At 32.1% G+C, this 46663-nt stretch carries 41 protein-coding genes and 14 pseudogenes; 11 read left to right on the top strand and 44 right to left on the bottom strand.

The genetic code is table 11. The annotated features are described in order from the left end of the window. Positions 1 to 445 precede the first annotated feature (445 nt). Positions 446 to 952 (bottom strand): GNAT family N-acetyltransferase, encoded by a 507-nt coding sequence (locus tag FS802_RS30185; RefSeq protein ID WP_064472543.1) that lies wholly within the window; start codon positions 950 to 952, stop codon positions 446 to 448. 306 nt (positions 953 to 1258) lie between these two features. Then, on the bottom strand, positions 1259 to 1906 hold the full coding sequence (locus FS802_RS30180) for a lysozyme family protein (protein WP_098654371.1): 648 nt from the start codon (positions 1904 to 1906) through the stop codon (positions 1259 to 1261). Positions 1907 to 2123: 217 nt separating this feature from the next. Between FS802_RS30180 and FS802_RS31810 the strand changes: the two are divergent. Next, positions 2124 to 2243, top strand: a pseudogene (locus FS802_RS31810) (vancomycin resistance histidine kinase VanS); the annotation flags it as partial. Positions 2244 to 2321: 78 nt separating this feature from the next. Here the strand turns inward: FS802_RS31810 and FS802_RS30175 are convergent. The 4 genes from FS802_RS30175 to FS802_RS30160 form a co-directional block, all read right to left on the bottom strand. Continuing rightward, positions 2322 to 2678: a YxeA family protein gene (locus tag FS802_RS30175; protein ID WP_098654393.1), complete on the bottom strand. Its 357-nt coding sequence runs from the start codon at positions 2676 to 2678 to the stop codon at positions 2322 to 2324. Between the two features lie 304 nt (positions 2679 to 2982). Beyond that, a complete protein-coding gene (locus FS802_RS30170) occupies positions 2983 to 3558 on the bottom strand; it encodes a replication-relaxation family protein (RefSeq protein ID WP_064472596.1) in 576 nt (191 codons plus the stop codon). Between the two features lie 22 nt (positions 3559 to 3580). Next, a complete protein-coding gene (locus tag FS802_RS30165) occupies positions 3581 to 4747 on the bottom strand; it encodes an FtsK/SpoIIIE domain-containing protein (RefSeq protein ID WP_144525681.1) in 1167 nt (388 codons plus the stop codon). A gap of 15 nt (positions 4748 to 4762) precedes the next feature. Next, positions 4763 to 5083: a hypothetical protein gene (locus tag FS802_RS30160; RefSeq protein ID WP_098654373.1), complete on the bottom strand. Its 321-nt coding sequence runs from the start codon at positions 5081 to 5083 to the stop codon at positions 4763 to 4765. Positions 5084 to 5376: 293 nt separating this feature from the next. On the opposite strand from FS802_RS30160, the gene FS802_RS30155 reads away from it, so the two are divergent. Next, on the top strand, positions 5377 to 5598 hold the full coding sequence (locus FS802_RS30155) for a helix-turn-helix domain-containing protein (RefSeq protein WP_064474032.1): 222 nt from the start codon (positions 5377 to 5379) through the stop codon (positions 5596 to 5598). A gap of 219 nt (positions 5599 to 5817) precedes the next feature. Here FS802_RS30155 and FS802_RS30150 read toward each other — a convergent pair whose 3' ends face one another. The 7 genes and pseudogenes from FS802_RS30150 to FS802_RS30120 all read right to left on the bottom strand — a co-directional run bounded on the left by FS802_RS30150 (position 5818) and on the right by FS802_RS30120 (position 12998). After that, positions 5818 to 7800: a methyl-accepting chemotaxis protein gene (locus FS802_RS30150; RefSeq protein WP_141546015.1), complete on the bottom strand. Its 1983-nt coding sequence runs from the start codon at positions 7798 to 7800 to the stop codon at positions 5818 to 5820. A 1357-nt stretch (positions 7801 to 9157) separates the two neighbouring features. After that, positions 9158 to 9499, bottom strand: coding sequence for a zinc ribbon domain-containing protein YjdM (locus FS802_RS30145; protein WP_070168997.1), 342 nt, complete (start codon positions 9497 to 9499; stop codon positions 9158 to 9160). Positions 9500 to 9631: 132 nt separating this feature from the next. After that, positions 9632 to 9871, bottom strand: a complete 240-nt coding sequence (gene dltC / locus FS802_RS30140; RefSeq protein ID WP_046955295.1) for a D-alanine--poly(phosphoribitol) ligase subunit DltC — start codon at positions 9869 to 9871, stop codon at positions 9632 to 9634. A 71-nt stretch (positions 9872 to 9942) separates the two neighbouring features. After that, positions 9943 to 10224 (bottom strand): annotated as a pseudogene (locus tag FS802_RS31805) (hypothetical protein). 79 nt (positions 10225 to 10303) lie between these two features. Then, positions 10304 to 12067 (bottom strand): SulP family inorganic anion transporter, encoded by a 1764-nt coding sequence (locus tag FS802_RS30130; protein WP_098654374.1) that lies wholly within the window; start codon positions 12065 to 12067, stop codon positions 10304 to 10306. Between the two features lie 135 nt (positions 12068 to 12202). Further along, positions 12203 to 12643 (bottom strand): DNA mismatch repair protein, encoded by a 441-nt coding sequence (locus FS802_RS30125; protein ID WP_098708087.1) that lies wholly within the window; start codon positions 12641 to 12643, stop codon positions 12203 to 12205. A gap of 1 nt (position 12644) precedes the next feature. After that, a complete protein-coding gene (locus tag FS802_RS30120; protein ID WP_016090018.1) occupies positions 12645 to 12998 on the bottom strand; it encodes an ArsR/SmtB family transcription factor in 354 nt (117 codons plus the stop codon). 147 nt (positions 12999 to 13145) lie between these two features. On the opposite strand from FS802_RS30120, the pseudogene FS802_RS31970 reads away from it, so the two are divergent. Next, positions 13146 to 13475 (top strand): annotated as a pseudogene (locus tag FS802_RS31970) (Tn3 family transposase); the annotation flags it as partial. A 199-nt stretch (positions 13476 to 13674) separates the two neighbouring features. Here FS802_RS31970 and FS802_RS30110 read toward each other — a convergent pair. The 6 genes and pseudogenes from FS802_RS30110 to FS802_RS30080 all read right to left on the bottom strand — a co-directional run bounded on the left by FS802_RS30110 (position 13675) and on the right by FS802_RS30080 (position 17067). Next, positions 13675 to 14181 (bottom strand): GNAT family N-acetyltransferase, encoded by a 507-nt coding sequence (locus tag FS802_RS30110; protein WP_070168999.1) that lies wholly within the window; start codon positions 14179 to 14181, stop codon positions 13675 to 13677. A gap of 252 nt (positions 14182 to 14433) precedes the next feature. Beyond that, a pseudogene (locus FS802_RS30105) lies at positions 14434 to 14684 on the bottom strand (ABC transporter ATP-binding protein); the annotation flags it as partial. Between the two features lie 251 nt (positions 14685 to 14935). Beyond that, a pseudogene (locus FS802_RS30095) lies at positions 14936 to 15169 on the bottom strand (Rpn family recombination-promoting nuclease/putative transposase); the annotation flags it as partial. A 277-nt stretch (positions 15170 to 15446) separates the two neighbouring features. Beyond that, positions 15447 to 16292: a hypothetical protein gene (locus tag FS802_RS31800; protein ID WP_260989093.1), complete on the bottom strand. Its 846-nt coding sequence runs from the start codon at positions 16290 to 16292 to the stop codon at positions 15447 to 15449. An 83-nt stretch (positions 16293 to 16375) separates the two neighbouring features. Then, complete coding sequence (locus FS802_RS30085) at positions 16376 to 16753, bottom strand: hypothetical protein (protein ID WP_098654376.1); 378 nt, start codon at positions 16751 to 16753, stop codon at positions 16376 to 16378. Beyond that, entirely contained in the window at positions 16750 to 17067 is a 318-nt protein-coding gene (locus FS802_RS30080; protein ID WP_046956872.1) for a hypothetical protein, read from the bottom strand. Before FS802_RS30080 ends, FS802_RS30085 begins: the two co-directional genes overlap by 4 nt. A gap of 207 nt (positions 17068 to 17274) precedes the next feature. Between FS802_RS30080 and FS802_RS30075 the strand changes: the two genes are divergently transcribed. The 3 genes from FS802_RS30075 (at position 17275) to hfq (ending at position 19027) form a co-directional block, all read left to right on the top strand. Beyond that, positions 17275 to 18348 (top strand): Rap family tetratricopeptide repeat protein, encoded by a 1074-nt coding sequence (locus tag FS802_RS30075; RefSeq protein WP_144525679.1) that lies wholly within the window; start codon positions 17275 to 17277, stop codon positions 18346 to 18348. Continuing rightward, on the top strand, positions 18345 to 18503 hold the full coding sequence (locus FS802_RS31285) for a hypothetical protein (RefSeq protein WP_173602309.1): 159 nt from the start codon (positions 18345 to 18347) through the stop codon (positions 18501 to 18503). The genes FS802_RS30075 and FS802_RS31285 overlap by 4 nt, the downstream gene beginning before the upstream one ends. Positions 18504 to 18841: 338 nt before the next feature. Continuing rightward, positions 18842 to 19027: an RNA chaperone Hfq gene (hfq, locus tag FS802_RS30070; protein WP_098654377.1), complete on the top strand. Its 186-nt coding sequence runs from the start codon at positions 18842 to 18844 to the stop codon at positions 19025 to 19027. Between the two features lie 267 nt (positions 19028 to 19294). On the opposite strand, the pseudogene FS802_RS30065 reads toward hfq, so the two are convergent. The 8 genes and pseudogenes from FS802_RS30065 to FS802_RS30015 form a co-directional block, all read right to left on the bottom strand. Next, positions 19295 to 19588: pseudogene (locus tag FS802_RS30065) on the bottom strand (ArsR/SmtB family transcription factor). Between the two features lie 85 nt (positions 19589 to 19673). Continuing rightward, positions 19674 to 20102, bottom strand: a complete 429-nt coding sequence (locus FS802_RS30060; RefSeq protein ID WP_098654378.1) for a disulfide bond formation protein B — start codon at positions 20100 to 20102, stop codon at positions 19674 to 19676. Positions 20103 to 20146: 44 nt separating this feature from the next. Next, positions 20147 to 20434, bottom strand: a complete 288-nt coding sequence (locus FS802_RS30055; protein WP_098654379.1) for a hypothetical protein — start codon at positions 20432 to 20434, stop codon at positions 20147 to 20149. A gap of 75 nt (positions 20435 to 20509) precedes the next feature. Beyond that, positions 20510 to 20710 carry a hypothetical protein gene (locus FS802_RS30050; protein ID WP_144525677.1) on the bottom strand — a complete coding sequence of 67 codons (201 nt, stop codon included), beginning with the start codon at positions 20708 to 20710 and terminating at the stop codon, positions 20510 to 20512. Between the two features lie 110 nt (positions 20711 to 20820). Beyond that, positions 20821 to 21385 (bottom strand): annotated as a pseudogene (locus FS802_RS30045) (thermonuclease family protein). Between the two features lie 1286 nt (positions 21386 to 22671). Continuing rightward, positions 22672 to 23868 carry a serine hydrolase domain-containing protein gene (locus FS802_RS30025; protein ID WP_098654381.1) on the bottom strand — a complete coding sequence of 399 codons (1197 nt, stop codon included), beginning with the start codon at positions 23866 to 23868 and terminating at the stop codon, positions 22672 to 22674. A 54-nt stretch (positions 23869 to 23922) separates the two neighbouring features. Continuing rightward, a complete protein-coding gene (locus tag FS802_RS30020) occupies positions 23923 to 24357 on the bottom strand; it encodes a MarR family winged helix-turn-helix transcriptional regulator (RefSeq protein WP_260989092.1) in 435 nt (144 codons plus the stop codon). Between the two features lie 63 nt (positions 24358 to 24420). Then, a pseudogene (locus tag FS802_RS30015) lies at positions 24421 to 24573 on the bottom strand (helix-turn-helix domain-containing protein); the annotation flags it as partial. A gap of 177 nt (positions 24574 to 24750) precedes the next feature. On the opposite strand from FS802_RS30015, the gene FS802_RS31280 reads away from it, so the two are divergent. Beyond that, the gene (locus FS802_RS31280) at positions 24751 to 24909 is read left to right on the top strand and encodes a hypothetical protein (RefSeq protein ID WP_176545834.1); all 159 of its coding nucleotides are present in this window, start codon (positions 24751 to 24753) and stop codon (positions 24907 to 24909) included. 151 nt (positions 24910 to 25060) lie between these two features. Here FS802_RS31280 and FS802_RS30010 read toward each other — a convergent pair whose 3' ends face one another. From FS802_RS30010 to FS802_RS29955, 12 genes and pseudogenes are all read right to left on the bottom strand, one after another. After that, positions 25061 to 25801: an epoxyqueuosine reductase QueH gene (locus tag FS802_RS30010; protein WP_371411526.1), complete on the bottom strand. Its 741-nt coding sequence runs from the start codon at positions 25799 to 25801 to the stop codon at positions 25061 to 25063. A 304-nt stretch (positions 25802 to 26105) separates the two neighbouring features. Next, positions 26106 to 26744 (bottom strand): nuclease-related domain-containing protein, encoded by a 639-nt coding sequence (locus tag FS802_RS30005; RefSeq protein WP_098654385.1) that lies wholly within the window; start codon positions 26742 to 26744, stop codon positions 26106 to 26108. A gap of 16 nt (positions 26745 to 26760) precedes the next feature. Further along, positions 26761 to 27144: a hypothetical protein gene (locus FS802_RS30000; RefSeq protein WP_098654386.1), complete on the bottom strand. Its 384-nt coding sequence runs from the start codon at positions 27142 to 27144 to the stop codon at positions 26761 to 26763. A 343-nt stretch (positions 27145 to 27487) separates the two neighbouring features. Beyond that, complete coding sequence (locus FS802_RS29995; RefSeq protein ID WP_141546016.1) at positions 27488 to 28123, bottom strand: hypothetical protein; 636 nt, start codon at positions 28121 to 28123, stop codon at positions 27488 to 27490. Next, complete coding sequence (locus tag FS802_RS29990) at positions 28123 to 28752, bottom strand: hypothetical protein (protein ID WP_098654387.1); 630 nt, start codon at positions 28750 to 28752, stop codon at positions 28123 to 28125. The genes FS802_RS29995 and FS802_RS29990 overlap by 1 nt, the downstream gene beginning before the upstream one ends. 314 nt (positions 28753 to 29066) lie before the next feature. After that, positions 29067 to 29807 (bottom strand): annotated as a pseudogene (locus FS802_RS29985) (hypothetical protein). 16 nt (positions 29808 to 29823) lie between these two features. After that, positions 29824 to 30009: pseudogene (locus FS802_RS32150) on the bottom strand (helicase); the annotation flags it as partial. 1112 nt (positions 30010 to 31121) lie between these two features. Then, positions 31122 to 31696, bottom strand: a pseudogene (locus FS802_RS29975) (IS6 family transposase); the annotation flags it as partial. A 172-nt stretch (positions 31697 to 31868) separates the two neighbouring features. Then, positions 31869 to 32339 (bottom strand): hypothetical protein, encoded by a 471-nt coding sequence (locus FS802_RS29970; RefSeq protein ID WP_098654388.1) that lies wholly within the window; start codon positions 32337 to 32339, stop codon positions 31869 to 31871. A gap of 19 nt (positions 32340 to 32358) precedes the next feature. Continuing rightward, on the bottom strand, positions 32359 to 34128 hold the full coding sequence (locus FS802_RS29965) for an EndoU domain-containing protein (RefSeq protein WP_098720623.1): 1770 nt from the start codon (positions 34126 to 34128) through the stop codon (positions 32359 to 32361). Further along, a pseudogene (locus tag FS802_RS31795) lies at positions 34125 to 34435 on the bottom strand (DUF3958 family protein). Before FS802_RS31795 ends, FS802_RS29965 begins: the two are co-directional and overlap by 4 nt. A gap of 93 nt (positions 34436 to 34528) precedes the next feature. Further along, positions 34529 to 34792 carry a TIGR04197 family type VII secretion effector gene (locus FS802_RS29955; RefSeq protein ID WP_176547026.1) on the bottom strand — a complete coding sequence of 88 codons (264 nt, stop codon included), beginning with the start codon at positions 34790 to 34792 and terminating at the stop codon, positions 34529 to 34531. 98 nt (positions 34793 to 34890) lie between these two features. Between FS802_RS29955 and FS802_RS31965 the strand changes: the two genes are divergently transcribed. Next, positions 34891 to 34968 carry a kelch repeat-containing protein gene (locus tag FS802_RS31965; protein ID WP_087985489.1) on the top strand — a complete coding sequence of 26 codons (78 nt, stop codon included), beginning with the start codon at positions 34891 to 34893 and terminating at the stop codon, positions 34966 to 34968. Positions 34969 to 35480: 512 nt separating this feature from the next. Here FS802_RS31965 and FS802_RS29940 read toward each other — a convergent pair. Then, on the bottom strand, positions 35481 to 38201 hold the full coding sequence (locus FS802_RS29940) for a sensor domain-containing protein (protein ID WP_142336929.1): 2721 nt from the start codon (positions 38199 to 38201) through the stop codon (positions 35481 to 35483). Between the two features lie 699 nt (positions 38202 to 38900). Beyond that, positions 38901 to 39803, bottom strand: coding sequence for a hypothetical protein (locus tag FS802_RS29935; protein ID WP_098654392.1), 903 nt, complete (start codon positions 39801 to 39803; stop codon positions 38901 to 38903). 628 nt (positions 39804 to 40431) lie between these two features. Between FS802_RS29935 and FS802_RS29930 the strand changes: the two genes are divergently transcribed. Next, entirely contained in the window at positions 40432 to 42333 is a 1902-nt protein-coding gene (locus FS802_RS29930; RefSeq protein ID WP_144525673.1) for an S-layer homology domain-containing protein, read from the top strand. 581 nt (positions 42334 to 42914) lie between these two features. Further along, complete coding sequence (locus tag FS802_RS29925) at positions 42915 to 43319, top strand: DUF3221 domain-containing protein (protein WP_098655268.1); 405 nt, start codon at positions 42915 to 42917, stop codon at positions 43317 to 43319. Between the two features lie 317 nt (positions 43320 to 43636). Here FS802_RS29925 and FS802_RS29920 read toward each other — a convergent pair whose 3' ends face one another. After that, positions 43637 to 44368, bottom strand: a complete 732-nt coding sequence (locus tag FS802_RS29920; protein ID WP_098655267.1) for a M15 family metallopeptidase — start codon at positions 44366 to 44368, stop codon at positions 43637 to 43639. A 258-nt stretch (positions 44369 to 44626) separates the two neighbouring features. On the opposite strand from FS802_RS29920, the gene FS802_RS29915 reads away from it, so the two are divergent. Next, positions 44627 to 44881 carry a SunI/YnzG family protein gene (locus FS802_RS29915; protein ID WP_098655269.1) on the top strand — a complete coding sequence of 85 codons (255 nt, stop codon included), beginning with the start codon at positions 44627 to 44629 and terminating at the stop codon, positions 44879 to 44881. 147 nt (positions 44882 to 45028) lie between these two features. On the opposite strand, the pseudogene FS802_RS29910 reads toward FS802_RS29915, so the two are convergent. Together FS802_RS29910 and FS802_RS29905 are read right to left on the bottom strand one after the other, a co-directional pair. Continuing rightward, a pseudogene (locus FS802_RS29910) lies at positions 45029 to 45325 on the bottom strand (ATP-binding protein); the annotation flags it as partial. 1068 nt (positions 45326 to 46393) lie between these two features. After that, a pseudogene (locus tag FS802_RS29905) lies at positions 46394 to 46663 on the bottom strand (5'-nucleotidase C-terminal domain-containing protein); the annotation flags it as partial.

Below are 46663 nucleotides of genomic sequence, written 5' to 3'. Positions count from 1 at the left end.
TTTTTAGAGTACTAGTATCAGTATGTCCAAGTTTGGGAGATTACTTCCAGATATTTTGAATTTTTTGCACCAGAACCAGTATTTGAAATGGTAGAAATATTCACAATAGACAAGTAAAGGTCTCTAAAATAATCTTGTTCTCTGAAAACAGAATGCATATGAGGTTGGAGTAACAAATTCTTCTACTCCGTAAAATGTATTAAGTCGTCAGGCACAAGACGCTAAAACACATTTGAGAACTCACAATCTGACTCGTTTGGTAATAGAACGAGTGCCATATCTGCTATATGTACTGGATACGGAGTGGTGATGGCACACCCCAATCTTGCACGTCAGCGATACTAGAAATAGTACTTCGCCTTTGGTAGCAAGAAACCCCACTAAAGATAGTCAACTTGCTTCTTTAGGGATAGGAGTTTCAATTTAAATAATGCGTTCTGAGACACTACTCTTCTTCTAAAATAGCGTAATAATATTCATCCCACCATTCATTCCCATTTGGTATACACTTCCTGAAATAGCCCTCCCTTCTCATTCCAATCTTCTCCATTACTCGATATGATGGGATATTTTGTGGCTGACATGTAGCTATTATCCTATGTAATTTCATTTCCTTAAATCCATATTTTAATGTAGCTTGTGCTGCTTCAGAAGCATATCCTTTATTGAAGTATTTTGGATTGAACACCCAACCAATCTCATAAGTATGCTCACCAAAATATTTATGAAAAACTATATGACCAATCAGGATATCTTCATCTATTAATACCACAGGAAAGTTCTTAGCGTTTTCACCAATGTTTTCATTCACAAAGTTTCTTGTATCTTCTTCAGTAAAAACTCCTTCAGGTATGTATTTCATAACATTGATATCTGATGTATACTCATGGACAGCTTGCCAATCTTTGAACTCAAATTTTCGTATCAATAATCTTTCTGTTCTTACAAACATTTACTTTTCCTCCTCAAAAAATCGCAACTATATTTTAAATCCACATTTAACCCTTAAAACAAAAAGAACTTGTAGGAATCTCTACAAGTTCTTTTTAGTTTAAGGTGAATATACGGGTCAAACAAACTATCTTGCAAATTCATCATAGATACTACAGGGAGTAATGCTTTGACAAGTATATTATATAACAAATATTAACATCTAAAGATTTCAATTTTGAAAATTATGTGAATTAAGAAAAAACTAGTTTTTTTCTTAGATATTATTATTAAAAGCTGACGGTATCATTCTATTTAATTCCACAGCTTATTTAGAAGAGTCATGTACATTTCGAAGACGTTCTTCAATAAGTTTTGTTTTTTCATTCACCTTTGATGCATATGTGAAATCACCATAACAATATGGATACCTAAAATTATTTTGATTTCCACCACAAGTGTACATCGCTGGATTTTGATCAACTTTCATCTTAGAAAACTTTTTAGCCGAATCTTCCGAGTGTTGTTTAACTTCTTGACTAGCAATAAAATCAATATACCCTGGCCCCATATTATAGCTTTGAATAATTGTATCCATGCTGACATCCTTGTCCGTTCCATATTTGTACATTTTAGCAAAGTGCTTTACCCCTTGTTCAATACTCAAGCTTGTCTCTTGAATTTCATTTGGCTTTAATCCAAGTGATTCAGAAGACTGCATAGGATCGTTTCCCTCACCTCTACTCTCTTGATACATAATTCCTAATAAAACTGCTGTTTTTTCTCCTAAATTATATTTTTCTAATTCTTTTTTCAAGGTAGACTCATATTGCAATACACGTTTTTCTGTGGCTAGCGCTTTATTTTGTTGAATATTGGTTTTATGATTAAAATATAGCATTCCAAGTATTGTTCCTAAACCTAAAATACAAATAAGGAACACTTTTATAATTTGGTTTTTACTTATATCCTTCATATATTACTCCTCGTATAAAAAATTCAATTTTCCAAAGATAATTGGTTATTTACAAACTATGTAATGAACATCTATCTCCCGCACTTTTTTAGACTCAAACATCAATACTTTAAGGTTTTAAGTTTAATATAAAAATTTAAAGATAAGGTAAAGATAAGATAAAGATAAGATAAAGGGCATTTTTTAGCGTACTTTAAAAGATATTGGTACAAAGTGATATGTGGGACAACTTGTTGATATGAATGGATTTAGTGATAATTGAGAGTTTATCGTACAAGTTATTAATTTTGGAGATATCATTCCAGAAGATTTACCCTATCTTTTCAATATGCTTTATATAAAAAACTAAAACATAACATATAATAAAAAACGGCGAACCCTCCACGTAGTAGAATCCACCATCACAAATAACTGATTATTTCACACCTAGTTTTTCTTTTGCTTTCTTAGGGAGCTCGTCTTCCTGCACTTCCTCCCAAGCTGTTACACCTTTTTTCTCTGAGTGATATACACGTAGGAATGCTTCTTTACGAAGATTCTTTTGTGCCATAAATTCTAACTCTTTTTCTTTACCTTCCTTATCAAAAACCGATAATGTATATTCATACTCCTTTCCCATCACTTTACCATCCATAGATTTTGAAACTCCCTCTTTTCCATCTATTGTAATTTGAACGTAATATTCATCTTTACCCATACGATTGATATCACATCCAACTAGTAAACTTGCAAATACAACTAAAAGGCTTAAAAGTGCCATATATTTTTTTATATTGTTCACCTCATTGGTTTCTATGATACTGTAATCTTAATCTGTGTTCGTTTGAAAAGAAATTCAAAAACATTACGTCAACATTACATTTTCGAAAGATAACAAAATTACCTATATCAATGTTTATAAATGAGATATTCGCTTAACCATTAAAAATTATTTAAACAATTACTTTTTTTATTTTTTTTACTATTTCATAACTTGCTTCAAATTCACTCTTCGCATTTATTGCCTTTTAACAATCATCACACATGACTTAATACTTTATTGAAAGAAAAAAAGCTCTGCACTATGCAGGCTTTCTTTATGATTTCACTACTAAATTATTCATAAAACTCTCTATAGAATTCGCCTGGAATATACGGAAATAAGGAGATTGAACGTCGTAATATTTGTCGGTAATGATAAGAATTGAAGGAAAGAATTTAGAAGTTTTCGGTTGCCAATATTCATTATGCCATTCTTGACTATGGAAGTATAACTCATATCTGTTTATCTTATCTTGCATTATCTTTTTACTGTACACTGACTTTTGAACTTCAATAAAGAATGGCGACCTACGCCATATAGTAAAAGCATCCGGCTCCATATATTCCTTCCCATACTTTGGTTCCACTTTGAATAACTTAGGATTTTCATAATGAACAAGTTGTTTGTATACGTCCACAATACAAAGGAAATGAGGAATTTTTTGACTCGTCTTTCTGATAGAACTAGGTTGCGGAAAATAAATGTATGGGTGTTGCAATACGTTAGCATCAACATGACCGTCTCTTCTTAATCGTTTCATAACCGTATTACAGCAGGTTATTGCATTCTTTAAGCCTTGAAAATGCAAGTCAATAATATCGTCTCGGGACATGCATCTAAATTGCTTCAAATCATTCAGAATTCCTTTATCTCTACTCTTCATCATCTAACACCCCAAATAACGGAATTTCTACTTGCGATGAATACTTGAGTATCTTCTCCTCTTTAGACATGCAATATGGTTCAACAATTTGTTTCGCCTTACTTAATTCCAAATAAGGAGCTTGCACTTTCATTAATCCATTTCGTTTAAAAATCATTTGTCCAGATTGCTCTAAATACTCTGAACCAGAAGTACCCATAATATTACTATTAATCACACTATCACATTTAAAGCCCATTCTTACAGTCATATTAAGTTTTAACTTACCATCTAACACCTTGGCATCTGGCCTCTGCATACTAAGCAAAAGAAAAAACCCCAGTGATCTCCCGACTGCTGAAATCTTTTCAATCGTAGTCATGCACTCTTTTTCATCTTTAAGCATAGCCACTTCATCAATAGCAAGTAGTATATATGGCTTTTGATGATTTGGATTTAATTTGTTGTACGCATCAATATGATCAACTTCATATTCTTCCATAAGTTTTCTTCGTTCCCTGATTTCCTTCCATAACTTTTGAAGCATTATTTTCATTTCGATTTCTTCCATACAAACTTCTTTTACATGCTTCACTCTACGTAAAAAATGAAATTCAGAGTTTTTTAAATCACCAAGATACAAATGCAACGTTTTAGGAGACATATATTGAATAAGTGTGGATAATACAACACGTACCATACTACTTTTCCCGCTTCCCGTTTCTCCTGCAATTAATAAGTGCGGTGAATTGGGACCAATCATGTCGTACGCAATCATTTTTCCGAATTGGTCCTTGCCGACCACAACAGGTAAACGGTAATCTTTTAATAGTGGCTTCCATTCTTTATAACAATAATTGTACGATTTTAGTCCAGCATTTGAACGAAATACATGTAGGACAAATTTTTTCACATTACCTTCAATCGTAATATTTCGTCCTAATATTTGTTGGAAACAAAACCACTTCTTTTCAATCTTCTGTGGATCTAATCCGTTTGGTATGGTAAATACATATCTCACGCTTTCTTTTGAAGAAGAAATATTATGTACCTTTGGATAAATAGGCACTTTTCCCCCGCGCGTTTGATGTTCCGTATATAGACCTGCTTTTACAAACACCTCTATAAGTCGATTCCTTAACTTTTGTGTATGAAGCCACTCCTTTATAATCCTCATTTACTCCATTCCTCCCTAAAACATAATTACGATACGAACAAATGCGTATCCAATCAAGCAAACTCCACCAATTCGCATACCATAATAAATACTTCCACTCACAACCTTTGCAGCAAGTATATGTTCATTTTGTACCAAATACTTTTCTAACAAGACTGCCCCAATTAAAACCGTCCCCATTATTCCTAATGCAATATAAGTATTTAACACTTGATCGGACATATGAAAGAATGCAAAAGGACTTAATGAATTGTATTTACGAATTGTATTTTCTTTATCTTTGTATGACCGATCTATAAACTTGCGAAAAAAAATCCTTTCTTTCCTTACTCGCATTTAAATGCCTCCGTTCTCTTTATAAACAGAATAAGAAAACTTATAAAACATAGGATTGATTCACTTATTACCTTGTTAACATTACTTTGATAGTTAATTTGGTATGTACTTTGCCAATACAAAAGCTAATTGATTTGATATCTATCTTGATAATACGTTTGCTAGCAACTTTGATAGCGACCTTGGTACATCATATTGCGAACAGCTTGTACATTATTAACACTTTTGTTTAAAAAAATCAGGCTTTGGTAAAAATGTGATTAATAAAGTATCTACGAATAGGAGTGTTCGCAGTGTTTGGCTTAGGAAAACCGTTATCTAAGTTTGGTAAATTTTTAAGGAAGAATGATATTACTCAAACGGAATTAAAGGAATGGAGTGGGGTAAACCAAAATACAATTAGCCGTATCTCCCGTTCGAATCAATTCAAGCCTTCATTAGGGAATGGTCAAAAGATAATTAGGGCCTTAAAAAGAAAAGGATTCGGCGTAGACTTTGAAGATTTTTGGATGTGATAAATCGCTCAATATATACTTCTGTATCAACACTAAACTTGAATGAAAGAGATATTCAAAAATGAATATATAATAAAAAAGATCAACTACCATTTAAAGTAGTTGATCTGCATGTGCAAACTCTATAAAAAATACATATTATATTTATTTACCACATTATAGGGTTTTTAACTTCTATCCTTAAACATACTATCTAGGATTCTATCCTAGAATCTGAACTTATATCTTAAATCCACCAATTAATTCTTGAAGCTCTTCGGCCATCTGTGCTAATTGTATTGCTGAAGAATTTATCTCTTCCATAGAAGCATGTTGCTCCTCAGATGAACCGGCTATCGTTTGCATACTTGAAGAATTCTCTTTCACAGCCATAGATATTTGATTAATTGATGTATCGACTTCCATTACATCACTTGTCATTTTATTTGATAATTCCACCATACCATGTACTTTTGACACGATATCATTTGCAGATTTTGAGATTTCATAAAAACTTTGTTTTGTATCATTCGCAACCTGAATCCCCGACTGCACTTCAACTCCTACTTCATTCATAGCTTTTACAGTCTCATGTACATCTGCTTGTATTTCATTAATTAAACTTCCAATTTCCATTGAAGATTCGGATGATTGCTCCGCTAACTTCCTGACCTCGTCGGCAACAATTGCAAAGCCACGCCCCTGTTCTCCTGCTCTAGCCGCTTCAATCGCTGCATTCAATGCTAATAAATTTGTTTGTGCTGCAATATTTTGAATTACTTCTAATATACTTCCGATTTGCTGCGATTTCTTATCTAATAATTTAATTACATTATCGGATTGAGAAACAGAATGATGGATAGACTGCATTTGCGTTACAGTCTGTTCTACTAATTGTTCACCCTCATTGGCTTTTTGTTTTGTGTATAAGGATGAAGCCGATACTTCAGAAGCATTATCAGCTACGCATTGAATGTTTCGTGTTACCTCACCAATTAATTTCGCTCCAGACGCCACTTCATTATTTTGAACTTCTGCACTATTCGATATTTCTTCCATTTCTTTTGTAATTTGTTCTGTCGCGACACTGGCTTGCTCCACGCTAGCGGTTAGTTCTTCAGACGAAGCAGCCACATGTCCTGCAGATGTATTAATTTGAGAAATTAAATTACGCAACGACTCTGCCATTGCATTGAAACTACCACCTAATTGACCAAGTTCATCCTTTGAACGAATATCTATTTTCTCAGTTAAATCTCCCTGACTAATTCTTTGAGCTGAAATAACTAATTGCCTTAGTGGATTAATAATAGATTTAAGAATGAAGAAAATTACAATTCCACCTAACAACAATGAAGCCCCTATTATAGTGAGCGTTTTATAAAAAATAGGATTGGTAGCTTCTTCAATTTCTTTAATAGGCATTACACCAGCTATTTTCCAACCTGTTTTTTTGTTTGTTTTAAAGCTTATGTTTCGATCCTCGCCATTAAGGCTATAAGTAATTACTCCATCTTCTTTCTTGTATAGTTCATCTGCTAATGATTTCTCTAACTTCTCACCTGGCTTAAGTGTAGGATGAACAACGATAGTCTTATCTTGACTTACTATAGATACAAAGCCTTGTTTTCCTATTTTTATCATTTTAGAAGTTTTTACGATATCATCAATATTCAAGTCCACACCAATGACACCACTTTTATCAGCATTTTGCTTTGCAATTGCTATTACCATATTTCCTGTAGCCTTTGATTTATAGGGAGACGAAACAATAATCTCTCCATTAGCTTTTACTGCATCCTTATACCAACTACTTTCTAACGGATTAAATCCTTCTGGTATTTTTCCAACAGGTGCATGAATAAATTGATTATTACTGGACGTAGTATAAATTGTTTCTATCTCTGGATGTAACTGTATATATTGATCAAATTTACTTTGTACATTTTGCAATTGGTCAGCATTATAATCACCTTGTGTAAGTATCTTTGCAAAATGAGTTACATCTACATGTTTATTTTCTAACTCATCATCAACTATCTTATTTAAAATACTTACATTATCTTTCGCAGTTTGTAGAATTGTATCATTAAGATCTGTTTTCGACTCATCATAAGATGTTATTCCCACGATAAGACTAGGTATAATTAATATTGCAATAAATGCCATAGACAACTTCGTTTTAAGCTTCATTTGTTCCAATCTTTCTTTTATATTAAACACTTTCTACTTCTTCCTTTCATTCTTACAACTGATATAGTTTATTTAATCGTTAGCTCCTTTATTTTTTCTACATTCATTTATGGTATCATTCGATATGAAATCACCGTTATATCCTTTTACATACATCTTCTCATATAACAATTTATTTTTTACAAGCGGAGTTTTATCTATCCACCTTTCGATTATGTTATTTTCTATATTAAGCAATGTTAAGACTACAAATTATTCTAAATTACCTGGATGAAACATGGAATTCATTTAAATAATGATTTTTGACTTTAATTGGATTAAAAGTTTAATCTAGAACGATTCAAATTTTATGAAATCCTTACCATAATAAGTTTTTCTAAAACTTAACTAAGTGAATTTATTCTTTGGATAATTATACTTAACAGCCTTTTAACCACTCTAACCGCTTCACTTCATTCATTTATTTACTACAGCCACTTTTTTATTATTGGATACTAAACCATAAATTCTAAATAGGAGAATAAAATAAATTGGAGGACTTCATTGTAACACGTATGCATAAGTTTTAAATATTAAAATTAAAAAATATTTTTTCATTATCTTATCTTCATGAATTACTAATAATAGATTGCGAACTTTTTTGGGCCAGCGGCTATCAGGTTATTACAGATAATTAGAATGAATAACAGTACCAATCAATATGTATTTTAATGATGATGTTCTTTATTTAACCTACCACTAAGTTATTTGTATATTCTATAGATATATCATTACTCTATCCCTTTTAATAAAACAGGACACTTAGTCAGTAAAGAAAGTTATTCTATTACATAAGTTGTTAATTTTTTACATATTTTCTTTTGATATTTTCTTACTCTTTTTTTTAATAAATATATAACTACGTTTTTCCCATATGTATACATTATAGATGCTTACTTTTCTTTAAACTGAAACTTACATTAGAACGCTTTTCTTTATTTCTCAATATTAAGACCCTGGGATTTTTATTATTAATCCTGTAATATACGAGCCAGAAGTAAATAAAAAGACTTACTCTGCGCTATTGAGGGAGAATCTGAGGGCCATCTCAATATGTGGCTACATAGAGCCTCGCCACCAAAACTTGGATATTATATGCTAAGAGACAGTTCAGATTTAAAAGTCGATTTTCACACGTTAAGGAATTTCCCTTCTTATGTTTCTAGCATATTCACGCATCATTTTTTAAAAATACAGTTGAGATGAGTTCAAAAAAATAGAAAGACCTCATTCAAGCATACTTATCATGAATGAAATCTTTCCCTTATAAAGGTTATTTAATTTCCACCTTGAAAATGGTATATGTTAATTGATTTTAAATAATTAAGTCCAACTAGTTCTATTTCATTTAAATCTTTTTAACAAATTTAGATTTTAATTTCATAGCTCCAAAACCATCAATTTTACAGTCAATATCATGGTCGCCATCTACTAAACGTATACTTTTTACTTTTGTACCGATTTTCACAACCGATGAAGTTCCTTTTACTTTAAGATCTTTGATTACTGTTACAGAATCACCATCGTTTAAGACATTTCCATTAGCATCTTTAATAACCTTTGTATCTTCATTATTTTCAGTTTCTAATTCTAATGTCCACTCATGAGCACATTCTGGGCAAACAAAAAGATTTCCATCTTCATAAGTGTATTCTGAATTACATTTTGGGCAATTTGGTAAATTAGACATATTTTTATTTCCTCCACACTTTATCATTCTAATAAGTATTTTTTAAAATTTCTGTTTACAACTTCATAAGAATAGCAATTATGAACTTTAATTTTGAAAAGTGGTTCTTATCTGTATATCAAACACCTATTTTCATCCCATAGCTTTCAATTTCTTAATAATCATGTTCGGTGTCGCCCATTCGTCACGGTCAAAGTCAGAAATAGACACTTCGATGTTTAAACGGTCTTGAAATTCTACTAATAAAGATACTGTAGCAAAAGAATCTAGAATTCCTTCTTCAAATAATTGCACATCTGGGTTCTCTTTTACGATATCATTTTCACATACTTCTTCTAACACATTTAACACTTGATCTTTAAATTCAGACATTATTTTTTCTCCTCTATAACTATAATTTATAATAAACTTCTTCATAGACTTCTATTTATTAACACATTATTTTAAAAAATCTGTCCCATCATCATTACAAAGTTATGCCTGGTCTTTGTATAATAGTTATTAAGACATAACAGATAGTTGTTCCCCGGAACTTATATGATTACAAATCCGGTATTTGTTTCTTGTGGAAAAGGAATATATATATGATCGATACCGTTTATATAATCCATTTTGCGTTTAAACGTAAGGAAAATATTCTCTTCTTGCTGTTCGATAATCACTTATTGGATGTATGAAAAACCTTCTTGTTCACACCCTGTAAAAATATTCTCCGCATTCGCCAAAGTAAACTTTCTCCTTCTCTATTTTTATAAAAGGATTAGAAGAGTGAACCAAACAAACTTTGTATGTGAAGTGAATTTTTTAAAAATCTAATGCATTTGTCTTATTCTTTATTGTATTCACTCCCTGGGATTGCTGAGAAAGCCCGGTACACTCATGAAATGCGAAATGCTTACATCCTATACATTTTTTTGTATTCAAATGTCCTAAAGCACAATTAATAGCTTCCCCAGTATGATCAAAAAAGTTTTCTTTCCCAATCTCAGCATACAATCCACTCTTATCTAGTGTTACTTTTAGTTCTGACTGGATTCCTGAAATAAGAAGTATGCCACCTTGTTTTTTAAAATGCTGAACGATATTCCTAAAGTAAGACTCTCCTGTGGTATCAATAAAAGGAACTTTTCCCATACGCAAAATTAGAACTTCTGGTTTATAATTAATAGTCGTTAAAATATTATGTTCAAATGTTTGAGCAGCCCCAAAGAATAATGGCCCTTCTATTGTGTAAATACTAATTTGTGGGCAGTCATGAGCTTTATTTACCACATGTGGTAACAATTTTTCATTCCTTTTTGTATGGTCAGGAAGCACTTTTGTTATGACAAGCATATTACTCATACGTTTTGTAAACAAAATAATAGCTAAAATAAGACCAATTTCCACAGCTGTCGTTAAACTAGTAAATACAGTAAGTAAAAATGTTATCAGTAATACAAGAGAGTCTCCTGTCTTCATTTTAAGTATGTGATAAAAATGTTTTTGTTCGCTCATATTCCAAGCTACCACCATTAAAATGGGAGCCATACTAGCAAGAGGAATATGTGAAGCATATGGAGCTAACAGTAAAAGTGTAAATAACACAAATCCCCCATGAATAACACCCGACAGCGGAGATACAGCTCCACTCTTAATATTAGTTGCTGTACGGGCAATTGCTCCAGTTGCAGGAATTCCACCAAATAACGGGGTTACAATATTAGCAACTCCCTGACCGATAAGCTCTTTGTTGCTGTTATGTTTACTATTAGTCATCCCATCTGCCACGACAGCGGATAAAAGAGATTCAATTCCACCGAGCATCGCAATAACAAATGCAGGACCAATTAACTGTTTTATACGTTCTAATGTGATTTCTGGTATATCAAACTGAGGAAGTGTATTTGGAATCGTACCATATGCTGTACCAATAGTAGGTACCTGACCTGAGAAAAATACAGTTGCAATTACAGTTGAAATAACAACACCCACTAATGAACCTGGTACTTTTGGCAAAATCTTTGGTGTGATGAGTATAACAAAAAAGCAAATCAAAGCAGTTATAACACAATAAAAATTGGTAGTATTGATATGCGTAAAGATTTCCTTCAGATTCGCTGAAAATTCCTCATGCTTTTTTATACCTGTTAGACCTAAGAAACTAGCAATTTGTCCAGTAAAGATAATAACAGCAATACCTGACGTAAAGCCAATTGTTACAGGACGTGGGATAAACTTAATCAAAGATCCTAGTTTAAAAACCCCCATAAGGCATAAGATGATTCCGGCTAATAAACCAGCAAGCAGTAAATTTTCATACCCATAGGTAATTACAATCCCTAAAAGAATCGGAACAAAAGCACCTGTAGGCCCTCCAATTTGATACTTCGAACCACCAAATAGTGAAATGAGTATCCCAGCAATACATGTTGTATAAATCCCATACTCCGGCTTAACGCCAGAAGCTATAGCAAAGGACATAGCAAGTGGAATCGCTACAACTCCGACAATCATTCCAGAAAGAAGATCCCTTTGAAAATGTCCCAATGAGTATCCTTCAAACCTTCCCGTAAATAACCCTCTCATTACAAACCCTTCTTTTCTATTTTTAATAAGTCTTGCTTCTTTTGAAAGAATATTTTTTTAATAAAATTGAGTTACAAGTACGTTTCTCATACCCTTATACAGACAATCTTTAACTCTTTACACAAGAAAATCATCCTAATATTGGTTATATGTTTTACTTAAATGACGTTCTAATTTACCAATATCTCCTCCTTCTTGTATATAGGAATTTAACCTTTCTACTAAAAGTAAACTACCTCGACTATCTAAATTTTTCATTTCAATAAACGATTTAATTTTCACATTATCTGGCGTGCAATCTCTACGAAACATTTGCCCCGGAATTCCATTCCAGAAACGATTCCATTCGTTCAGTAACCCTATTTGATCAAATAAAAAGCTTTGAACCCCACATAACCAAGCTGTACAAGCTGTATTTCTCTTTTGACATCCAACTCCATCCTGTAGATGCTGGCATGAAAAACAGCAAGAATGCCCACTTTTAATACAAACATTACAAACATGATGGGCTCCTATTGAGCTAAATACTTCAATCCCATGCTGAATGATATCTTCTTTTTTAACGTCAATGCTCAACCTATCCCTCCGTTACCATGGTTTCACTTTCTGTTTCATCTAGCTCTTCTAACATTGAAATTGTATCGATTAAATGGTTGTTAAAAATTTTACGTGCAACTACCAGTAAATCCACAATCATAGGATCTCGTAGAGAATATAAAACTCGTTTTCCATCTTTAGTACCAACAACAATGTTTTTTGAACGTAGCACACTTAATTGTTGAGAAACAGCTGAACCTTCCTTGTTAAGGATAGTTTGAATTTCATTTACACTTCTTTCACCCTCTGACAATAGTTCTAGAATACCTATTCGCAATGGATGTGATAAGGCTTTAAAAAAATCAGCTTTAAATTGTTGCATTTCATTTCCCATAAAAACACCTACTTATTTTTGATTAAAAACACAGAAGTATCATATACATCTTCAAATGTTTGAATATGTATATGATACTTCCAGGACTTTGAATTTTCAATATAAATCTTAAAATATTAAATAAGAAACAAAAAGTACACAAAACATTTGCTACACTCTATTCGCAAAGAAACAGCATCAGATTCCATTGTCATGAGAAAAATGGACTCTTATTCCCGGCAAAACAGTCTTATACCAGCACTAAGGGACGTATTGAAAAACACTGTTTAACGTAGACTATATTTTTTTCAAAACCTTACGCCGATGGATTCTACGAAGATTGAATTTATGCGAAGTTACGAATGCCTTAGCACACGTAATTTTTTTGGAAAATACGGGGATTTTCGAGAATGAGCACTACAAGACCAATTACAGCGTGCCAGTGCATTAAATTTAATCATCAATACAATCAGCATATGGAATACTGTATATCTAACCAATGATTATTCAAATAAAAACTCCCGTATCATTAAACAGATACGGGAGTTATTTTATCAATTTCACTTTCCTCATTGTATAAACTTTACTTTTCAGACACATCGCTCACATTTTAACGATTTTATACACCAAGCTATTCTCAAAAATCAATAGCACAATTTTAATAATGATTTTGATTTTAATAATGCGGTCTGAAACACTACTCTTCTTCTAAGATAGCGTAATAATATTCATCCCACCATTCATTTCCATGGGGTATACACTTCCTGAAATATCCTTCTCTTCTCATTCCAATTTTCTCCATCACTCGATATGACGGGGTATTTTGTGGCTGACATGTAGCTATAATTCTATGTAATTTCATTTCCTTAAACCCATATTTTAATGTAGCTTGTGCTGCTTCAGAAGCATATCCTTTATTGAAATATTTAGGATTGAATACCCACCCAATCTCATAAGTATGCTCACCAAAATATTTATGAAAAACAATATGACCAATCAGAATATTTTCATCTATCAGTATCACAGGAAAGTTCTCTGCATTTTCACCCATATTTTTATTTACAAAGTTTCTTGTATCTTCTTCAGTAAAAACCCCTTCGGGTATGTATTTCATAACATCGCTATCTGATGTATACTCATGGACAGCTTGCCAATCTTTGAACTCAAAATTTCGTATTAATAATCTTTCTGCTTTTATAAACATTTACTTTTCTCCTCTCAAAAAATTGTTTCTTTACTTCAAATCCAAATTTAACCCTTAAATTAAAAAGAGCTTGTAGGAATCTCTACAAGTTCTCTTTAATTTAAGATGAATTTATGGGACAAACAAACTATCTTACAGATTCATCATTAAAACTAAGGGAATAGTACTTTGACAAATATATCATATAACAAATATTAACATCTATATATTTGTTGAAAATTTTGTTAATTAAGAAAAAAATTATCTTTCTTCTTATCTGTTCTTAATTTCGTTTACTACTAACTTCTTCTTAATTAAATAAACTGCTAGATCTGAATTTTTTGCAAATTCTTGCGAATGCGTAACAACAATTACGCATTTACCTTCTTGATGTTCGAGTTCCTGAAACAACTCAATAATTTATTTGCTGTTGGTTCACCAGCAATAAATAAAACAACATAGCAAGATAGTTCCCTAGCAATTGCTACACGTTGTTGGTCTTCGCGACTTAGTGGAATTATATTAAATGACCGTTTCTGTATATAAAGAATATGTTTACCTGTATTTTGAAAATCCTCTTCTTTAACGAGTTTTATACATTTTTTGGTGATTCATACTGTAGTACCCAATCAAATAATTTAAAAATATTACTACGTAATTGATTCGATTTAGGAAAAGCACTGCCGAAACCTTCAGCAATGCTTTTCTATTAGACTTACTATGATAATGAGTATTTACTTTCTTTTATTCATGAGTACTGTAGGTTCATATATATTTACTTTAATTTCAAAATACGTTCTATTTCCTCCACACTCAACTTGCTTGCTTTTGCAATAGTTTCAAGCGGTACACCAATTTCATGCATCCCTCGAATCATTTACATCTTATCTTGCTCAATACCTTTTTCCATGCCCTTTTGTTCTGTATGTGCTAGCTTGGCTTGTTCATCTAAAAGTAATTTCTCTCGAGCTTCATATGCTGTTCGGAAAGAAGAATCATGGATCATATTTTACTATTTATTTATTGCTTTTTTAAATTGTGTCTTAATTCATTGCAATCGATTGCGCCATTTCTTCATCTTTATGATTATAACTTATAAAAATACTCCACCTTCTCATGTACTGTGCCATTTATTATCTGTTTTTTATAATATAAAAAGTGCCCTCTCATCTCTCGATTAATCACGGATTTAATGTAAATTTGTTTTGATTATTATCAATTCCTATAGTCTTTGTATGGGCTTCCTCCCTCTATTCTTTCAATGTAAAATATAAACTGAATGAAGATTAAGGGTCAATTCTATAAAAGAAACTACCTTTATGACTTATTATAGACCTATTTTCAGCATAACATTGTAAAAACCTTTCAGGGAACAGCATTATGAATATATCAAAAATTTCATTATTATGCGTTAAAAATTTAACAAAACTATCATTTATAAGTAAACTATCACTTGAATTAATTGCTTTCCAAAACGCATGAGCTTTTCCAGTAGGGTTAACAGCAACCCGATAATTCCTATTTTCTTTAAAGTTATTATGTATTTCTACAAACAACTCGTGAAGGTTATTATTTTCAGCTAAGTGAGGAATACTTCTAACAATTTCTTGAACCTTATCAGGATTATTGAAATAAACGTTATCAAAATACTCTTCAAGTTCTTTTAATAAGAAATCCCTACTGCCGTTGATTACTAACTTAGGAAGAATAGATTGTATAAAAAGCCAAAAAGATTCGACGTGCGCAGCTGCAATTAGATTATCTTTAGAATGTACACAATCATTCCTTAATGCTCTGCAATATTCCATTTGAGCAATTCTGGATTTACTTATTTTAAAGTAACGACTGTGGGTTTCCCCTTCATTAATTAAATCAAACACCTTATTTTCCCAAGTATCTTCGTTTGAAATTTGTCCCTTTTTTGCTCTCCATTCGTTCTCAGTTATTCCATTAGGAGTATGCGAACTTTCTAACACTCTGGATTTTACTACATTTAAGAAAAATAAATATGACATGATATACGATGATCTGTAAGCTCCTACCTTATAACAAAGTATCCCCTCTTCAATAAAACTCATAGCAGATTTCGGAAATTCTATTTCACTAATAAACTTTTCAATCTCTAATTTCATTTTCTTTTCTCCTTTAACTTTTTTATTATCTAAAGAACACTAATCAGAATTTCTTTTTATAAAAATATTAGGAATAAACGATTTTAATATGACAACTCATCTTTCAACTCTTCAAGATATACATCCCTAACTAATTTAAAGAAACCTATATATTCCCCGAAATAATCGCTAAATTGCTTTATAAATCCTTCTCTTTCTTCAATATCATGAGACCATATAAACATACTCCCCATCAATTCACCTATCTCCCTTTCAATTCCTTTTAATTCATCTGGCGATATACCTTGCGGGTAATCATTAAACCACTCCAACCAATCCGCAATTAGCTCCTCCACAGGGGATATTCCAGATTCTGAGCAGAAATTAAATTCCCTTTTTCCTGCTGTGATAAATGTGTCTAAATCATTTAAAATTAGACGGATTATATATGAAGTACTCACATTTCCGATGCTATGTTTCATATTTTCTCCTCCTTATCATTTTTTTCTTTCAATGAAATGTGTTTGTTATACCATTTATTTATCTTTCCTTTGTAATACTTTTCGACTTCATAATCCGGAATCCAAATTTCACGATCATAGATTTTACTCATTACACTTTCTAGAATATCCTCATGTTCTCTCGGTTTCAATCGACGGTTATGAACCTTAATCTTCTCTATATAAGCCTCTCTCAGCCAAATTGATATGGTTTCACGCTGTTTTTGCTTTAGGTGAGACCATTTCTTATTGGTTTGCAACAATTGCCCTTTAGGACCTTTTGTATGGTTTTTCACTGTCTTCCCCTCGTCGCTATGGTAGATTTATACTCATCACATATTTTAGCCTAATATGAAGAGGAATCCAAATTGGTCATAAAGAAATTCAGAATTTTCATATAATTGTTTAGAAATATTCTTTTAAACTACTATCAGCTGTAATAATATGGATTTAACTGCTATGATAAAAACATATAGATATAAATATACAAAGGGGGAAGCTATGTGATTGTAGCAAAAGGAAACGAAAAGATTACTAAATTAATGAACGATTGGTACAAAGCTATGCGCTGTCAAAAGTTATTGAAAGCAACAAATCTAAGATCAGATGTTGAAAAACTTATCGACGAAATGGAACAAGATCAAACGCTTCTTATTTACTATTCGTTACTAGAGTTTAGGTATAATCTTTTAATAAATAATACATCAGGTTTAGTAAAACCTGGAGAACATATTGAAGAGTCTACCACAGACATGCTCAATTACTATTACTATCTGTTCAATGCTATACATGCAATGAAGATTGGACAATATAGTGACGCCAAACACTTCTATCACAAAGCTGAAACACTTCTATCTCTTATTCCGGATGAATTAGAACATGCGGAATTTAACTATCAATATGCCCTTTTCAACTATTATCAGTTCCAACCACTAAATACAATAACGTACGGTAATAAAGCCAAAGAAATCTATTCCAATGAAGTTGGGTATGAAATAAATGTAGCTTCATGTAATAATATCTTGGGACTTGCGAGTACTTCCCTAAAGCAATACGAGTTAGCTGAAGAGTATTTTCTTTCCGCTTTAGATATTGCAACCAAACAAGATCAAACACAACTTACTCAAATGATTCGTCATAATATAGGGCTACTATATTCAGATCAAAATATGCCACAACTAGCAATCAATTACCTCTCTAAGGCACTAGAAGGTAGCTGTAAAACAATGTATTTGTTAGCTAAAGAACATGAGAAACTAGGCAACGTAAATGAGGCTGCTAGTTATATAGATAAAGGATTGCACATTAGTAATGCACAAAATAATAAAGAATATTATCATCATTTATCAATTCTAAATGCAAGATTACAGCATACACCTATAGATGAATATGAAAAGATTATTGTTGGAGGAATCCATTATCTCCAAAAAGAAAATTTATGGCACTTTGTCGAAATGTATGCTGATGAATTAGCAAACAAGTATTATGATGAAGGTAACCACTTGAAAGTAAGTCAATACTTCCGTGTGGGATACAAGGCTAAAATTGAAATGGAGAAAAGGAGTGCTTTAAAATGATGAAAAAAATACTAATTAGTACAGCAGGACTTTTATTCTCAGGTTTTATGCTAGTAGCACCAATCACTTTAAGTAACACTCACGGCGAGGCAATGATTGCAGTACAAAAGCAGGAAATTATACAATATACGAATACCCATGGTGAAGGAATGTAATAACTGTAGAACTCCTCTCCCTACAATTAATACACTATTATTTGCAGGGAGGATTTCTTTGTATGTTACATATACTTACTTTGTGTTAATTAGCGTGTAAGACTCTCCTTAATAAATCCATGCAGTGAAATTTAATATTTTAAAAGCAAAATTAAAAGGAATCCTATAATAAAAATTCACCCAAGAAAATAAGAACTATTACATAAATAAGCTAAGGTCTTTACTTCATTGTAAGGGCTTTTATTTTTATGAAAATAATCCTAAAAATGGTGTAATTATACCATTCCTTATACATTCACAAAAAGAGTAGCATATTTAAAGAGAGGAAGAAACTATTCATGCATACACAAGAAAAATTTTATGAAAAATTAATAGAGGAACAAAGAGTAGTAACGATATTTTTAATAAACGGAGTAAGAGTACCTGGAATCATTATCGCCGTTGATAAATTTTCAGTGCTTGTCTCCAGTCACGGAAAGCAACAATTCATTTATAAACAGGCCATTTCAACAGTTTCTTTATGAAGTAGTGAAAATAAAAAAGGAATCCTCAGTACAAGGATTCACCCCAGGAAATATGCATAAATAAAAAGAATTAAGCTTATTATAATATAAAAGTAAACGAAACATATTGAGAAAAAAAATAAGCTTGAAGTTTGATAGGAAAGAATAATGTTTGCTATACTAACTACACACAAATATATGCAAAATCACAAATGAAATAAGGGCAGCTTAGCATAGCTGCTCTTATTTCATTTTAATTCACGTAATCTGCTATTTAATTTTAGTTATTTATAAACCTAGTACACTAACAATCTGACATGCTTTTGAATTTACAATATGATAATACATCTCTAATCCCCTTCTTTCCGAACGAAGAATCTTTCCACGCATTTTAGATAAATGCTGAGATACGGTAGATTGAGGAACATCTAATAGCTCCGTTAATTATGTTACATTACAAATCTTGCGATGTTCTAGCTCCTTCACAATTTGTAACCTAACTGGATGGGCCATAATCTTTAATAATTCTACATCCGCCTCTGGGATTTTGTACATTTCATTACTTGCTTGAATAGTTGTCAATTTAATTTCTCCTTTTATAATTTTTTTATTTTAATCATCTATTTTTAAATATGTTGTGTTTACTTGAGTACATTTTTCATAACCACTATGTTGTTTGTTCTTTTGTCACTCTATCAGATTTAATATATAGAAGTATTATGATGGCTAAAAATCCAACAAAAGATAGCATAGGTATCGAGATGAAACCGAATAAATACAAGTAATCTTCTGTACAAGATACTCCTACTGAACATAATTTTATTTCAATTGTAGGAAAAGCTTGAATCGTAATTTGATAAACGGCTATTATTAAGCCAATACATGCAAAAGGAAAAGCATATGTACTTACGTATGGATCTTTTCTAAACATACCTATACCTAATATTAATACTAGTGGATACATGGCCATCCTTTGATACCAGCACAAATCACATGGAGGCAGCTTCATCCATTCACTAAAAACCAAACTTATGATTGTTGCACTAGTAGCTGTCATCCAAGCAATTGCAATTTGATACTTTCGAATGATTGACATCCTATATTCCCCTCACCTGTCTTATTTAGAATGTAAAACGTTTTCTAATATATGACTAATTTATTTCCGTATTTGGAGTACCCTGTTTCAATAGACAATATCCAATCATTGATATCATCCCAATCATAACCCTTCTCTTTTAATTCTAAAGGGAAAAGATTCTCAAAATCATCACGCATTACATACATGACTTCTAATGCTTTTTCTAGCGGACCAAATCTATATACAATATGTGTATGTACTCTTTTGTTTTTCTTTTTTGCTACCGCTAAATATACATACCGTCTTTCTTTCGTTAAAACAAACTTCAAAAATCCAGGTACTTGACTCACCTTTCGCACTCCTTTTTGGTTTTCCATACCCTTATTAAAAAGAAAAGGTATGGAAAACTATTAAATCTCACTTTACTAATTTAATAAATGTCCCGTTTTTTTGATTTGAAAATACAAGAAGTCGCTCATCATAACAATATTTATTACACCAGCTGCAGCACCAATTTTGAAGATAACATACACACATTCATTACTACTAAAAGGTAATAAACTCGCGAAAATAAATAAAATTGAAATGATAAAGGATAAGAGCATATTTCTTTTGTTTTCATTCATTCAAAAAACCTCCATTTTGTACGAATATTTATATTGCAATAGATTGGGTGCTAGGTCGCATCATTACGGTTATAATGATGTTTCTCTTCATCCACATATCCCTTAATGCTTCACACACCAATCTTTGATGCCTTTGCTTCTTTTTCAATTTCTAGCATTTGTGGAAATAGTAAAGTGTTAGGTTTTGAAATGTAAGCTACAGTCCCATATCCTGATTTGACCATTAATTCGCTGATATGTATCCCTTCACAAAATACATATGTCAATTCCCTACCATACTTGTCCTATTTTGGTCCACAATCATAGACCAATGTTACACTTTTTCCATATAATTGTTTCTTTAAAAATGAGGATGCTTCTTTTCCCATCTTTTGTGGTGGAATTATTTGGATATACAGAATCCGGGGTATCCATTAAGAGCAATCTTACAGTCCTGTTCTGCCTATTTATGATCTCGTCTATCGTATCTCCATCCTTTAACTATTTTTAAGCCTTTAAGTTTATTCTTATAAGTTTCTGAAATGTCAACAATACCTTTCCCTTCTGCGTACTGTTGTATTCCTTTGTGTAGGATTCCGTCCGGCTTTGAATCATTTATTTGTGTCGAACTGCTGCATACAGACATTTCAAAAAGAAAGGTGTAATCCAAATAACCTTAATCCAAGACTTCTTAATGTATTATCCTACTAATTCTAGCTTGTAAAGCACTCTATCACCCTAAATACCATAATAACCATAAGGCAAAATGTAAGAATGATAGACCCAGAAAAACACATAATTGCACTTTAGCGTGACGTGATTTTCCCCATGATGAAATGCGCCATAAAGCCAATAGATAAATATAGGGATAAAGAACTACGAACCTGTTTCGAAAAATACAGCTAAATAAATTATAAATAATATAAGTTGTTGATGTTTTCATTAATTACTCCTTTAAAAGCTTATCTCTATAAGGATATTTGCTGGATTCATTTCCTTATAATCACAACATAGACAAAAACGAACCCACTTTTTTAGATGTTCTTTATACGTAACCCTCAGTGATTGCTTTTTACATTTGGCGCATGTAGATATCTCACATCCCTTATTCTGCTTCTCCACATTCCCAAAAGATACATTGATCGTTAATATGTTACTTATAAACAATTCCCATTCCCGCTCTTTTTTCAGAAACTTATAGAAAACAAAAAAGGACACACCGATGGCATATGTATGCGTAGGTGTGTCCTTTTGCAAGATAGATTTAGAAGTATTTTGATACTTTCATCATATCATAAATCTAATTAATTTCATATACAAAATTAATAATTATAAAACAGTTGTAGGTGAGGATGGTTTCATACCTACATGCATATAAACAATTTGTTAATCCAATTAATCACCTGCTACTAAAATAATATCTTTTTACCCATTATTTCTTTCACTATACTAAAAAAATTAACATGTTGAGGATTAGCAGAAAAGCTATTATGCATAGTGCAAACTGATAACTTATACTAATCATCAATATCATATTGTTTAACAAAAATGGATGACTTTGAAAAACCTTTTGAAAAGTTGTCTAACTGAGGCGACACTCTAGAAAAAGGAATAAGGGGAATTATACATGTGATATTTTAAAGTATTCCCCGAAAGAATTCTCCTTCCTCAAACGTGTGAAGGGCGTAACCCAACGATAGATGGGAGATGAATTTCGGTTTGGCAAAGTTGGAGCTATATGAAGTTCTTTGATAACTTGATATAGGAGGTTGTAGTAAGAAAATAGAGTGCGAAAACCAAGCCATTCGTTTCCTGTGTAAAATATCAACCTTACCACAAGAGCGTCCATGCGTTGGGCATCTAGGTGTAACCCCCCGAAATAACGCTCAAGGAATCTAAAGGTTACTTTCTTCGGGGAACTACTCGCCACTTCAAGCTTCGCTAAGTGGTGAGTAGTTCACAACAGAACCTTCCTGACCATATCAATTGACTTTTTGATATGGTATTTCAACACCTTCATCGATAAATAAATGCTTCGCATCATCTACATAACTCATCGTATTACGTATCCAATAATATGACTCATCTATTTTAAAAAGTGGCACAGACAACTGATGTTCAAATGAAATTATAAATTGTACATCCTTTTTAATTGTAAATCTTGTGCCAAGTCCATCTGCTAATTCATAGCAACCCGTAATATCATCTTTAATAGTGAGCGGTAAAGTCATCACATATTTTGGTGCTTCTACAGCATATTGTATTCCCATTAAGTAATGCATAATTTCTTGTTCATATTGAGGAAACACTTCTTGATTCGTCGCTAACACAATCACTTCCCCTGTAGATATATTCATAAACGCTTGTGCTGAGCAACCAAGCCATCCACCTGTATGGCCAACCCACTCATTTTGAATGATAAAACCATAACTATAATTATTATTGACTTCTGTCGGTGTTAACATAAATTGAACAATCTCTTTGCTAATGTACTGACCTTGCCGTAATGCTTTTAAAAACTTCGCTACCTCTGCGACTGTTGCATAAATACCACCGTCACCATATTGATTATTATATTTTTCGATTTCGTGTAAATATGGGTCATCAAGCACCTTTTTATATTGTTGCTCCTCATAATTAAACGTTTGACCTTGCGCTACAAATTGCTTTATGGGTTGCGTGGTCATATGAGTAAGATTTAATGGTTCTGCAATATATTGTTGCAAATACGTTTCATACGATAAACCACTCACTTTTTCAATTATTTTGGCAAGTAAAACATAATTCGTATTACTATAAGACCAATGCTCATTTGATGTATATTGTGGTAGCACTCCTTCGATAAATGTTTCAACACTTATTGTTAAATCTTCCGTGATATACTCTGGAATACCAGATGTGTGTGTAAGTAATTCTGCAACTGTTACTTCTGTAAAATATGGTACGTTAAACCAACATGTAATTTTATCTTCTAACTGTAGCTGTCCTTTTTCGATTAGCTGAAACGTCATTACCGCTGTAAACATTTTACTTAATGATGCTAGATTAAATTGTGTATTTTTGTTAATAAGGTGCTTCTTTTCGAGTTCTTGATAACCATGAAAATACTGATTGATTTGTCCGTTTTTTTCATAATAAACTGCACCGTTAAAAGCGATATTTTCAAGTAAACCCCTCATATTTTATCCCCCTAAACAAATTAGATATCTAACATATTAGACGTGAAGGGATTTTTATAATTCCTTCATCACAATCCTCCTTAATTTATCAACAATTCTTTCAAATTCATCTAGCTCTTCTGATGAAAGTTTGCTGTAAATTTTATCTGCAATTTGCTGTTCTACATAAACTTGCTTCGAAAAATACTCCAATCCATTTTCATCTAACGTTATATATATTTCACGTCGATTTTGAAGATTAATTTCTCGTTTGATATATTTATTCTTTTCTAATTTCGCTATTAATTGGCTAACCGCGCTAGAGCTTATATTCATTTCAATCGCAATTTCGCCGACCGTAATACGTTTCGCTAAATATACAATTTCTAATACAACAGCTTGTTGTGTTGTAATACCACTATTTAAATATTGCTTGTAATGTTTATATATCAAGCGGTTTATAGTATATTCAGCTTCATTAATGCGTTTAACTTGTTCATATAAAGACAAAAAATCACCCACTAACATGTTAGATACCTAATGTATTATCAAGTGATTTGTTAAACGTCAATCATATGTCAAACCTTTCCCTGTTTCTTTGTATGCGTAATCCCATAGGGAAAGGAAATGATTGAATACAAAGCGAGAACAACCAATCGTTTTGTTGATTGGAATTGCTTGTGCTTGATTTGGATAGATACGAAACTTATAGGCTTTATTAATCATCATTTCATTCACCTCCCTTTCGGTATATGACTAACACTTAAAACACATATTCTTTATATGTGTCGAACAATTAAGATGCCTTCCTGCCTTGTACTTTACATGAGACATGTTCAATTCATCGGGAATATCGAGTATATTTTTGTAAATAATAAGGTTGTTAAATCGAGGAGGATTTGTATGCAAGATCATAAAAAAGCTATAAAAAGCACTGGTTCTGTTATGAAACCAGATTTTGCTGAAACTGATGCGCAAAAAGTGAAACAAGAAATTCAGAATGATGTAAGAGCGGGACAAGGAGCAATAACTTCCCGAGAAGCAGGGGCAATGCGAGATTAAGAAAACACTCCTTATTGGTTTTTTCTTTTCTAGAAATTTAACCAGTAAGGAGTTATTGCAGAACTATTTTAGCTTTTTATATTTATCATTTAAAAACATAATGCATTTCTTTTGTAGATCATAGGTTAATTTCACATCAAATTTATCACGATTAAATCTCTTTTTTCAAACTAAGATTATTTTCTTTCAGATAATTTATTGCATCTTTGTTCACCGCTCGTAAATCTATACCTTGTTTTTCCGCTGCAAATGAACATCCACAATAACATTGACGGAAAACATCATATTCATTACACATTTCAATTGAGCGTTGATATCCATTACTTTTTTTAAAATCACTTGGTAAATAACGTGAATCATAATTTTGTTGCACACCAATTCCAAGTTCATTTATTAATTGACTATTTTTATTTTTAGAAAGAGTAATTGCACTGCCGAAGTAATCAAATCCCCTTTCTTGTGCTACCTGAGCTGAACGATCCAATCTCATATCAAAACAAGCTGAACAACGAAGCCCACCTTCTGGCTCTTCTGCCAAACCTTCTTCTTTTACCATTTTAAAAAATACATTTGAACGATAGTCATCTTCAATAAATCCAACTGTGTGCCCTGTACGATCATTGAACTTGTCTACAAAAATATTTTGTTCATTAGAGCGTCGCATGTATTCACTTTTCGGATGGATATTCGAATTTGAGAAGAAGATTGTGACATCTGCATGTTCTGCAAGAAATTCCAATGAAGAAGTACTACAAGGAGCGCAACATGAATGAAGTAACACTTTTGGTCTTTCGTTCCTTGCTTCCCAATCTTTAATCATTTTTCTTAATACTTTGTCATAATTTATTTTCTGGTTCTTCATTTTTTTTAAATACGTTTCAACATCTAACACTTCTTTCACAACTAAACCTCCTATTTATTTTTATTTATCTATTTTATCATTTGAATCCATAAATACAAATGTAGTTATATACATCTATTTACAAGCTTTAAAACGTTTCTATTGAACTTTTAAGGTCCTAATAATATACGTAGTCTATTACCTTTATTTCTACAATATATCTTTAATCATTCTTTTTCATCACAAAATCTTTTGGGTTACCTTTTAACTGATAATACTTCACGTTAAGACGAATAACTACTACGATGATTACCAAAAATCCTATCATATATAACATTGTTCCTTTCTCCATTTCTTATTGTTTAGCGAACAATTTCTGTAAATACTTCACATGTTTCTTCTCAATATCCTTACCGGTAATATTAGCTCGTAAAATAGTTTGGTAGATATGCTCAACTTCGTCTTTTGTTAGTTTCAGATCAATATAAGATTCAATATATTTTTTCAGATCGTTATAATATAAGATATGTTTATCTTTCGAATGAACATTTACCCTTTTTAGACTGCATTTTGGATGAAACGCCCCAATAGAGATACACGGAAGCTGCTGTTCCACCACCCATTCAATTGCCTTTATATGTTTATAATTTTGTCGAAATGGGTTTTGAAAAGAGGATTTCTTTCTAAAAATACCCTGTGTCCACCTGGCTGATTTTTCACTTCCATATATACAGCCCTCGTAGTTTTTTGTCTCTATAACAAATACACCTGTTTCCGCTATTACAATATGGTCAATTTGCGTTGTATCACCATACTCCGTATGAACCGTCACATCATGTAACACATAATAGCTGGTGGGATTCAATTTTCCTAATATACGTTTCACTAGTTTTTCCCCGGCTTTCCCTTTCCATTTCGGTACATGTTTTTTTAAAACGATGTTCAAAGGACTCAGAATCACAATGAGAATCAATTCGAATATCAACATTTTCATAATAAAAGCCTCCTTTTCACACTCTTGCGTTTCTAAGCATCAAACGATATACATACGTTTCTAACCCTAAAATAAAATATGAGATACATAAGCCTTTTATCACCATCTCTACGAACCCCAATGCTAAAGAAACAAGGAGCCCACCCCGAAACTGAAAGGGTCTAGTTACCCTTCTATTTACTGGCTTTTCAATGACACCAAAGTTAGCCCAGGTAGGTAAACGTTTTTCTACATTCTTTATTGTGCCCATTAAGCTGTATTTTAGGGACAGAATGAAACATCCGATTAATAAATACACAATGGAAGAAAAATAGACAGATAGGCCCATAACAATAATTGTGAGCACCCAACCAATTAAAATGGAATTTCGCAAAACAATATATTCTCGATTTCTTTTCAAAACAAACAGCCCTTTCAAAATAAATAAGGTTATTTTTTATTGAGAAATATTTACATTTAATTGTAAGCATGATGTGATACGTCTCTATTAATTTACGAACTACCCTAAAGAGGATTGTGATAGACATGTTAAAACTTATTGTAGATAATACGGTAACAGAACAAGAAACAGATTCAGCTTTTTCAAACCTTTTAACCTGCAAATTTACAGCTGTTTATCTAAGTGGCATACTATGCCCTATATTGCCGAAAGTACTTGAAGAATACGAAAGAAGAAACCCAATGGATAGATAAAAGGTACCGAATGTAGATCCAGTACCTTTTAAATCCTTATATATAGTTTTTTACATATTATCAAATAGCCATGGAGCGAGTACGGCTAACACACACAGCAAACAAGAGCCCGTTATAACACGGTTGGACCAACGGTAATACTCAGGCTGTTTCGTGCCCTCATGAATTCTTCTTAGACGAATACCCGTGATTAACATAAATGGTGTGAAAATAAGTGCTGTTGCTTTAAACAGGTTTAAAAAATCCGTAAAGATGTTCATAAACGAAAATACATCCGAACTGAACAAGAAGTATACACTTAGTCTCAGGGACATCATACTAATAAATGAGAAAATCATACTTCCAGTTGCCCACTTCATCCATTGGCCATTCTTTGTAATTAACGCCATAACCATGACAATAATGCCTAATACGAATGAAATAGAAAAGATATTTACTCCTACTTTAAAAGTCGGTGCATACAAACCTTCAATCTTTTGTATGATCGATGAGCCAAATGAATCATCTTTTTCTGTTGTTTTCGTTCGATTGTTTAATCCCTCTTTAAAGGATGACGAAACATCGTTCCCCTTTAATTCATTAAAATCTATTTTTACAGAGGCCTGAACTGCTTGTAAGGGGATAAAAAGTAAAGCCATTAAAACAAGCATACATAAGATACCTATCATCCTTTTTTCTTGTTTCATCACACATCCCCCGCTAATTTTGGTTTAACGCTCTTTAATTTGATTTGATCTCCTTCTGCAACATAATAGAGATCCGCAGCATAATAGATATTTGCTTTTGTATATGCCCCCATAATTGCATTCGCGATTTCTTCCTTCTCTACTGCCATATATGTTTCATTTTCATTGTAAAATCCAATTTCAATTCGATTAATATTATTATTTAATACTGTAATATGTAACTCTTTTAAGCTATCTAAACGATTTCCTAATCCACACACTAACTTAAATACTTTATTTGCAATTGTTGGTGGTTTGACATAAGTCGTATTAAAATGAATAGTTTCATCATCTATCAATCCATCCTCCTCAACTGCACATGTCATAATGAACGAATGATTTTGTTTTTCTATTTCTTGTTGACTCAACTTGCGATCAATGACATATTTTAGGCTTATTGATAGATTTTCTATATATTCATCCAGTTCGGTATTTGAAATTTTAACCTCTGAGAATTCCGGAAAAATCATGTAAGCGTGTATATTAGAACTACTTTTACTTACACGTAATAACTGAACTTGTTTCTTTTCATAGCGCACCGCTTGTTCTAATTTTTCTACTACGTTGTTGCTTATATGATCGATTGCCATATATTATCACTCCTATTTACTTTGATAAAATAATTTTTCATACAATACTCATGTTTTGATACTATCTATTTAAAGCATTGGAATATTACGAAGAGTTCTCAATTCTCCTGTTTTAATACTGTTAATCACTTGAATCTTATAACATTTTAATATTACAATGACGTACAATGTTTCATTATAGTCGAATATTCTTATATGGTGAATCGTTCTATCCCACTCATTTGTACAAAAATAAATATATTTTATCCTTGTACAAATGAGTGAGAAAATGCTGTATTTCATGCTATCTAAGAAAAGATAACTAAGAAATACATTCATATATTTCCTAGTAATCTATCATTCGATGCAACTAATGTATAGGAATAAAATGAATCAATTTATAATGCTATATACAGCAGTAGATTTTCTGTTACAATTTCTCCCTCTGTATGTATCCAATAACGCTTGTTAATAGTTGTGTTTATTACGCAGGTGAATTCTTGCCCTTGTTCTACTACTTTAGCCGTCCATATCACAACCTGAAATTCTTCCTCTTCTGACACTAACTTTTGAACAGAAGTGGCATACGCTGTTCCTTGTGGGATTTTCAGCTGTTCTAGTTTAGGAAATGTATCTTCATATCCTAATAATTCCTCTAGTGTATCCATATTGCTTGAAAATGGTATGTCCTCATTCCTCGGAAATGAGATATCATTTACTGTTTCAGAAGCAGGAGTATAGTGAAAATCTTTAACATATTCCACTACTTCAGCATCAATTTACTGTTTTAAATTTTTATTCACTTCTTCACTCAAATTCTTTTGAACAGTTATAGCAACTAAATCATATATACCTGCTACATCTTTTTCTAAGGTGATTTCTTTTGTGAGAACCGTAATACGCTCTTGCTCCCTACCAATAGGTCTATTTTCTCTCGGGCACCAATAAACGCGACGTTCTACCGGTGTATTTTCTCTTTCTTCCCTCTTGGCTTCTTCTATTAGAAATTTTTTTCTTGAATTACTAACAACAAAAAACACATAACAAAATAGAACGATAAAAATGTTTGTAAACATGATATTCCCCTCTCAATTATGCAAATAAATCGAATTCAAATTGCCCATCAATTACTTTGCTTTTTCGTTTTCCATTCCCTTTCTTTTGAGAAGTATCTACTTTAACAATCAATTTATCCCAGAATGCAAAATCTTATTTTTGTACAAGCATACGCTTATCAGTATTCAGTGGTTCCCTTCTGTTAGTGAGGGTGGATAAAATCTCGCCACTAAAACATTTCCTATACGCATAATAATTGTCCCCCAGTTCTTTTTTACAATAAAAAAGGAAGATCCAAGTATATACATCACTTAGTTCTTCCTTTTACCCTCTATAAACTACCTCGACTTTATTAAAATGGTAGTTCTTCATCTGTAATTTCCGATAGCTCATCCATACCAGTAAATCTATCATCCGGCTCTTTGGATTACTGTCTTGTTTCCCGCTCTTTTGAATCATCTAATACTCTCCAAATATTATCTTTTTTCATTTTCATATCTCCTCTTTCTTGTAATTTGTTAAGATTCATAACCCAGCCTGCGGACTTGAAAGCAGTACAAAAAAGGCTTCTTCAAGTCGATTAATAATGTGCATAGCAATATAAGCTATATATACACTAATCGGCTCAAAGAAGCCCTTTCACAATTGAAACAAGACTCAACTTGCTTCTACAACTCAACCACAACACAAGAAGGTGTGGGAATAAACGGAATCAAACAAAATAACAATACACCTATATATTATATAATAAAGTTATATATTTCAAGAAGTTTTAATTAAAGTTAACGCATTACCCAAAAGAATCCTTCTCCCTCAGGATTGTGAAGGACGAAAACTCAATGATAAGTGAGAGTTGAATTTCGGGCAATGCGTAAGTTCATAATGAATTACTATCAAAGATTTTACCAGTCTTAATCTATGCACCTACATAATGTGCGACAGCACTACAGATATTACAGCATTCACTATTATCATTTCAATCCACGCACTTATATTTCGTATCATCATTTAATCTTTTTTTACCATATAACATTCTTAAAAGCTTGAATACGAAATGTCAATTTCTTTCGATATCTCACGAATACTTTTATGATTCTTATCTTTATTCGTGTTCATCCTTTCAATATAGAACTCAATACGATTCTGGTGCAAAAATAGAATAAAAGATAATAAAGCGCATAGATTTCTAACGGAATTGTATCTTATGCTGCCAATCCAGAAAATTGATGGATACATTCTTTCTGATTTTGGACAGACTGTTCCCGTAAATCAACTTGTTCTTTTTTAGTCATATGCATGGCTTCTACTCCAGAAAGAATGGATGTAGCTGTATCAAAACATTTGAACCCTAGCATAGAATGAATTCGCTTCTTTATAAAGTAATGTTTTTGTTCTACTATGTATTCAAGTACTTTTGTTGTCTAAGTCGCGTATTACCAGTTATGCTTTTTTCTTTTTTCAACTGTTCAATTGCTATAGGATAAGCCAGATTTTTATCGACGGTTATGACAAGAGCTTTTGAAACATGAAAAGACTGCAAAGCTTTCTTGAAAAAGCGCTTTACAGCCTTCTGATTTCCTGTTTTGTTTTGGTAAAAATCGATTGTATTTCCTTTCGAATCAACAGCGCGATACAGGTACATCCATTGACCTTTTACTTTGATATATGTTTCATCGACTTTCCAGGAGTAATTTGTTTGTTTAAGGTGACGTCGGATTCGTTTGTCCAATTCAAGACCGTATTGATGAACCCAAACCATAATCGTTGTATGAGATTTGAATAAGCCTAGTTCCCCCATCATTTCCACCAAACCACGGAAATGATGAATATATCGTAGGTACCATCTCACTGTTAATAGAATAATATCTGGTTGATACTGTTTCCACTTGAATAAACATTGATTTTCCATACCGATCCCATCCTTTTTAGACTAATAGTACCAGTATGTCCAAGGTTTATAGATTTTTCACACCAGAACCCTCTATTTTATTCCATAAGTCACAGATCCTTATTCTATCTATCCATATTTTTCACTTTTATAATTAATTTTAAACTCTTCATCTATTATTACTCAGTGTTTCTTATATTTGATTACTATCCTCTATACTATTAACTTCTTCCATCTTTTGTTCAATCCAATTTATAGCCATTTCTGCATCTTCTTGAGCAATTTCTCCTCTTTCGCTCTTATACTTATGTGTTTCATAAGCCCACACTAATATGATTTTAACAAATTCAACTGTCTCTAATTTGCATATCGGCTCAATTTCATCTTCTTCTTCATCATAAAATGGATCCTCAATTATGGTAAAATCTCTAAAGGATATTATGCTAGAAGCGTTTCCTCCATGTCTATATTCGGATATGTTTCCCCTCAATAAATCAATAAAATTGTTAATATCATTTTTTAAATCTCTTAACCTCCAAGGTATATCAGACCCTAAAGGATCATTTATCATATTGGCAAATTTCAGCGATTTTTCTTCATCAAAATCCATAACAACCACATTGAATTCTTCTATGTATTTAAATTCATAATTATACTTAATCATTAAGAACACTTCCTCCAACTCAATATACTGGATAAGCTGAGATTACCTTATTATTCCTCAAAATCATCTCTATTGTCATTCCATCACTTGTTTTTCCAAGATATCTATTGTTTTTTATATTCACTTTGTTATTAAAAGCCTCATTCACTGCATCTATTACTTGTTGAGGTGTCCAATCCCCTGGAAAGAATGTGGATTTAGGACCTTTTAATACTCCATCAATTTCCACTTTAGCTTGGTAGACACCAAACTCATTTGATGGGTCGAGGTTTCCGACAATTTTACTATTACTATTCGGCGTTCCTTCATAATGAAAACCATTAGCATTCCCATTTTTAAGTATTTCACCATTAAAAATATGATTTATTCCGTTTTCTTTAGTCCCTTGTTTAAAATTCTCTGTGTTTTGTAAACTCTCAAGCCATTGCTTTTTCTTAATGACAGACTGATGAATTTTATCCGAACTCTTATTTCCACTAGAACCGAACTCGCCTTTAGCGAACTGATGGATCGATAGCTTTTCTTCAAATTGCCTAAAATCAGGTGTATCAAATCGCAAACCACCTTCGCCAGCAATAGCAAACCCATTGCGATTCCCATTAAATAAAGATGCAGCATCTTGTAAGCCTTTTTTACTAGTTTGCGAAATCTCAGCTACTTTAGCACCCGTTTTCAATGCTGCAGACTTAGCAACCTTATCTACACCTTTTGTTCCGGCAAAAGCAAACATACCATGCCCCATTACATTTCCATAAAGCTCAGCTTGACTATTTCCGTCCCCGTTTACAACATTGGTATTCCAAGAATCAGAAATCGTTTGTTTTATCGTATTGAATGTTCTGGCTGGATTAGAAAGAGCTTCAATCGTGTCATTAATTGTATTTATTGGATGGAGGGCTACATTCACAATTCCTAATAATTCATCACCTAATGCGTCTTCTATTCCTTTTTTCAAATGGTAGGGCACACCTAATCCAGCTTTTTCAATCGTAGATACAAATTTATGATCAGCGGCATATATCATTTTACTATATTCTTTATAAGAATATTCAACATCATGTTTAAACTTATCCAGTAAAGATTCATCTTTTTTTTCACTATTTAAAGGGCCACACATTGCTCCTTCTTCAATTGAACTACTATTTAGAAAATTGTCAGTCTGACGATCCCTATTTTCTGTAATCGATTGAATAGAAGTAATCCACTCCATATTTAATCCTTGTGTACTAAATGTTCCACTTACAGGACTAAATCCTTTCCCACTTTGAACTTCGGCAAGACCAGTAGCAATACTAGCTACTAGTTGAAGGGCCGTGCTGTAGTTATTACTGGATGTATAATTGAATTCATATAAATGCTCTAATTTTTCTTCAAGTTTTTTCCTCATCTCAACTAAAACAGCCACAATTGCATCAATCCCAGGCATTGGTGTAGCTTCATCTATCATTTCTATACTTGCAATCATTTGATTGATTTCTTGAATTTGCTCTCTTACTTCTTGTTCGATTACATCCGTGGAAGCAACTTGTGATTGAAAATCTCTTGGAAAAGCATCATTTTGACGAATTAATTCTTCACATAAATAAATGATACCTTGTGCTAAAGGACGAAAGGTTTGGACAAAAAATATTTTTGCACTACTATATGTTCGTCCTTGCAGAACCGTATCAGTTGCAAAAGCATCAATCGACTGAATGACTTGTTCCATGCCTTGAATGGTAGCGGTACAGACAGCATTCATGCTTTGAGTCTGATTTTGTACTTCCCCTAAATACATATTTAAACTCATGCTTTGTCCTCCCTTTTTAATTGCTGTTGCTTATAAATAAGGTTGGTTTCTAAATCAATAAAATTGCATCTTTTATTAAGCAATATTTATTTTTGATTTTCCAATTCAAATATTGATTTCCGCACGATATGTTCCGATTCTTGAAGCTTATTCATAAAAAAATTAGAAATTTCTCTATCATCATGCCATGTTTTTAAAGACCTATTAAACAAACAATTATTTCGATTTCTCAATTCGTGAAATTCCATTACCACTTGTCTCTGGATTTGAATTGCAGCTTGATTTCGATCGTGTTTTTAAATATAATCCGTAATTCTTAATTTAATTGCTTTATTTGCTTTTCAATGTCTTGAACCATCTTTTTCTTCCTCTCCTTCTCCATTTACTGTAGGTTATCACATTAGTGAAATGTCTTTTGTAGTTCGTTATCCATTCTTTCAAACTCCTTAGCTGCTGAATGAATATTATCAACTGCTTGTAGAAAGGTTCCACAAAATCGTCTAGTCAAATCCTTCATTTGTTGATTCGTTTCTTTTGCTTGAGCATTAACAGATAGTGTAGTACGACTCGCCTTTGTTATAGAACGATTCGTCGTACTTTGGATTGTATCCGCAGCATTTTTCATCGATGTAGCGGTTTGAAAATCACTTTGAAAGTTCCCCATTATTTACACCCACTCTAATTATAAAATCACCTAGAAAATTATGCCATGTAAAAATATTTTAATGTATCAAATATTTGTATTAAAGAAGTGTATACACAATAGGTAAATCAGGCGTGGAAGGCGAACTAGTAAAAACAGTCGAAATATATAATCCATCTACAGATACATGGTCGTAAATAACAGATTTGAATACAGAATGATGGGGAGATAATTTAGATACATTAAACAATAAAATTTATGTGACTGGTAAAGGTGCTTCACAATCTGGAGCGCTTGTTAATAGTATCGAAGTTTACTCAGAAACATTTTCTCCCACTTGGAGATTTGATAGTGATGGAGAATAAATAACGGAAATTTCTATCAATTAAGAGTGGCATATCTATATACTGAATAAGATATTTGATAAAGATTCAATTAAAAGATGGGCAACAAATACTAAAGTTTATGAAGCAACACTTAAAATTGCTTTTGGAAAATTACGTATATTTAATTAGTTAATTTATTTAAAACAAAAGCTATCCTTTCAGTTAAATTATAATAAAGGATAGCTTTTTTGTATTTTCTTCACAGTAAATTTATAACGCACAATACGAGTAGATAAAATGTTTTTCTTATTATTTAATTTAAACCATATTGATAGAACTTTTTTCACTTTCCTTCACATCTATGTTGTTCTCACTTAATCATTCTACATCATGATTAAGAACTTGAAAAAATCTTCTTCATTTAAAGGTTTACTGTAATAATAGCCCTGAATTAAATAGCATGCATTTTGTTGTAACACTGTTAATTGCTCCTTCGTTTCTACCCCTTCTGCTATTACTTTCATATTTAAAGTATGGGCTAGCGAAATAATCGTTTGTATAATTTCATCTCCATCATTTGAAGTTCCAATCCTATTCACAAATTCTCTTGGAATTTTCAAAGTATCAATCGGATACAAAGGTAGATACGCTAATGAAGAATATCCTGTACCAAAATCATCAATTGATAAATGTACACCATATGATTTTAATGCTTTTAACTTCGATAAAGTTTCTTTTTCATCTACCATGGCAATTCGCTCTGTTAATTCCAAATCAATTAAGTTAGCTGGTACTCCTATTTCTTCTATGGTAGAAATAATCGTTTGAACAAAATCTTTCTGTTCAAACTCTATAGCTGATAAGTTTATCCCCATCTTTAAATTTGAATAGCCCGCAGAATGCCATTCTTTTAGTTGCCGACACGCTTCCTGTAACGTCCATTTCCCAATTGCAATAATCTGCGACGTTTCTTCCGCGATAGGTATAAACTCAAAAGGTGAAATTAACCCGAACTCTGGATGTTGCCAACGTATTAAAGCCTCTGCACCAATAACCTTGTCTGCCTTACTATCAACTTGTGGTTGATACAATAAAAACAACTCATTATTTTCTATTGCATTTGGTAAATCCTGTTCTAATTGTAATCGTCTTATTATTTTTTGAGATAATATCTCATCGTACATACAAACAGCATTGTTACCTTTTTCCTTCGCGCTATACATGGCGATATCAGCATGTTGTAAAAGTGTTGTGGCATTGGTTCCTCCAAATGGATACAACGCTATTCCTATACTAAGTGATAAATAAAAGCTGTGTTGATTTATTACAAATGGTTCTTCAGTTATACGAAAAAGTATTTCGCACAAATCTAATAGCTGTTGCTCTGTTTTATTATGGACAATGATTGCAAACTCATCTCCCCCTATTCTTGCTAAAGGAATAGTTGGTGACAAACATGTCCTAAAACGTTTGGCAACTTCTTTTAAAACCCTGTCACCAATTGCATGACCTAGTGTATCATTAATGGTCTTAAAGCGGTTTAAATCTATATATAGGATTCCAAACTTATCCTGTGTTATTTGTACACGCTCAATGGATCTGTCTAATTCTTGTTGGAAGAATATTCGATTTCCAATCTCCGTCACCGTATCATGAAATGCTAGATAGTTTATCTCATCCTGTTGTTGCTTCATCCTCGTTATGTCTTTTACCATTACATAACTCCCAAAAGTTTGTCCTTCTATCATAATAGGAACAATAGTGACATACCAAAAATGTATATCCTTCTCATTATTATTTTTCACACGTAACTGTAACGAAGACGAACTACATCGTTTCCCCATCTTTAGAGCTGCTTCCAATTCAGGTTTATCTTCATCTAAAAAAATAGAGAAGCACTCTTTTCCTATTAATGCAACACTGTCTTTCCCTAATAACATACTTCCAGACTGGTTTATATTTAATACAATACCATTTGAATCAATTGTTAATATAGGGTCTGGATGATACTCATATAAGGACTTAAACCTCTCTTGATTTTTCACCAAATCATTAGATTTTTTTATTAAATCTTCCGTTCTTTGAGATACTTTTTGCTCTAATTGATTATTAAACACTTTTAATGTTTCGGTTAAATCTTTGTTTTGCATTCGTACAATTGTATGACGAATCAGTACAAATACAAAGGCAATACAATTGCCCGTAATCAGTGTAGATGAAGCCGTTTGCTCTTTTAAAGTAAAACCAATTAAGATTGCAACTGCAAGATAAGGAAATATGACAAGAAGTTTCTTTCCAAATGTCGGATTAATAATAAAATAATTTCTTCTAGAAGATGCACTCCTTGGGATAGTAGCGGCAATGGCAATAAATAATAGAAAAACTCTATACAAACACCTTAATAATATGAGTGAACGATATGATAAATCATCTTGTAAATAGAAATATAAATAGTCCGTAATAGACAATCCAGTTAATACTAAGATGAAAATAAATAATTTACTTTTCGCATTAAAAATTGCTGGTCGAAAGATAAGGCTAACTCCTAGTAAAAGAAGCAATAAATCTATAATCGGGAAAATAAATGAAAGAAAAACATCTCCAATTGATAAGAATAAAATATTTGCAGAAGGTTTATTAAATAAGTACCACTCTAAGGTGAAAATAGCAGTAACAACAATACATAAATCACAAATCAAATACGCTTTCTCCCATTTGTTACATTCCATCATGATTTTATAAAAGAACGCAAAGAGAAAGAAGAATAAGAAAAACAACAAAAATACATCAGAGATATTAAAATTTTGTATTGGTAATTCTATATTAAGTACTTGAAAAGCAGATATAAAATTCCCTATCAAGAAACACCCTATTGCAATAGTAATACAAGCCCAAAACACTCCTAACTTAACTTTTCTGGATACTATAGAATAGAGTAATGAAATAAGTACAATAGTTTCAACAACTAAAGATGAGAGTCGTATATTAAAATCTGATACAAAATACTGATTCGGAAAAACAAATAAAAATATAAAGCAAAAGCTTAAATAAGCTATTAGAGCCAATATCAATACATAAAATTGCACATGTGAATGTTTACGCAATATATTCACCTTCTTAAGTCTTTCATCATTTTTTATTAAATTTGTTTCTAATTATTATTTCTATTATGACCATTTCAAAAGATTTCTTTCAAAATAAAGCAACCTCAAATTACACCTGTTAATATTCAACAATTATAGAACAGGAATTATAAAAATGTTTCTAACCGTATGAAACGAAAGGAATCTTCTGTCGGAAAATGATAAATCACCATATTTCTCTGCATCCTTTTTCTCATAAAAAGCCACAAATATGTCTAGTACTCTAGCATGCTTTCAAATGGATTGGACAATGCTAACATCATGATTCCAAAATTAATAGATTACAGAAAGGCTTATACTGATTAGATGCATTAAATATTATCAACAAAAAAAGTTTTTATATCTCTATAAAAAAATTTCACGAAATTAAGTGTATGTATAGACTTTCCAGTCAAAAGAATATAAACAGGACAATCATTATATAAACATGTATCTCTGAGAAATTATATAAATGTAACATATCCCCAATTAATGGAGCTATTATAGTTACTTATATGAATGAGTGTCCACGACAGAAATATGACATTTTTGCAAGCAGCTAATAAAAATGAAACAGAAGATAATGTTTTAAAGTAACTAATTCAAAAAGCCTTGTAACATATTACAAGACTTTTTGAATTGGTATATACATTATAGATGGATAATTTTATTTTATTAAAATCAAGACCAAACCCATTGCTCTTTATTTGTATTCTGTTTAATTTTATCGTTAATTTTCTGGATATGGTCATACGTTGTTTTATCCATTCCATGGAAATTAGATCCATCATGAAAATCTACTCGAACCCTATCACCTATATTAAATTGTTGACCTTGTGTTAAATCCACATAAACAACATCATTTTCCCCATTTTTAGAAGGGTACTTGACAGCTACATAATCGGTATAATCTTTGTCTATTTTTGTAATTTCTCCGATTACAAAATTAGGTTGACCATCTTCTTTTTCATACATTCCTGGTTTCAATGTTGTACCTTCTTTTTCTAAAGACTCAGTACTAGTACTATAATCATTAATTTGCGTTTTAACTTTTTCTACATTTGCATTTACAGCTATAGGTGGTATGGATCTCGCCCAAAAATCACTTTCTACTTTCACTAAGTCATTAACCTTAAAGTTATTAGTGTTTTTTAGAGGTACACGAAGATCCTCTGGATTTCCGTTATTATCTATATATGTAACTAATAACTCATTAGAAGAAACTTCACTTACATGACCTACTGTATATTGTTCGTAGTTTCCAGGAGCTAATTCAAAATGCTCAACAGAATTAGCCGTTAAACTTGTAGTAAATGCGTTTTGAAGTAATGGACCATTACTATTTACTTTTACATATTCACCTGGTTTTGCATTTGCTTGAAAATCAGTATAAATAGTTACACTTTCATTTAATTCTTTACTTTCAATGATAAAATACTTTGACTGTACTTCTATTACTTTCCCCTCAACTGTAGTGTTGAACTCTTGTACAGCTGCACTTGCTGTTATTGAATCTAATCCTGGTATGTTGCTTCCTGTAAATGCTGCAATTCCTAATGCACCAGCTAAAATGACTTTCTTCATATGCTAAAACATCTCCAATCATATCTATTCACTAAATGATTTTAATTATCAATTAGCATGTAATCATTATAGTTACACCTTTTAAAGAACGTCAATAAAAATATCCTTACACTTTTGTAAGTTAATAAGGTTAATAATATAGAAAGGAAATTTTTCACGAAGGAAATTTATTATGTTTATTATTGAATAAAAATAAATTACTAGTAAATAATGCTAAATATCCCTCTTTTATTTAATCTAGACAGCCCTCTCATTACATAGGATTAAAAACAAATTTATTCATCCTTATAGTTATTATAATGAGTAATTATTCACCTTATATAATAATTACTAACTTCATTATTAACATGGTTATCTTACAAAAATGTAATTCTTTTTCAATTGACACTCGTACATACGAGTAACTATACTAGTTACACACGCTTGGTGAATATATCAAATAGTCCCTTACTACAAGTGTATGTCTGTGAATTCTTTTCGAAATAATATTTTGAATCAACCATATATTATTTATCTGTAATATAGTGATGATACCAACTCAATCTATTAAACTAGGTCATATTACTTATGAGTTTAACTATAAATGATAGATTTACCAAGCTGTAATAATTTTTAGGAGTGTTACATTTTGAAATACAAATTAATTGCTACAGGAATTCTTGCTGGAAGTCTACTTTCCTACTCAACTAGTGCATTTGCAAATACTCACAAATTCCCAGATGTTCCTGCATGGGCTGACAAATCCGTTAATTATTTAGTTGATAAAAAAGTATTAAGTGGATATCCAGATGGCACTTTTGGTTCAAGTGATTCATTAGATCGAGCTGCTGCTGCAACCATTATGACAAAAGCACTAGGTATACAAGTTGACTTCGATGCAAAACCATCCTTTACAGATTCTCAAAATCATTGGGCAACCCCTTATATTGCAACTGCTGAAAAGGCAGGAATCATTAAAGGTGAAGGAAATGGAATATTCAACCCCTCAGGAAAAGTTACACGTGCTGCTATGGCAGCAATGCTAGTAAATGCATATAAGTTACAAGATATTACAAATAGTAATGGACAAATTACGTTTCATGATTTAAAAGGACATTGGGGTGAAAACCATGCAAACATTTTAATACAAACGGAAATTTCTAAGGGCACTGAAGATGGAAATAACTGGTCCCCTAATAGACCGATTACTCGTGCAGAGGCTGCACAATTTCTTGCAAAATCTGATCAAATCCACCACCAAACAAAACAAGTAGAAAATACTGTAGTTGGAGTAATAAATGATGCAGACCCTTATTATGTGACTGTTACATATAAAGATGCTAATGGAAATAATCAAGAAGTTACTATAGACTTCCCGAATCGTAGCAACTCTAACTTTAAAAACGGGGACAAAGTTAAAGTTGCTAACAAAGATCAATGGAAACATCAAATAATCTATGGACAAACTGTATTTTACACTGATGTAAGTTCTATTTCTAAAGTAAATGAAGAATCTAACAAACAACAACAAAACCATGTAGTTGGGGTAATCAATGATGCAGATCCTTATTATGTGACTGTTGCATATAAAGATGCTAATGGCAATAGTCAAGAAGTTACTATAGACTTCCCGAATGGTAGTAACTCTAACTTTAAAAACGGGGACAAAGTTAAAGTTGCTAACAAAAATCAATGGAAACATCAAATAATTTATGGACAAACTGTATTTTACACTGATGTAAACTCTATTTCTAAAGTAAATGAAGAATCTAACAAACAACAACAAAACCATGTAGTTGGGGTAATCAATGATGCAGATCCTTATTATGTGACTGTTACATATAAAGATGCTAATGGAAATAATCAAGAAGTTACTATAGACTTCCCGAATGGTAGTAACTCTAACTTTAAAAACGGGGACAAAGTTAAAGTTGCTAACAAAAATCAATGGAAACATCAAATAATCTATGGACAAACTGTATTTTACACTGATGTAAATTCTATTTCTAAAGTAAATGAAGAATCTAACAAACAACAAGAAAACCACGTAATGAGTAAAGATAAAGAACAAAAACTCTTAGCACAACTAAAAAAACGTTCTGGTACAGTGACAAAAAAATCTGAAGATAGCCTTGAAATTTCAAGTGAAAACCAAACCATTCGTGCCCATGTTAATTCAAAAGTACTACCAAACATTCAGATAGGTGATACAGTAAATGTTTATGCTCAAGCATTTGAAATGGCCCCTATTCTTCTAAAGGACTTACCTTTCGAGGCAAGAAACGCGATTATTCAAAAAGGAAATGAACAAAATATTTTAGAGAATCAATACAAAAAAATCACAGGAAATGTTACAGGAAAATCTGATAATTCAATCTTAGTTTCAAGTAACAACATAACTTATGAAGTTGAAACTTCTACCGAAGTATTACAAGATATTGTAATCGGTGATACAGTAAACGTTTATGCTGCATCTTTTGAGTTTAGCCCTATTTTACTTGCTGGCGTTCCTGTGAAAGCTATTTCTCCGATTGTTGAAAAAACAAATTAATGTTCAGCATTCTATAAATTTGTTGACTTCATCCGAAAAGAACTCCTAAATAACATAGGAGTTCTTTTTATGAAGTTCTATTTTTTCTATCGTGCTCGTAAGACCTAGTATATTAATCGTGATTTACTATCTGTTCAACAGTAACTATCTTATTTTTATTTCTATAAGTTTTTATCAAGAGACAGAGCTTAATTTACCCTTCTTTCTTTGAACTCCCCCACTCTCACTTCTAAATAAAGTGAAAGTGGGGAATTCAACTGTTTTAAAAAAATCAAATTTTATTCCTCAAGGCACCTTCTAATTTTACAAAAGACGAAAAAAAAGAGGGATTTCTTCCCTCTTCACCAATAAAATCGAACATATTTACAATTAAGGAAGGGTATCCATTCATCAGGGGATGAATGAAATAATAACAGTTCACCTAGTGAATTATAACATAATTACACTTCCATTAATAGATAATTTTAACATTTATGGATTGATTGTTACAGAACTGTTAAACATCTTAATATTAAAAGGCTTTATATGCATAGAACTTGAAAATGGCTAGTGTAGGATAAAATATAAGGGGGATATATATTATGTTTACAAAAAAACAAAAATTAGTAACAACCGTAACAGCTTTAACATTAGGATGTGGATTTACTTTCGGATTAACACCGGCATTTGCAGATTCTAATAAGGCGTCTGTAAGCACTGCACCTATTCATTCTATTCAAAAGCAAGAACAAGAGCCGTTTACTGGATATGTCATTTCAGTAGAAAGCAATTATTTAGTGGTTGCTGCTACATCTACAAAAGATGAAGCTCTCGCTTTTCAAAATGATTGGTGGGAGTTAGTTTCTCAAAATAAAATTTTAAAGGTTCCTATTTCAGATGGTGAAAATTACACTATAGGTGAACAGATAAATATTTATGCTGCTGCATGGACCAAATCTTTACCGCCAATTGCTGTAATGCCTAAAATTGAAAAAGTAATTCAATAGATTATATGCTAAAAATAACAGGGAATCATTCTAATTAGAATGATTCCCTGTTATTTAGTAAAAAACCGAATACGTAATATTTATATTCTTTTTCGTTACTCTCTGATTCCCATTATATATTAACCTAATGTTTATCAAACTACGCCTGACGTAGATCCTACATCTCACATTACTGTAAAGATATGAATCGCTCCTTTTAGTAGTTTCGTTTATAATTTCATAGCATACCCTTTAAAAACATTAAGAAATACCTTATACCCCCTATCTTTTATAATCTTACTGCTATCGCTAGCTGATTTAACTCTTCAATTCTATTTTCAAAGGTTCATAAATTCTTCTAGAGTCAGCTTTTTCTTATATATACTTTCAGCAATATCCCCGACATAGCGAATATGCCACGGTTCATATGCATATCCAGTAATACTCTCTTTACCTTTTGGATAACGGATGATAAATCCTGCACGATACGCATTTTCTTTCAGCCATTTTCCTTCTTTCGTATTCGCAAAGGTTAACTCCAGCTCATTATTTGCACTTTTAGAAGAAACATCCATCGTTAATCCTGTTTGATGTTCACTATGTCCTGGCTTTGCCGAGAAGCGATCCGTATGCTCTTGTCCTTTTCTTTTCACGTTGTTTGCATACAGGTCTTTTTGATAATCATAGGAGCGAAACCCTGAAACAGCATTTAACTGGATTCCTTCTTTCTTTGCTAAATCAAATAATCTTTCTAGTGCTTCTGCTGCCTCTTTACGAAGGTAACTCTTTTCTAACGTCCCACTGAATGAGAATGATACATTTGGTACAACTAAATCCTCCGGTTGATAATCTTCGGGCAATCCATATTCCTTATTAACTACAGCCTGTATACTAGCAAAAGAACTTGCTATGTTATTTGAAGTACTATTTTTCTCTCTATTTATGGAGTTTTCATGAGTTTCATAGTTTGTTTTTTTTGGTTCTTTACCAATAGATTGATTGGTATAAACGATAAAGATACCAAGTATCACAATCATACAAGTAAAAATCCCTACTAATTTAATTCTCATTATTCATTTCCTTCCTGCCACTCTTAATGTTTCTCGTTCATAATACTACAACCATATCAAATTCATATTAATTTGAAGTGAACTTTTGTTCTTAACATATTTCTTAACAGAAAGACAGCATATCCTCCTATTCGTTTGACACGCTAAAGATACTAGCACATAGAAACCAATTCTATTCCTACATATAGAAAAATAATCTAAAAATTTGTATAATAAGATTAGAAGTGTAGCATTCTATTATAGAAAGGTCTTGGTATGATGCTAGGTATTCATGTTAAAAAAACAAAAGAAGAGTTAATTATTTCATGGCAATTGGCGAAGATTACGATTCCATTAAGTGATGTGATAGAGATAACCGAAGATGCTACCTATGCGGGTGTTGAAGATATTAGTGCAATCCGTATTGGAACTGCATATGGAACAACGGACCGTATTTTAATAAAAACGGTAAAACAAAATTATATATTATTTACGACAAATAAAGTTTCAATTTTAAATGCTATTCTTGCTTAATAATCTATATATACTTAATCTCTCGCAAAACTTGCGTTAAGTACAAAGATGCGAAGTCTATTCCGAGACTTCGCATCTTTGTGTCATGAAAACCATTTTTAAACTCCTTTAATACTTCATTAATGACTCACGCAAGACCGTCATATCTTACTGCTCTGCATCCCACTTATTTAAACGGAAATAGAAAAGTACACCGTCCTCCGTATTCATTACGCCGTACTCAGCAGCATGTAATTCCAATATATTTTTTACTATGGCCAATCCAAGACCTGTACCACCGCAAACACGTTTTCTTGATTCATCTACTCTATAGAACTGATCCCATATTTTATCTATGTTTTCTTCTGCAATATGCGATCCTTTATTTTCAAACCCTATATATACGTCATTTTCTTCCTCTTTTACATCTATCACAATCAATTGTTTCGCACCTGTATAACGAATCACTTTGTTACAAACCATGGATTCGGAATCACGTAAAATAAACTGTATGGAAGCCCTCTACAGTTTATAGAATCAGATACCTGTCCCTTTGTTAAGAAAACGTAAATAACATCCTTCTTCCTATTTACTATTGGTTACTCTAATACAACATATTTAGTAGGACTGTCTCCCTCTTCTTCGATTGTTACTACTTTCATTACTTGCCTCATCACTTAACCAAATTACCTTAAGCAAGTCAAACTGATTTTTACTTTCCCCGCTGCACCCTTGACTCTAAAATTCCACCCTCACCTCAAAATATGGAGTCAACTCTATTCACTTTACGATAGAAAATAAGTTCTTGTCGAGACTTGTCATACACTGTACACTGAATAGGTGCCGTCTTTGTCCTTCTCTTTTATAGAGGAGGTGACAATAGAAGGTGGAGAATACTAGAACCGCCCGCAAACGTTCGGAGAGAGAAAAGAAACGTAAGCGTCTTTTTTCTTTTGGTACAATCGTTACAGCATTCAGTTTCCTTAGAAATGTGCATTACTTTTTCACTAAAAGTGAAGTAGGTAAAGGTATAACTGAATATGTAAGACATCTTCTTAAATAAAAAAGTGCCGCTATAAATAGCGACACAAAGCCTAGTTTGTAGTTATGATTGGGTTTCAAGGTGAAGTACTGACCATACTTTCATTGCACATGACCAATGCAGTATCATTTTGAAGTGCAAAGACGTTGAAACCTAGCATACTACTCTATATAGTATTGCGACATAAAGTGCTTTTATTCCTTTCTGAAATACGAAAAAAAGCCTTGGTGACCAAACCAAGACTTTTCAAAGAACTTTCGACCTATCAATAGAACGAGAATCAGAACCACCCGACTTTTTGTTCATTATAATCTAGCTTACAACCTCATTGTACTATATGTTTTTTATATTTTCAACAGTCTGCATCCCTTTCACTCAACATTCATACTTTCAATTCTGAACGTAACATTACTCTACCTGTATAAATTAAATCTACTACATAGAAAAATCATAATTCTATATTTGAATTTTTTGCACCAGACCCATTTTTCTTATATTTTTTTCACACTTTTACTAAGTTTTTTGTAAAATTCACCTTTTGTTTTTATATGTTTAAACTGAATTGAATTAATATTTGCTTTTTGTGAGAGTGCTACAATCTCTTCTTTTGTAATTGAATCTTTAATATTTATAGATGCTATATTTGTATATTTTCCGTCTTCAGTTTTTGGAATTTCTAAAATCCCTTTATTTACAAGATCCACTACAGCCTTATGCTCTGAAGAATGTGTATTCACGCCAGTAATTTTCCAATTATGCAT

Source organism: Bacillus sp. DE0042 (assembly GCF_007680225.1).
Classification (GTDB): Bacteria; Bacillota; Bacilli; order Bacillales; family Bacillaceae_G; genus Bacillus_A; species Bacillus_A wiedmannii.
The sequence above is the reverse complement of the archived record's forward strand: the minus strand, read 5'-3'. Positions and strand labels throughout refer to the sequence as shown.

Excerpts from the sequence above, each read along its gene's own strand:
- FS802_RS30185 (WP_064472543.1), bottom strand. The coding sequence starts at position 952 with ATGTTTGTAAGAACAGAAAGATTATTGATACGAAAATTTGAGTTCAAA.
- FS802_RS30180 (WP_098654371.1), bottom strand. The coding sequence starts at position 1,906 with ATGAAGGATATAAGTAAAAACCAAATTATAAAAGTGTTCCTTATTTGT.
- FS802_RS30165 (WP_144525681.1), bottom strand. The coding sequence starts at position 4,747 with ATGAGGATTATAAAGGAGTGGCTTCATACACAAAAGTTAAGGAATCGA.
- FS802_RS30160 (WP_098654373.1), bottom strand. The coding sequence starts at position 5,083 with ATGCGAGTAAGGAAAGAAAGGATTTTTTTTCGCAAGTTTATAGATCGG.
- FS802_RS30145 (WP_070168997.1), bottom strand. The coding sequence starts at position 9,499 with ATGTCTAATTTACCAAATTGCCCAAAATGTAATTCAGAATACACTTAT.
- dltC (WP_046955295.1), bottom strand. The coding sequence starts at position 9,871 with ATGTCTGAATTTAAAGATCAAGTGTTAAATGTGTTAGAAGAAGTATGT.
- FS802_RS30130 (WP_098654374.1), bottom strand. The coding sequence starts at position 12,067 with ATGAGAGGGTTATTTACGGGAAGGTTTGAAGGATACTCATTGGGACAT.
- FS802_RS30120 (WP_016090018.1), bottom strand. The coding sequence starts at position 12,998 with ATGGGAAATGAAATGCAACAATTTAAAGCTGATTTTTTTAAAGCCTTA.
- FS802_RS30110 (WP_070168999.1), bottom strand. The coding sequence starts at position 14,181 with ATGTTTATAAAAGCAGAAAGATTATTAATACGAAATTTTGAGTTCAAA.
- FS802_RS31800 (WP_260989093.1), bottom strand. The coding sequence starts at position 16,292 with ATGAAATTAGAGATTGAAAAGTTTATTAGTGAAATAGAATTTCCGAAA.
- FS802_RS30085 (WP_098654376.1), bottom strand. The coding sequence starts at position 16,753 with ATGAAACATAGCATCGGAAATGTGAGTACTTCATATATAATCCGTCTA.
- FS802_RS31285 (WP_173602309.1), top strand. The coding sequence starts at position 18,345 with ATGATGAAAAAAATACTAATTAGTACAGCAGGACTTTTATTCTCAGGT.
- hfq (WP_098654377.1), top strand. The coding sequence starts at position 18,842 with ATGCATACACAAGAAAAATTTTATGAAAAATTAATAGAGGAACAAAGA.
- FS802_RS30060 (WP_098654378.1), bottom strand. The coding sequence starts at position 20,102 with ATGTCAATCATTCGAAAGTATCAAATTGCAATTGCTTGGATGACAGCT.
- FS802_RS30050 (WP_144525677.1), bottom strand. The coding sequence starts at position 20,710 with ATGAATGAAAACAAAAGAAATATGCTCTTATCCTTTATCATTTCAATT.
- FS802_RS30025 (WP_098654381.1), bottom strand. The coding sequence starts at position 23,868 with ATGAGGGGTTTACTTGAAAATATCGCTTTTAACGGTGCAGTTTATTAT.
- FS802_RS31280 (WP_176545834.1), top strand. The coding sequence starts at position 24,751 with ATGCAAGATCATAAAAAAGCTATAAAAAGCACTGGTTCTGTTATGAAA.
- FS802_RS30005 (WP_098654385.1), bottom strand. The coding sequence starts at position 26,744 with ATGAAAATGTTGATATTCGAATTGATTCTCATTGTGATTCTGAGTCCT.
- FS802_RS29995 (WP_141546016.1), bottom strand. The coding sequence starts at position 28,123 with ATGAAACAAGAAAAAAGGATGATAGGTATCTTATGTATGCTTGTTTTA.
- FS802_RS29990 (WP_098654387.1), bottom strand. The coding sequence starts at position 28,752 with ATGGCAATCGATCATATAAGCAACAACGTAGTAGAAAAATTAGAACAA.
- FS802_RS29970 (WP_098654388.1), bottom strand. The coding sequence starts at position 32,339 with ATGATTAAGTATAATTATGAATTTAAATACATAGAAGAATTCAATGTG.
- FS802_RS29965 (WP_098720623.1), bottom strand. The coding sequence starts at position 34,128 with ATGAGTTTAAATATGTATTTAGGGGAAGTACAAAATCAGACTCAAAGC.
- FS802_RS29955 (WP_176547026.1), bottom strand. The coding sequence starts at position 34,792 with ATGGGGAACTTTCAAAGTGATTTTCAAACCGCTACATCGATGAAAAAT.
- FS802_RS29935 (WP_098654392.1), bottom strand. The coding sequence starts at position 39,803 with ATGAAGAAAGTCATTTTAGCTGGTGCATTAGGAATTGCAGCATTTACA.
- FS802_RS29925 (WP_098655268.1), top strand. The coding sequence starts at position 42,915 with ATGTTTACAAAAAAACAAAAATTAGTAACAACCGTAACAGCTTTAACA.
- FS802_RS29920 (WP_098655267.1), bottom strand. The coding sequence starts at position 44,368 with ATGAGAATTAAATTAGTAGGGATTTTTACTTGTATGATTGTGATACTT.
- FS802_RS29915 (WP_098655269.1), top strand. The coding sequence starts at position 44,627 with ATGCTAGGTATTCATGTTAAAAAAACAAAAGAAGAGTTAATTATTTCA.